This is a genomic window from Aeromonas sp. 600724 (genome assembly GCF_049175135.1).
Taxonomy (GTDB): domain Bacteria; phylum Pseudomonadota; class Gammaproteobacteria; order Enterobacterales; family Aeromonadaceae; genus Aeromonas; species Aeromonas veronii_A.
Genome location: NZ_JAAKUM010000003.1, coordinates 1 through 57671, shown reverse-complemented (window position 1 = coordinate 57671; position 57671 = coordinate 1). Strand labels below are relative to the sequence as shown.

Genomic DNA, 57671 nt, shown 5'->3' with positions numbered 1-57671 from the left:
TGCTGACCCAGCACTACCGTCTCTGCGCGGCCCCCGACTACCTCAATCGCCACGGCGTACCCCGTCATCCGGCCGATCTCGCTCGCCACCAGTGCCTGCACGGCAACTGGGGGGAGCACGAGCGCTGGCAGTTTGTCGGGGGCGATGGTCAGAGCGAGGAGGTGCGGGTAGCCTCGCGCCTGCGCATCAATCACTGGCCAGCCTTGTTGACGGCTGCGCTCTCGGGGGCTGGCATCACCTTGCAGCCCGCCGAACAGGTGCGTGAGCATATCGCTGCGGGGCGTCTGCTGCCGCTGCTTGGTCGCTATCAGAGCCCGGCCAAGACCCTCTACTTCATCTATCCGGCGGCGCGGCGGCAGGTGCTCAAGATCACCCTGCTGGGGGATTTTCTGGCCGAATCTCTGCAAGCTGAGTCCGAGCCTGAATAAAAGGCTGCATATTTTCGCCGCCACGCTTAACCATCGTGCTTAACAAAGGGGCGGAGCAGGCCTAACATGGCGGGATGTTTTTCTAGTCGGGACAAAAGGATATGTCTGGGTTGAAAAAGGATCTCGGGCTCTGGCAGGGGATGGGGCTGCTCGCCACCTCGCTGCTCGGCACCGGGATCTTCGTGGTACCGGCGACTGCCGCCTCGCTGGCGGGCGGGGCCTCGCTCTGGGCCTGGTTGCTGCTGATTGCGCTGGTGCTGCCCATCGCCTTTACCTTCGCTCGCCTCGGCCGTCGCTATCCCCATGCGGGCGGCGCGCCGCACCTGATTGGCCTCGCCTTTGGCAACGGCGCCGAGCGCTTCTCCGCCTTCCTGTTTCTGGCTGTGCTGCCGGTGGGGCTGCCTGCCGCCCTGATGATTGCCGCCGGCTTCTGGCATGCCCTGTTCGAGATGGGGGAGTGGACCCTCTGGGCCATCCAGCTGCTGACCCTGCTCGGGGTATTCCTGCTGGGGCTGCGCGGGGCGCGCTCCTCCGGCAATCTGCAACTGCTGATTGCGCTCGCCATTTTGGGGCTCACCCTGCTGATCTGGTTCAAGGGGGAGGTGAGCTGGCGCGATGCGGCCCGGCCGCTGCCTAGCGCGGATGAGTGGCCCCCTATGGCCACCGCGCTGGCGGTGATGTTCTGGTGTTTCGTCGGGCTGGAAGCCTTCGCCCATATGGGTGAGGAGTTCAAGCGGCCGGAGCGGGACTACCCCATCGCCCTGCTCGGCGGGGTGCTGCTGGCGGGGCTTATCTACTGGGGGCACTCGCTGGTGGTGCTCAAATATGGCCTCTACGGCGATGAGGCGAAAAACGCCACCGCCATCCCCTCCCTGCTGGCGCTGCTGTTCGGCCCCACCGCCAAGTGGCTGGTGGCGGTGCTCGGCTACCTATCCTGTTTTGCCAGCATCAACATCTACATTCAGGGCTTTGCCCGGCTTATTTGGAGCATGGCGCGGGAAGGCAAGTTGCCCCCCTCGCTGGCCGTGCTCACCGCGCGCGGCGCGCCGCTGCGGGCGCTCGGCCTAGTGCTCGCCATCTGTCTGCTCTGCATCACCCTCATCATCTGGTTGCGACTGCCGCTCGATGAGCTGATCCGCTACGCCAACGGCAACTTCGTGCTGGTCTACCTGCTCTGCATGGCGGCGGGCTGGCGTCTGCTCGGCGGGGTGGGCAAGGGACTGGCGGGCGTGAGCGTACTGCTCTGCGCTCTGGTGCTGGTGGCACTCTCCACTCAGGTGCTCTATGCGGTGGTGCTCAGTCTTGGCTACGGCGGCTTCTCGTTGTGGCGGCGTCATCTGCGCCGCAGTCGTCAGCAGGATGCGCTCCCGCTGGCGAAGTAACGTCTCCCCGATTGTCGAAGAAATGAGAAAGCCCTGATGTTCAGGGCTTTTTGATTCCGGCATATGGAATGTTCATATGAATACTAGTTGGCATGCTATTTGCCGAAAAGTGCGGTGTCGGATCAACTCAACGGCGATTTATAGCCAAAAAAAGTGGGATCCAGCTCCCGTTTTGCTTAAAGTGATCCCTTCCGATCCCGGTGGTCGGAATGCCCGCAAGGATGCCCTTCAGACGTAAACAGGATGGCCTGGCCAGACTGACTCTCAGAGATGTGATTGCTTCGGTTCTCTTTTTATCTGTCACCTGTAGTGATAGCGCCTTGTTCCGTTCAGTCAGCCCGGGTTTTGCGTCTCTCTCATCGTGCATTGTCACCATCTGCAGCGAGTGAATCATGAGCGAATCGGTTTTTGAGATCCACGACTGGACCCTGAGCGTTGACGACAACATGTTGTGTCGCCCCGACCGTGAGGTCTACCTCGAACCCAGACTGGTCAATCTGTTGCGGTTTCTGGCCCACAATGCCGGCACCGTGTTTGGCCGCGATGCCCTGATCAACGAGGTGTGGGATGGCGCCGAGGTGACCGATCAGGTAGTGACCCAGTCCATCTTCGAACTGCGCAAGATCCTCAAAGATGGTCGCACCGATGCGACCGACTATATCGTCACCGTACCCAAGCGCGGCTACAAGCTGGTGGCACCGGTGCGGCCGTTGCAGGTGGTTTCCGTGGTGATGGCGGACGAGCAGCCCGCGCCCGCGGTCAATACCGCTCTCTCCGACAACCCGACGCTCTCCGATCTGAGCCCGCCCGTGGCTGAGCAGGATGATGATGCACAGCCCAATGTCGCCCCTTTTCCCGCCGGGCCCCTGACCCGCGCCATCTCTACCCATGCCAAGGATGCCCGCAGCCGCTGGAAGATGGTGAGTTTCGATATCTTCGTTGCCATCGTGCTGATCGCCATTGTCAGCATGCTCAGCTACCAGCACACCAGCCCCCAGGTACACGCCATGCTGGATCCCAATCTGCTGGTGTTCCGCTTCCACTCCGGTATGGATGACAACAACGAGAACGTGCGCCTCGCCGATGGCATTACCCGCGCCCTGATGGGGGAGGTGGCCGTGGCTACGCCGCTGCGGGTGCAGTATGGTGCCACCACTCTGATGGGGGGCATCATGCCCGGCAAGGAGCTGAGTGTGCGGGTCACCCGCCAGCCCCGTGGCACCTATCTCGATCTGGAGTATCGCAATATCAACACCAACCGGGTGCTGTTCAGCCATCAGTACCAGCTCAGTCGCCACAGTGTGCACGGCGTGTTGCAGTCGAGCAGCCAGGATCTGCTGCGCGCCCTAGACCAACCCGATGCCGAGCCGGGGATGGGCTGGCCGACCGATGATGCCTCCCTGATGGCGATGATGGAGGCGCAGTACTACATCAACAGCCGGGATCCGGTCGCCCTCAAGCGTGGGATTGATCTGCTGGAGCAGGCGCTGATTGCCCATCCGGATCAGCCGCTGCTGTTGGCGGAGCGCTATCTGGCGGGCGAGGCGCTGGCCACCCTGGCGGGCAAATCCGAGAGCGAGCGGCTGCAGGGGATTGGCACTCATCTCGCCAGCGTGGTGCAAAACAGCGGTGCTCTCCCTGCTCGGGTGTGGGAGGCGTTGACCCTGCAGGCGATCCTCAACGGCCAGCAACAGCAGGCCAACTATCTGCTGGAGAAGGCGGCGAGTCGCGGCCGCTCGGTGCTCTATTACATACTGCAGGGCAAGCTGGCGGAGCTGGATGGTCGCCCCGAGGCGGCGGGTGATGCCTACAGTCAGGCCTTTCTGATGGAGGCGACCGAGCAGACTTATCTGCTCTGCCAGCAGCTCGGTTTCTACAGCAATATGGAGAGCCTCACCCCGGCTCTGTTCAATGCGCTGGGCCAGAGCAAGGTGAAGCTCTTCTAACTCCGCAGTGTTGGGTTTCCCCCGGTCGGCGCGGTTGCCGACCCCATCCACAGGCTGTCTTCGGGCGGCCTGTGCGGTTTCTGCTTGTCTCAATCCTGCTTGTTTGCCACCGGAGATAGTCGCTCTGGTACGGCCCGATTTATCCCCCGCAGCTCCCCACTATCTACATCTGCCTTTGTCTTGCCCGCGGCATTCGCGGCTCTCGCGTTTGTTCGGCTTCACGCCGCGCACGCAGCTTGTGACATCTGCTCATGGTTGGCGGCGGGATAAGCTGTCTGTCTCGACCCATTTCTCATTGCTGACCGGTTATCGCCGTTGCGCTTTACCTCTGAGTTTGGATTGTGATGAGCCGAGCGAAGGGGAAAGCAGGAGGTGAGCGGCCACTTAGGGTTATGACCCAAAGGGCGTTCGGATGGTTACAAGGGGAGTGGGCGCAATGGGAGCTGCTTTATCCCGGGTTTATCTGGTCAAAAATATCAAGACGGCGAGATAAGGGGGTTATCAAGGGGCCAAAATGGGGCGGAAGGATATCAAGGTTTTATCAAGGTGGCGGTGTGACCTGATGTCAATTGACTGTTTTTAAATGGTTTTTATCAAAAATAATGAGACAGCGAAAAAAGTTGGCTCATATTTTTATCCGTTAGCTGGTCTTTATGTTTTCCGGGGATGAGAGGCCTAGTCTGTGCCCATTCTTTGGCGGGGCGTTCCGCCAAATGTGTATGTGACGACCCGACCTTTTATAGAACCGGAGATCTTATGTCCCTAGATACGAGCAAGAAGATTGGCCTTATCGCCTGTACAGGTGTGGTGGCCGGCAACATGATGGGGAGTGGTATTGCGCTGCTGCCTTCGGCACTGGCCACCATCGGCTCCATCTCTGTCTTTAGCTGGGCAATCTGTCTGGTAGGCGCCATGGGCCTCGCCTTTGTCTTCGCCCGCCTTGCTACCAAGAACCCGCAAGAGGGTGGCCCCATTGCTTACGCTGGCGAGATCTCTCCGGTGTTCGGTTTCCAGACCGGTGTGCTTTATTACCACGCTAACTGGATCGGTAACCTGGCCATCGCCATTACCGGCGTCTCCTACCTCTCGGTCTTCTTCCCCATTCTCAACAGCCCAATTCCGGCCGCCGCAGCCACCATCGCTGCCGTCTGGATCTTCACCTTCGTCAACCTGCTTGGCGGTAGCTGGGTGAGCCGACTCTGTACCCTGGGTCTGGTGCTGATCCTGCTGCCGGTTGTCGGTACTGCGGTGATGGGCTGGGGTCATTTTGATGCCACCGTCTACAGCCAGAACTGGAACACCACCAGTGGCAGCGACCTGCATGCGGTCATCAGCGCCGTGCTGATCTGCCTCTGGTCTTTCGTCGGTGTTGAATCTGCCGCCGTCTCCTCCGGCATGGTGAAGAATCCCAAGCGCACCGTACCGCTCGCCACCATGCTGGGTACCGGTATCGCGGGTGTTATCTACATCCTCTCTACCCAGGTGATCAGCGGCATGTTCCCGGCCGGTGAAGTGGCTGCTTCCGGCGCCCCGTTTGCCATGGCCTCTTCCGCCATCTTCGGTAGCTGGTCTGCACCGTTTGTCTCTGCCTTCACCGCTCTGGCCTGCTTCACCTCGCTCGGTTCCTGGATGATGCTGGTAGGCGAGGCGGGCAAGCGTGCCGCCAACGACGGCAACTTCCCGAAAATCTACGGTGAAGTGGACAAGAACGGCGTGGCCAAGAAGGGTCTGATCCTGGGCTCCCTGAAGATGACTGCCCTGATGATTGGCCTGACCGCCTTCACCTCCCAGTCTGCCCACGCTGCCGACCTCTTCAATGTGCTGACCACAGATGCGGTGCTGCTGACCATGCTGCCCTACTTCTACTCCAGCATTAACCTGATCCGCTTTGAAGGTATGACCTCCCGCAGCATCGGCGCCATGATCTTCTCCGGTGTGGCCTGCGTCTTCTGTCTGGTAGCCCTGATGGGTGCCAAGGGTTCCAACCTCACAGCTACCTTCGTGGTGTCGCTCATCATCCTGATGTTCTACGCCAAAAAACTGGGTCTGCGTCAGCACGATGCCCTGCTGAACGAACAACCCAGCAACTGATTTCCCCTTTTATCTTCCGAGCGCTCTTCACTCACCATCCCTGATGGAGAGCGCCCCTTTACGTGTGGAGCATTACGATGAATATCATTGCCATCCTCAACCACCTCGGCGTTTTCTTTAAAGAAGAGCCCATTCGCCAGCTGCAAGCCTCCCTAGAGCGCAAGGGTTTCGAGGTTGTTTATCCGGTCGACGTCGCCGACCTGCTGAAGCTGATTGAGAAGAACCCCCGCGTTTGCGGCGCCATCTTCGACTGGGACAAATACTCTCTGGGTCTGTGCAAGGAGATCCACGATCGCAACGAGAAGCTGCCGATCTTCGCCTTCGCCAACGACCAGTCCACCCTGGACATTCACCTGACCGACCTGCGTCTGAACGTCCATTTCTTCGAGTACCGTCTCGGCATGGCTGACGACATCGCCCTCAAGATGGGGCAGGCCACTCAGGAGTATCAGGACGCCATCCTGCCGCCGTTCACCAAGGCACTGTTCAAGTACGTGGAAGAGGGTAAATACACCTTCTGTACTCCGGGTCACATGGGTGGTACCGCCTTCCAGATGAGCCCGGCCGGCAGCATCTTCTATGACTTCTACGGCCCGAACGCGTTCAAGGCTGACGTCTCCATCTCCATGCCGGAGCTGGGCTCCCTGCTGGATCACTCAGGTCCGCACAAGGAAGCCGAAGAGTACATCGCCCGTACCTTCAACGCCGATCGCTCCTATATCGTTACCAACGGCACCTCCACTGCCAACAAGATCGTCGGCATGTATTCAGCGCCGGCCGGCAGCACAGTGCTGGTTGACCGCAACTGCCACAAGTCGCTCACTCACCTGATGATGATGAACGACGTGACGCCGATCTATTTCCGTCCGACCCGCAACGCCTACGGCATTCTGGGTGGTATCCCGCAGAGCGAATTCAGCCGCGACACCATCGCAGCCAAGGTTGCCGCGACACCGGGTGCTCAGGCTCCCCGTTACGCCGTAGTCACCAACTCCACCTATGATGGCCTGCTCTACAACACCGGCTTCATCAAGGAGAGTCTGGATACTCCTTACATCCACTTCGACAGTGCCTGGGTGCCTTACACCAACTTCAGCCCGATCTATGAAGGCAAGTGCGGCATGAGCGGCGAAGCGATGCCGGGCAAGGTGTTCTACGAAACCCAGTCCACCCACAAGCTGCTGGCGGCCTTCTCCCAGGCCTCGATGATCCACATCAAGGGTGACGTGGAGGAAGAGACCTTCAACGAAGCCTTCATGATGCACACCTCCACCTCGCCGCAGTACGGCATCGTGGCCTCTACCGAGATCTCTGCTGCCATGATGCGTGGCAACACCGGCAAGCGTCTGATCAAGGACTCCATCGATCGCGCCATCTCCTTCCGCAAAGAGATCAAGCGTCTGCGTGATCAGAGCGAAGGCTGGTTCTTCGACGTATGGCAGCCGGACAACATCGACACCGTCGAGTGCTGGAAGCTGGATCCGAAAGATGACTGGCACGGCTTCAAGGACATCGATGACAACCACATGTACCTGGATCCGATCAAGGTCACTCTGCTGACACCGGGTATGGGCCGTGACGGCCAGCTGCTGGAGAAGGGCATCCCTGCCTCCCTGGTCTCCAAGTTCCTGGACGAGCGCGGCATCGTGGTCGAGAAGACCGGCCCCTACAACATGCTGTTCCTCTTCTCCATTGGTATCGATCAGTCCAAGGCGATGCAGCTGCTGCGTGCCCTGACCGAGTTCAAGCGTGGTTACGATCTGAACCTGACCATCAAGAGCATCCTGCCGAGCCTCTATCGTGAAGACCCGAGCTTCTACGAAGGGATGCGCATCCAGGAGCTGGCGCAGCGCATTCACGAGCTGACCAGCAAGTACCGTCTGCCGGAGCTGATGTTCAAGGCGTTCGACGTACTGCCGGAGATGAAGATGACTCCGCACGCCGCATGGCAGCAAGAGCTGGCCGGCAACGTGGTGGAAGTGCCGCTGCGTGACATGGTTGACCGCATCAGCGCCAACATGATCCTGCCGTACCCGCCGGGAGTACCGCTGGTTCTGCCGGGCGAGATGGTGACCCAGGATTCTCTGCCGGTGCTCGAGTTCCTCGAGATGCTGTGCGAGATCGGTGCCCACTACCCGGGCTTCGAGACCGACATCCACGGCCTCTATCGTCAGGCCGATGGCAGCTACACCGTCAAGGTGCTGCGTTAATCACAGTGACAACAACGGGCCGCAAGGCCCGTTTTTCCCTCCGGAATTTCTCTTTTCTTGCGTGAGTCATCATGAAGCGAGTGCTCTCCATTCAATCCCATGTGGTCTTTGGCTGTGCCGGCAACAGTGCCGCCGTCTTTCCCATGCGTCGCCTCGGCATCGAGGTGTGGCCGATGAACACGGTGCAGTTCTCCAACCACACCCAGTACAGTGAGGGGTGGCAGGGGATGGTGATGCCGGCGGGCCATATCGCCCAGCTGGTGGATGGGCTGGCGGAGATTGGCGTGCTGGCCCAGTGCGATGCGCTGCTCAGCGGCTATCTCGGCTCGGCCGAGCAGGGGGAGGAGATCCTGGCAGCGGTGGCCCGGCTCAAGGCGTGCAATCCAGGCGCCCTCTACTTCTGCGATCCCGTGATGGGTCATCCGGACAAGGGGTGCATAGTGGCGCCCGGCGTCACCGACTTTTTCCGGGAGCGGGCCTTGCCCCGCGCCGACCTGCTGGCCCCCAACCTGCTGGAGCTGGAGCAGCTGACCGGTCGCGATATCGGCAATGTCTCACAGGCGCTGGCGGCGTGCCAGCAGCTGCGGGAGCAGGGGGTCAAGATGGTGCTGGTGAAACATCTGGGCAAGGCCGGCTTTGCCATGGATCGCTTCGAGATGCTGCTGGTGTGCGAGGAGGGGGCGTTTCACCTCTCGCGCCCGCTCTACCCCTTTGCTCGCCACCCCATCGGGGTCGGGGATCTGCTAAGCGCCACCATGCTGGCCAATCTGCTGGCCGGCTTCACACCGGTGGTGGCGTTCGAGCGCACCAATGCCAGTGTCGATGCGGTGCTGGCTCGTACCTGGCTGACGGGGGCCTACGAGCTGCAACTGGTGGCGGCCCAGCACGAGATGGCGCTGCCGCAGGTCTCCATTCGGGCGACCCGCCTCTGAGCTGGTTACGCGCACAGAAGAAACAACAAAGCCCTGATCATCAGGGCTTTTTATATTTCAGATTCGGGGAGAGGGCTTAGTCCTGCGGGCTTTTGAGCGCCTTGACCACATCCTCTTTGGGCTCCAGCTCCTTGACCTGATTGAAGATCTCCAGCTCCCCTTGCGGACTGACGGTGTAGGCATCGGCATCCTGATAGCTGCCGCTGCCGGCGCTCTCGATGATGACCACCAGCTCGGGCTGTTTGTCGCCATTCAAATCGACCAGTTTCAGCTCCCGGATAAAGCCGTTGCGGGCCATCACCTTGCCATCCTGAAACTCATCCAGTGGAAATTGGGCGTTCTGGCCCGAATAGAGCCGCACGTCATAGCTGCCGATGGAGGCGGGCTCACCGGCCCCCTGCGCCACCCGGATCACCTGCCCGGAGGGGAGGGTCAGTTGCTTGCTAAATCCCTCTTCGGCTTGTGCTTGTGCCGCCAGCGGCAGGGCCAGCAGCCCCGCCATCATCAATGCTCTGTTCATCTTGCAACCTCTTGCTGTCTCTTGAGTGCGGGCTCCCGGGGAGCCCGCCGTGATGTTGCTACCAGATCTTCACCCGCTTCTGGGGCGGTAGATAGAGTTTGTCACCCGGCTGGATGTTGAATGCCTCGTAGAAGGCGGGAATGTTCGGCACCACGCCGTTGACCCGGTACTCGGGCGGTGAGTGGGGGTCGGAGCGCAGCAGCATCTGCATCAGCTCGGGGCGATACATCCCCTTCCACACCTGCGCCCAGCCGAGGAAGAAGCGCTGTTCGCCGGTGAAGCCATCCAGCACCGGTGCCTCCTTGCCATCGAGCGACAGCTCGTAGGCCTTGTGGGCTATGGTTAGGCCGCCCAGATCACCGATGTTCTCCCCCAGGGTAAACTGGCCGTTGACGAACTGGCCGTTGATGGGCTCGAAGCGGTTGTACTGGGCCACCAGACGGCTGGTGCGAAAGCGGAACTCCTTGAGATCCTGCGGCGTCCACCAGTCGCGCATCATGCCGTCGCCGTCGGATTTGGCCCCCTGATCATCAAAACCGTGGCCCATCTCGTGACCAATGACCCCGCCGATGGCGCCGTAGTTGACCGCATCATCCGCCGTCATGTCGAAGAAGGGGGGCTGCAAAATGGCCGCCGGGAAGACGATCTCGTTGTTGCTCGGGTTGTAGTAGGCGTTCACCGTTTGCGGCGACATGTGCCATTCGTCCCGGTCGACCGGCTTGCCGAGGCGCGCCAGACTGTCTGCGTATTCAAAGGCTTGCGAGCGTTGCAGGTTGCCCACCAGATCATCCGGTTTGATGGCGATGGCGCTGTAATCCTTCCACTTGTCGGGGTAGCCGATCTTGGGGCGGAACTTGGCCAGCTTCTCGAGTGCCTGTGCCTTGGTCTCGGGCGACATCCAGTCGAGTTCCTTGATGCTCTGGCCGTAGGCGGTGCGCAGGTTCTCCACCAGCTGTTCCATCCGCTCCTTGGCTGCTGGCGGGAAGTAGCGGGCCACATAGAGCTGGCCGACCGCTTCACCCAGATGATCGTTCAGCACCCCGAGCGCCCGCTCCCAGCTGGCGCGCTGCTTGGGCGTGCCGCTCAATGTGGTGCCGTAGAAGGCGAAGTTGGCGCGGTCGGTCTCGCTGTCGAGATAGGGTGCGTAGTCGGTCAGCAGTTGCCACTTGAGGTAGGCCTGCCAGTCGGCGATGGGGGTCTGGGCCATCACCTGATCCAGCGCGCTCAGATAGGTCGGCTGACCGATGATGAGCTCCGGCTGGCCAGCAATGCCCGCGGCGTTCAGATAGGCCTGCCAGTCGAGATGGGGGGCGAGCCGTGCCAGTTCGCTGGCGGGGCGCTTGTTGTAGTTCTTCTCCCGATCCCGCAGGGCCACGTTGTCCCACTGGATGGTGGCGAGCCGGGTTTCGAGGGCCAGAATCCGTTTGGCCTTGCCGCTCGGGTCAGATTCCCCGAGGCGGCTCAGCATGGCGGCGATATGCTGCTGGTACTTCTGGCGCAGGGCCTGACTCTCGGGATCCTGCTTGAGGTAGTAGTCCCGGTCCGGCAGCCCCAGTCCACCTTGATAGAGGTAGACCACATAGCGGTCGGGGGACTTGGCATCGGCGTCGATCCAGATGCCAAACGGCGCGCCGCCGCCCATGCGGCCCGACTGGGCAAAGGCACGGGCCAGTGCGGCCTGATCACCGATCCGATCGATGTCGGCCAGCGCCGGTGCCAGCGGGGTGAGCCCCTTGGCGTCACGGCTTGCCTGATCCAGATAGCTGGCGTAGAGATCGCGGATCTGCTGGGTCGGTGTGCCGGTGGCGGCCTCCTGCTTGGCCAGTCCCTCGACCAGCACCCGCACATCGGCGAGGGATTTGTCCCGCAGCATGTAGAAGGCGCCATCGGCGGGGCGATCGTCTGGGATCTTGGCGGTGGCGAGCCACTTGCCATTGACGTAGCGGAAGAAGTCATCGCCGGGTTTGACCTGAGTGTCCATATTGGCCAGCGCCAGCCCGGAGTGTTTGGGGGAGTCTTGCGGTACCTGACTGCAGCCAGCCAGCAGGGCCAGTCCAATCAGGCCGGCCAGTAAGCTTTTCTTATTGTTCATCTTGTTTGATTCCAATTCCGATTGTTTGCTTCCCTGCCCATCTTCCTTGCTCCAACCGGTTGTGCGGCCGCCTTGCGGCCAGCCTGGTGGAGAGGGCGGGCGAGCCTCACTCTAGCAGCAGGGTTGCAGCTTGATAAGCCCGACTCTGCTAAGATCGGCCGGTCCATTTTGGGGAAGCCTATGATTTCTCATCTTTATTCTCGCTTTTGTCTGACTATGCCAGCGCCGGAAGGTTCCACCGGTCTGCTGGTGGCCTTCAGTGGCGGCCTCGACTCCACCCTGCTGCTGGTACTGGCGGCGCAGTATGCCCGCGAGCACGGCCTGCCACTTCGCGCCCTGCACGTGCACCACGGCCTCAGTCCCCATGCCGATGAGTGGGTCGCTCATTGTGAAACCGTGTGTCAGCAATTGGCGGTTGAGCTGCTGGTGGCGCGGGTGACTCTGGCCCGTGGCAATGGCGAGAGTCTGGAGGCGCAGGCCCGCACCGCCCGTTATCAGAGGCTGACCGCCCGGATGCGGGAGGGGGAGTGGCTGCTCACCGCCCACCATCAGGACGATCAGCTGGAGACCCTACTGCTGGCCCTCAAGCGCGGCGCCGGTCTGCGTGGACTGGCGGGGATTCTGCCAAGCCAGCCCTTTGCCGGTGGCCTGTTGCTGCGCCCGCTGCTTGATATGAGTCGCGCCGAGCTGGCCGAGGCGGCGGCTAGCCTCCCCTTTGGCTGGGTGGAGGATGAGAGCAATCTGGACGTGAGTTATGACCGCAACTTTTTGCGCCAGACGCTTATCCCCCAGCTCAAGGCGCGCTGGCCCGCCATGGCCCAGACCGCTGCGCGCAGCATGGCCCTGTGCGCCGAGCAGGAGGCGCTGTTGGAGGAGCTGGCCGAGAGTGACTGGCAGCTGGCGGGCGAGGGGGAGGCGCTCCATATCGGCCCCTTACACGCCCTCTCGCCCACCCGGCGCAACAACCTGCTGCGCTACTGGATCCGCCGTCAGGGGGGGGAGATGCCATCCCGTGAGCAGCTTGCCCGGCTCTGGCAGGAGGTAGCGCTGGCGCGCGGCGATGCCAATCCCCAGCTCAACTGGGGGCGCCAGAGCTGCCGCCGTTTTCAGGAGCGGCTCTATCTGGTGAGCCCGGACTTGCAACCCTGCCATCAGCTGTTGCCGCTGACAGTGGGTGAGCCGCTGACCTTGCCGGACGGGTTGGGTGAGCTGGTGGTGCGCATGGCGGAGCACGGCGAGGATCTGTTGCGTGCCCCCCGAGCGAATGAACCGCTCTCGGTGCGTTTTCAGGTGGCGCCCGGGATCCCCCTCAAACCGGTGGGGCGAAGCGGCAGTCGGCGGATGAAGAAGCTGCTGCAAGAGTATGGTGTTCCCTCGTGGCAACGGGGACGCATCCCCATCCTCTACTATGGCGAGCAGGTGGCGGCGGTGGTGGGGCTCTTTGTCTGCGACGGTTTTATGGCACAGAGTGCCGGGCTGGTTTGTCACTGGCAGGGGTGCGGTGCAGCTCCGGTTTTGCCCGAGCAGGATCTTGCCTGAGGTGATCTCGGCGTAAACCCAAAAAAGAAGCTCCGGTCACATGGCGCGCATGTGCCGGAGCAAAGAAGAGTTCGGGATTATTCGTTAGGGCTGGCCTTGCCGGCTTTCTTGCGGGCGTAGAGGTGACTGTCGGCCGCCTCGTAGAGGCTCTGCACATCGACCCCGGATTGCCAGCTGGCGGCGCCAAGGCTGCATCCGACCGAGAAGGTGCTGAGCTCCTTGTTGGTCATCAACATATGCTGCAGTCGCAGCCAGACCGGGCGCCACGCCTCGGGTTCGGCCGGTTGCAGCAGCAGGGCAAATTCATCTCCCCCGAGCCGGAAGGCTTGATCCGTGCTGCGGATACACCCCTTGAGCAGCTGGGCAAAACGGCTCAGCACCAGATCCCCCACCGGATGACCCCAGGTATCATTGATCTGCTTGAAGCGATCGAGATCCAGCAGCACCAGCACCAGACCGTGGGGCTCGCGGCTGTGCTGCTCGATGGCGCGGCCGATGGCCTCGTCAAAGTAGGAGCGGTTGCCAAGGCCGGTCAGGTGATCGAGCCGGACCAGCTGATCCAGTTTTTCCAGCCGCAGATAGAGGGGGAGCAGCAGGCAGAGCAGCTGATGGTATTGCATCAGTACCCGTTGCTGACTGCCGCTCAGCGGATGTTCCAGCTCGTAGTGAAGCTGGCCGAGCAGCTGGCCATGCTGACCGCGCAGCTCGAACGGATAGTTGTGCAGGTTGAGGGTGGCCAGCGGCGGGTGCTGGATCAGCACATGGGGCTGGCCACAATCGAGGTAGAGACCGTGGATCCTGACAATTCTTGCCGCACGATCGGCAAAAGTTGTCAGCAGACCGCCGAGATCGCTCTGCCCCAACAACTGCTCGAGCAACTGGTTGCGTTCAACGCTGGGCAACGGCGTGAGCCGCTCCATCTGGCGAACCCACTGCTCGATGCCATGGCTAAAGCCATTAAGTGACGACGTATTTTCCATGGTCTTCCACCTGTAACACCTGACTACTGTCTCCTCCCTGCAATTGGCATGCCCAATATATCTTTCCTGCCCGCCAGATCGGCTGACTAAGCTTAAGTCGATAAAAGGAGAGGAAAATTTGTACACCGACCTGTTGATCCTGCTGTTCGCCGCCGTGCTGCTGGTGGCAACTTTCCGGCGCCTCGGCTTGCCGGTCATCCTTGCCTACCTGATTGCCGGCGTCTTGCTCGGCCCCCACGGGCTGGCGGTGATCACCGGTCAGTCGATCATGCAGACCATTGCTGAGCTGGGGATCGTCTTTCTGATGTTCTCGCTGGGGCTGGAGTTCTCCCTGCCGAAATTGCTGGCGATGCGCCGGTTGGTGCTGGGGGTCGGGATGTTGCAGGTGCTGCTCACGTCACTGCTCTTTTTCGCCATCGGCTGGTGGTGGGGGCTGGGTCTGGCCCAGTCGCTGGTGGTGGCGGGGACGTTGGCGCTCTCCTCCACGGCTGTGGTGATCAAGCAGCTCGGCGAGCAGAAGCAGCTCCATACCCGCCGCGCCCAGCTGGGGGTGAGCGTGCTGCTGTTTCAGGATCTGGCGGTGGTGCCCCTGCTGGTGATGATCCCGATCCTCGCCCAGCCGGAAGTGCAGGGGAGTGCGCTGGCCGCCGAGATCGCCTGGGCCACCCTCAAGGGGCTGTTTGCTCTATTCACCCTGTTGGCGGTGGGCAAGTGGTTGCTGCCGTTGTTGTTTCACGAGGTGGCGCGAGCCCGCTCCGACGAGTTGTTCGTGCTGAGTGCCCTGCTGGTGGCGCTGCTGGCTGCCTACATGACCCATTCGCTGGGGCTGTCGATGGCGCTGGGGGCGTTTCTGGCGGGGATGATGCTGGGGGAGTCCCACTACCGTCATCAGCTGGAGGTGGACATCAAGCCCTTTCGCGACGTGCTGATGGGGCTCTTCTTTATCACCATCGGCATGGCCATGGAGTGGGAACTGGTGGCGCGGGCTTGGTGGCAGGTGCTGATCTGCGTGGTGTTGCTGGTGCTGTGCAAATCCCTGCTGGTGCTGCTGGCCGGGCGGCTGATGGGGGAGCGAAAGCGCGACAGCATGGCCGCCGGCATCATGCTCAGTCAGATGGGGGAGTTTGGCTTCGTGTTGCTGGCACTGGCGCTGCACCACGGCTTGCTGGATCAGCAACTGGTCTCCCTGCTGATCGGCATCGGCATCATCTCCATCGCCATGACCCCCTGGCTGGTGACTCAGGCCCATTCGCTGGCCCGCAGCCTCACCGATCCGGCGCTGCTGACTCGCTCCGAGGTGGCACAGTCGGGCCTGAGCAAAAACCAGCATGTCATCATCGCCGGCTTTGGCCGGGCGGGGCAGACCTGTGCCCGCTTTCTCAAGATCGAGGAGATCCCCTTTCTGGCCCTAGACCTCGACCCCGAGCGGGTGAGCGAGGCCAAGCTGGCGGGGGAGCAGGTAGCCTTCGGCGATGCCAGCCGCCGCGATATTCTGCTGGCCGCCGGGTTGTTGCGCGCGCGGCTGGTGATCATCACCTTCGATGATCGCAAACGGGTGGAGGCGATGCTGGCACTGATCCGCGAACTGGCGGGGGATCTCAAGGTGCTGGTGCGCACCCGGGATGACAGTTTTCTGGAGCAGTACAAGCAGGCGGGGGCGTTTGAGGTGATCCCCGAATCCCAGGAGGGGGCCCTGATGCTGGTCTCCCACCTGCTGCTCAATTGCGATATCCCCATCGGTCGGGTGATCCGCCGGATGGAGCTGGAGCGCAGCAGCCAGTATCGCTTTCTGCACGGCTTCTACTGGGGGGATCAGAGCGCCAGCAATCTGGAGGCAGATCAGCTGCTTGAACGCCTCCATCCTCTGTTGCTGCACGATCAGGCGTGGGCGGTAGGTCGTGAAGTGCGCGAGTTGCCGCTCGATGAGGTGCGGATCAAGGAGGTGCAGCGTGGCGATCAAAGTCTGGAACCCAGACCCGAGCTGGTGCTGGCGGCCGGTGACCGGCTGATCCTGTTTGGTACCGTGGTGGCGATGGAGCAGGCGGAGCAGCGTTTGCTGGAGGGGCGCTGAGTCCCCTTGCACTCATCGGCCGCCTCCTTTACTCCCGCTCTTTTGGTAGCCCTTCGATATCGAGGAAGGCGACGACCCGCTCCCGCTCCCTCAGGGTGTCCTGATAGCCCAGCTTGATCAGCTGCTGACAATAACCCGGATAGAACATCAAAAAGCTGGCCAGACTGCTGGTCTCATCCCCCTTCACACCCAGCACCCGCAACAGGCGGCGCAACTTTAGCGGCAGTTTGCGCAGGTAGGCCAGTGCGATGGTGTCGAGATCCTGACTCGGTTTCAGCACGCAGGTCTCCACCCGCTTCAGCTTGAGGCGATTGCGCTCCCGCTCAGGGATAAGATCCAGAGTCTGGTTGATGCGCCACAGCCGCTCCAGATCGGAGTTGAGGGTGTCGGTAAAGACCGTATCGAGCAGATGGCTGGCAATATTGGAGCTGGTGAGATGGCCGTGATGATGGGTCGGTGCCGAGTGGGCTGGCGGATCCAGGGTGATCAGCAGGATCCGCTCCGCCCCCAGATGGATGGCGGGGCTGAGCGGGCTCAACTGGTGGATGGAACCGTCGCCGTAGAACTTCTCGCCGATCCGGGTGGCCGGAAAGACGAAGGGCAACGCCGAGGAGGCGAGCAGATGCTCAGATGTAAGCACGGTGCGTACCCCGCGCCGTCTGGCCCGCTCCCAAGGATGGTGGTCGGCCCGCCCCTGAAAGAAGGTGGTGGAGAGACCGTCATCGTAATCCGATGCCGTGATGGCCAGCGCCTCCAGACTGCCGTAGAGGATGTTGTCATCGATGCGGTGATAGTCGATGAGTTGATCCAGCAGGCGGTGCAGCGGCGCGTTGTCAAAGAGGTGAAAGGCGTGGTTGGTGTGGGGATTGATCAGCCCTGCCGACCCTTCGTACATCAACCGCCACAGCAGGCGCCCCGGGTGAAAATCGAAGATGTGGTGAGTCTCGAAACGGCGCCAGACCCACTCCAGCTTGCGCACCCCCAGATGGAAGCAGGAGGCGTAGCAGGCGAGCGCGGTGACATTGATAGCCCCCGCCGAGGTGCCGCAAAGGATGGGAAAAGGGATGCCGAGATTGCGCGGGTAGAGCTCCGCAATCGCCTTGAGGGCGCCGACCTGATAGGCGGCGCGAGCACCGCCACCGGTGAGCAACAACGCTGTATTGGGTCTGGCCATATGCTGGCGCCTTATCGTGTTCTGACAAGAATGTTCCCACTGACAAGTTAACTATAAGGCGCTGTATCAAATATAAAAACGGGCGCTCGCCCGTTTTTTTCATGGCCCCGTGTCAAAGGGCGCGGTGAGGATTTTCCGGCCGCGCCAGCTGATCGAAGGCGGCGAATACCGGGGCGCTGGCGAGGATGCGACCGTGGCCCAGACCCCGGGTGCTCACCAGCCGGGTATGACCATCCTGACTGGCCCGCAAGGAATCGCCGTGCGGGGCAAATCTGTCCTCCTCGTCGTGCACGATCATCGCCGCGCCGCTGCGACTGGCGAGTCGGCCCAGCGGATCAACCGTGCTCAAGGGGTGCTGGTACTCCTGCTCAATCTCCTTGACCACCGCATCGAACAACCGGATGGAGTAGCCGGAGCGCGCCACCATGCCGTAGAGCTGGGGCACATAGTCGAGCACCGGCGAAATCAACAGCAGCGGCAGGGTATCGATACCCGCCTGACGGCTGGAGAGGGTGACGGCGCCTCCCATGCTGTGGGCGATGACCCCGTGCAGCGGGCATACTTCGCTGGCCAGCTTGGTCGCCAGTTCGTCGAAGGCGCGCACGAAGCGGGGCAGGTGGCCAGTGTTGCCTGCGCTCTGGCCGTGGGCCGGATGATCGTAGGCAATGGCGGTGAAACCTTGCGCGGCGATATGGCTCATCAGCGGATAGAACTGGCTGGCGCTGCCGGACCAGCCGTGCATCAGCAGCCACAGCGGCCCCTGACCGAGCCGATAGCTCATCAATACCCCTTCGCTGGTATGGACGGCCTGCTTCACCAGACCGGCAGGTTCGTGGCCATCCCGCTGATTGCGCTGGGGGGTGAGCAGCAACTTGCTGGCGGTGCGCTTGGCATGGGTGGGGGCGAGTCTGTGGTGTAACCGGGTGCCGATCCCCAGCAGCCATTTGCTCGGGCTGAAGCGGCTGGTGTTGAAGTAGATCTTGCTGCTCATGGTCATCCTGTGGTTTTTATGTGCGAACGGTCGTGCTTTTTTGTTGATTTTTAAAAATTAGTGTTGAACGGATGCCAAAACATCAGCGCCAGCTGCTCAGCAGAGCGTCCACCTCGGGCCAGAAGTGGCGGGCCGGATCCTGACACAGTTCGAGATCGTTGAACACCTGATCCGCCAGATAGAGGCCATAGAGGCGGTAAACGGCGCGCCAGGGATCCATCTCCCGTCGCCACTCGCCTGCGGCTTGACCCTGCACCACCTGACGGGCCAGATAGTCGAGCCAGAAGCGCACCAGTTGCCGGGCGGCTTGTTGTACAGGGCTCTCTTGCTCATGGCCATCCTGCACCGAGGTCCAGGCGTCGAGGAACATGCAGCGTCCGGCGAAGCAGTGGTTCCACGCCTGCCAGGCACGCAGCAGGGCGATCAGCTTGTCGTGCTGGCACTGGTGCTCCTGCTGACGTACCGGCTGGATCACCCGCAGCCGGAACACCTCGGCGGCGTACTCCAGCACGGCTATCTGCAGATTGTCGCGGGATTGAAAGTGGGCAAACAGGCCGCTTTTGGACATCTCGCAGGCACTGGCCAGCGAGCCGATGGTCAGGCTCTCCAGCCCTTGCTGGCTCGCCTGCTCAAAGGCAGTCTGCAAAATGGTTTCCCGGGTCAGGCGCCCCTTGCTCATCACACTCTCCTCGTTGGCGCTGGCAGCATAAAGTACGATCGTGCTAATTGTCGAGCAACAAATAGCCAGCATGGCTGGCTATTTCGTCTCGCGCGTGTCACTGCGCGCGGGGTTCAGCTCTCCTTGATATCGAGCTGTTGCAGGGCGATAACCGCCTGAGTTCGGTTCTTGACGCCCAGTTTTCTGAAGATGGCGGTGATATGGGCCTTGATGGTGGCCTCGGAGACGTTGAGCTCCCAGGCGATCTGTTTGTTCAGGCTGCCATCGCGCAGCATGATCAGCACCTTGTACTGCTGGGGGGTGAGGCTGGCCAGCTTGCTGGCGAAATCGGGGCCGTCTTCCGATTCAGGATGGAGCGAGATGCCTTCCGGCACCCAGTTATCCCCCCCGATCACCGTATTGAGGGCATTGACCAGCTCCTTCATCGGCACCGACTTGGGAATGAAGCCGAGCGCCCCGAGCCGCAGCACCTGCTGGATGATGGCCGCATCTTCCGAGGCGGAGACCACCACGATGGGCAGGTCGGGATACTGGCCGCGCAGGTGGGCCAGCCCCTCGAAGCCATTGGCTCCCGGCATCTTGAGATCGAGCAGCAACAGGTCAACTTCGGGGTGCTCGCCGAGCAGGCTGGTCAGGCTGTCGATGGAGTCCGCTTCCAGCAATTGAGCGTCGTTGATGGCCATGTGCACCGCTTGGTAAAGGGCGCCCCGAAACAGGGGGTGGTCATCTGCGATGACGATGGTAAATTGGCTGTCCATATTTCGGTTAATGGCTCACATTGTTGCTAACTGATTGTTTTGAAAAATCAAACTAGCATCGCTCACCAAGAGGGTCAAACCCGCCGGTGCGCAAATGTGAAGCGAACATCGGATGTTTTGCCATCAGGGCAGATCGGCCGGTCGCAGGCAACTCATGCAGGAGGCAACAGATGGGATCCTTGGTATTGGCGGTGGGCACCGGCTCCACCTGGGCGATGCGAGCGGCACTGGTGCTCGCCATGAGCGGGCTGACGTGGCAGGAGCAGGTGTTCGATCTGGAGGATGCCAAGTCGCTGGCGCGGCTCAAGCGGCTGGCACCGGCCGGTCTGGTGCCCTGGCTCGAACACGATGGCTTGCGGGTTCACGACTCGCTGGCCATCGCCGAATATGTTCACGAGCTCTGTCCCGACCGTCAGCTCTATCCGGTTTCGCTGGCCGAGCGGGCACTGGCTCGCAGCCTCTGCGCCGAGTTGCACGCGGGATTTCGGCAGATCCGTTCTCTGCTCCCCTTCTTTCTTGGGGCGCCAACCCGTATCGATCCCCCGGTGGAGGCGGTCGGCGAGCTGGCCCGTTTGCAGGAGATCTGGTCGCAGGCGCGGGGCCCTTTCTACTTTGGCGAGGCGGGCATTGTCGATGCCTTCTATGCGGTGATGGCCTATCGGCTGGCCAGCTACGGCATCCTGTTGCCCGGTCAGGCCGGAGCCTATCAGCAGGCGCTGCTTTCTTGGCCTCTGTGGCAGGAGACCCTGCTCAAGGCGCGGTTGCAGTGGCCAGTAGCGGCGCGCCAGTCACAGTGAACCATGGCATATGGATAAATGAGAGAGGGGAGCCAGTGGCTCCCCTCTCTGTTGCTGGTAAATATGGCCCAAGAGTTACTTCTGCCGACCGGCAAAGACCACCACCACCTTGTCATCCCCCTTCTCCCGCACGAAGGCGTAGGGGGCATCCGAGAGTTTCTGGTGGCTGCCTGCCGCAATGGCCGGATGGGCGGCGCGGAACTGGCCCAGTTGCTGCCAGTGCTTGACCAGCTCAGCCTTGTCTCCGCTAGCCAGATCCTGCCAGTTCATATCCGAGCGCAAGCCTTGATCGAACACCCCGCCATTCTTGGCCAGCCCGCGGCCGGACTCGTCGCCGTAGTAGAGCTGGATGCCGCCTGGCAGCAGCATAAAGCTGTTGGCGACCCGGCGCTGTAGCGGCACATCCTGATAGTCTCCAAAGAACAGCTTGGTGTCGTGGGAGCTGATGTAGCTCAACACGTTGAACTCGGGATCCTGATTGATGCGGCTGGCGTAGCTGGCATAGGTGGGCTCGGCGCTGGCCATGCACTGGGCCTGTGACAGTGCGAACTCGCGCTGATAGTCGAAGTTGATCAGGGAATCGAAACCGTTCTGATACCAGAAATCCTTGGCGACCCCGTGATCCCACACCTCACCCACCATGTAGAAGGGCAGAGCGTCGAGGGCCTTGTCCGGGTTGGCGGCTTTCCACTCCTTGAGTGCAGCGGTGCCCGCCTGCTTGAGCTTGGCCCACACCTCGGGCTCCAGATGCTTGACGGTGTCGGCGCGGAAGCCGTCGATGCCAAAGCGACGCACCCAGTCGGTGTGCCAGGCGATCAGGTAGTCGCTCACGGTAGCGTCGGGCAGCGCCTTGGCGAGGGTATCCTTTTTCGCCGCCAACAGTGGCGGCAGCCCTACCGGTTTGGTCGATTCGGTCAGAAAGTCCGGCAGCCCCGCCACCGAGCCGGTGACATCGTCGGTGCCGGGCTGCGGGTAGCCGGGCAGACCGGCGCGCACCCAGTCACCACTCCACCACTTGTTCCACGCGAGTGATTGATAGTCGATGAACTGGTTGTAACCATGCCAGTTGAGGCCACCGCTCGGGCGCCACTGGTTCCAGACGGTCGGCAGTTTGCTGCTGTTCTGAGTCAGTTCGGTGAGCCCCAGATCTTGCAGATCGGCGAGGGTGGCGTAACCGGCGTGGTTCATCACCACGTCGAGGATGATCCGCATGCCGCGCTTGTGGGCCTCATCCACCAGGGTTTTCAGACTCTCTTCATCGCCATAGTTGGGGTCAATCTTGGTGAAGTCGAGCGCCCAGTAGCCGTGGTAGGCGTAGAAGGGGAAGTTGCCCTGCTCGCCACCGCCGATAAAGCCGTGCACCTGCTCCACCATGGGGGTGATCCAGATGGCGTTCATGCCGAGGCTCTTGATGTAGTCGAGCTTCTCGGTCAGCCCCTTGAAGTCGCCGCCGTGCCAGGTGGCCACCTCGTCTTGACCATCCTTTTGGCGCCCGAAACTGTGGTCGTTGGCGGGGTCACCATTGTGGAAGCGATCGGTCAGCAGAAAATAGACGCTCGCCTGATCCCAGCTGAATGGTGCTGGCTTGGCTGCCTTGACCGGCTCGAGCAGCAGCAGGCCGCCGCTCTCTTTGCTCGGGGTCAGGGTCAGTTTGCCCTGTTTGACCACCGCCTCCTGTTTCGAGTAGGCATCCCGCAGTCGGGTGCCGTCGGGCCAGACCCCTTTGAGCGACACCGTGACCGGGCCGCCATCCCAGCTGATGCAGGGCTCTTCTGGTGGCTGGCGTTTGAATTCGCTCTTCTTGGTCGCCCGCAGCACCTTGAGGCTGGGGGTATCCGGGTTGAAGGTGAACTGATACTCCCCGGCCAGCATCACCCGAAGGGTAAAGCTCTGATCCTTGCTGCATTTGTCCATGGGCTGGGCGGTGCCGAAGGGGAGCGGCTTGCTCTCGCTCGGACCAAAGCTGGTACCGCAACTGTTGTCTGCGTCGCTGATGCGGAGCTGGTGGCTCCCCTTGGCAAGAGGGTGAGTCAGCTCCACCGTGCCCTTGTCCAGCGCGATCGGGGCCGCTACCGGTTGACCATCCACATAGAGGCGAACCTCGGGGGCGGCCATCGCCTGTGGGGTGAACAGAGGGGCGGCCAGCAGGGCAAGCCAGAGAGGGGATAAGTGATGAGCACGACGCATAAGCCATTCCTTGAGCAGGGCAGTTCGGACAAGGGCCCATTCTAGGAGCAGCAAAGCGCGCCTTGGATCGGCAAAATGCCGATTTGTGACATCAGTTCAAATGGTTACGTTTTCAAGCCGAGGAAAGTGTGACGGAGAGGAGAGGGACGCTCTGTCGATAAAAATAGCGGCCATAAAAAATGCCGGTCAGGTGACCGGCATTTGGTGTATCAGGCATCGTCGTCACATCAGACGGTGAAGAACTTGAAGTTGACGAAGGCCACCGCGATGAAGGAGGCAACCATGCCGCTGATGCAGAGCACCGCCGGGCGGATGGCGGGCCAGCGATGGGTCAGCAGAATGATGGCCAGCAGGGTCGGGTAGAGCCCGAACATGTAGCGTGGCATGGCGTTGAGGCCGGTCATCAGCGGGATGGTGCAGCAGATGAACATCAGGGTCGCTTCCGCCCAGCGTTTCTGGCTGAACAGGTAGCCGTTCAGGCACCAGCCGAAGATCACCATGATGGAGAGGTAAGCCTTGCGGCCGCCCAGCTCGAAACCGCTCAGCCACCAGTCCAGCGGGCTGTCCATGTAGCGACCCCATGCCACCTGAATGTGTTTGAAGGCGAAGGCATCGCCGGTCAGATGATAGAGGTAGACCATGTAGGCAAACAGGCCAAACGGGATCATCCAGAGGGTGAACACCACCTTGAAGGCGCGCTCGGTAAAGCGGAAAAATTCCCGCCAGCCGTAGGCCTGCAGCGCCAGGATCAGCACCGGGAAGACCATCATCACCCCCAGGTTGCGGGTGGCGGAGATACAGACCCCCAGCACGGCCACCATCAGCCACTGCTCCCGATAGGCGAACAGGAACATCCCCAGCATCAGCGCCATAAAGGTCGACTCGGTATAACCGGAGACGAAGTAGGCTGAGAAGGGGGAGAAGGCGAGCAGCCAGACGCCGAAGCGGGCGGTATCGTCCCCCAGCTTGAGCTGACGCAACACCAGCAGCATCAGCGGCAGGCTGGCGAAGAAAGAGATATTGGTAACAATAATGAGGCCGATCAGGCTCTCGACATTGAACAGGTTGGAGATGGCACCGGAGACCATCGGATAGAGCGGCATAAAGGCCCAGTTGGCCGCATTGCCCTTGCTCAGCCAGCGCGGGTAGAGGTCGTAGCCGTTTTCGATGATGCGCTGGAACCAGACGCAGTCGAACTGGCAATAGGCCTGCAGCGGGCCGATGTCGGGGGAACCATAGAGCTGGACACCGAAGTAGCCCATGCCATACAGCGCCACCCGGCTCAGCATGAAGGCGGCGATGATCATCAGCCAGTCACGGCCGCTGATGCGCAGTGACGGGCGATAGGGGAGTGCAGCCCCGGTTAGCGGGGCAGTATTGGTCATATCATTCATCAGGCAAAAACCCAGACGCGAGAGAGAACGTAAGTGAGGACGGTAACGGTCAGGGTGGCGATGACCACCGGCAGCAGACCGGAGAGCCCCGCAAACAGCAGGCCGCTCAGGATCAGGTTACGCACCGCCAGCGAGAAGAGGGCGACCAGCAGAAACTTGCTGGCGGCTCCCTGCTTCTGGAAGGTAATGTAGCGGTGACCAAAGAAGGAGAACCAGAATGCGATGGCAAAAGCCAGCGTGGTAACCAGGTGCTCCGAGATGGTGGGCCAGGTATGAAACAGTGCGATGGAGGTGCCAAGGTCGACGAGAGTAGCCCCCCCGCCGACAAAACCGAAACGTACCAGCCGCCAGAATTCCTCGCGGGAGATCATTGAGGCGCCTGCTCCTGCTGCTCTTGCGGGTTGCTGTCAGCGCTCTGCGGTTTGGCCGCATCCTGCTTGGCATACTGGCCATAGACCCCTTCAATGAGGTAGACCGGGCGCTGTTTCACTTCCACGAACATGCGGCCGATGTACTCGCCGATGATGCCGAGCGACAGCAGCTGGATACCGCCGAGGAACAGCACTACGGACATCAGGGAGGCGTAACCGGGCACGTCGATGCCGAAGAAGATCACCTGGGTGATGATTTTCAGGATATAGAGGAAGGCGACCAGCGAGACGCTGACCCCCACATAGCTCCAGACCCGCAGCGGCCAGCTGGAGAAGCTGAGCAGACCGTCGAGGGCGAAGTTCCACAGTTTCCAGTAGTTGAACTTGGTTTCACCGGCGTGACGGGCCGGGCGCTCGTAGGGGACGCCAACGGCACGGAAACCGGCCCAGGCAAACAGACCCTTCATAAAGCGGTTGCGCTCTGGCAGCAGCTTGATCGCCTCGACCACTCGACGGTCGATCAGGCGGAAGTCACCTGCGTTCTCCGGCAGCTTGGTGCTGGTGGATAGGGCGTTGAAGAAGCGGTAGAAGCCACCGGCAGTCAGGCGCTTCATCGGGGTATCGGCGCTGCGATCGACGCGGATGCCGTAGACGGTGTCATAGTCACCGGTCTGCCACAGTTTGACGAACTCCAGGATCAGGGCGGGCGGGTCTTGCAGATCCACGTCCATCGGCACGATGGCATCCCCTTTGGCCTGATGCAGACCGGCGGTCAGGGCCGCTTCTTTACCGAAGTTGCGTGCCAGGTTGACCAGGGTCACGCGCGGGTCACGGGCGATGGCCTGCTCGACCACTTCACGGGTGCGGTCACGACTGCCATCGTTGACGAATACAATTTCAAGCTGGTCTTTCAGCGGGGCCAGTTCGTTGTCTATCGCGTTGATGAAGGCATCGATGCTCTCTTCCTCGTTGTAAACGGGAACGACCAGAGAGAGTCGAAAATCTGGATGCGACATAAGAACGTCCTTATTTGGGATAGTTGTTTTTATAAAATGGTATTCGGGGCAAGGATCACTGGGCTACGGTCAAACGTACCGACTGCACATTGATGGGAGTAGGTGCCGAGAGCGCCAGAAAATTGGGGCGCTTGGGATCTGCCGTGAGTGAGTCGCCGGGCAGACTGAGGCGGATTTCGTTGATGCCCGCTTTGGCCAGTTTCACCGTGGTGGTGAAGTCGTGACCCAGCGCCACTTTCAACAGGGCACCGGCTTCCGGGCTGTTGATGCGGGCCTGTACGGTAAGCTGATCCGGATTGGCCGCCTGCTTGGGCAGCACAAAGTAGAGACCGCCCTGACCGCTGAGCAGGGTACCTTCGTCGCTCGGCTTCTTGGCCCAGCCTTCGCTGGAGAGGAAGCGGCTCGGCTTGGTCAGATTGAGCTCGTTACCCGGCTGATAGGTCATGCTGGAGTTGTGTTCCCAGAAGCGGGTTTTGCCTTCCAGATAATAGAGTTTGTAGGCCAGGCTCACGTTGGGGTGAGCAGCCAGATAGAGGGTGTAAAGATAAAAACCGCTTAACGCCAGAATGGCAGTCAAAAAACCGAACTTTTTGTACGTCATATCACTCTCTATGCCTGACAGAATGGGTAGGCCGATGTCGCGCATATGCTAATCCAATTGCAAAAAAAGCATAGTGGATCACAAAAAAATATTTGGTCACATATTAACCCCTTTTTACCCCTGTTCCAAACGTTGCTGTTTCCCGGTTAAACAGGTCTCGCGGGGTGCAGGTTGCCAGTGGCGCTCCGGCGGAGCAATTGGCAAATAGACGTGCTTTGCTGCGTCATTTTCTAGCGGATGCGATAGTCATCTGGCCTCTATCGCCATTTTGCAGGGGGCGATTTATGATGACTCACTTATTCGTCAAGGATGACATATGAAGTGGATCTCTTGCTGTCTGTTGCTTGGATTATGGGCGCCAATGGCATTGGCCAAGGCCCTGTGTCCCGAGCCTATTCAGGTCGGTTACGATAACTGGCCCCCCTACCATTATTACGAAGCCGACTCACCGCAAGAGGTGCGCGGTTATGCAGCCGAGGTGCTGACGGCTGTGCTCACTTCCATGCACTGCAAGGTCAACTATGTGGAGCTGCCCTGGAAGCGGGTACTGCACGAAATGGAGCATGGCGAGATAGACATGGCGATGGAGGCGAATATCAATGATGAGCGCGCCCGTTATGCCTGGTTTTCCGACTCCTACAACCCGGGGCGCACCTTGCTGTGGATCCGCAAGGGCAGCCACTACCCCGAGCAGGAGCTGGCGAGCTGGCTGGCCAGTGGTTACTCCCTCGGTGTCACCAAAGAGTACTTCTATGGCGATGAAGTGATGTCGCTGCTCGCTCGCTATGCCAAACAGGTGAGTGCAGTGAGCGACCAGCAAAATTTTGAGAAGCTGGCCCGCGGGCGGATCGACGGTTTCCTCGGTGACATGTTGGCTACCCCCAGCGCCCTTAGCAAGGAGGGGATGAGCGGTTTGTTCACCAGTCACCCCATGGTGGTATCTGAATCGCCGAGCTTCTTTATGTTGGGCAAGCGCAGCTTTTCGCCGCAGTTCTTGCAACAATTCAATCAGGCGTTGGCGCGGTTCAAGGAGACAGATGCGTATGACATTATCTGGCAGCGTTATGCCCCCGGGCGCTAGCAAAGTATTGGCCGTTCACGCATCATGAGCGGCCTGAGCATCGGGTCTGCTTGTCAGGCCCGACAGAGTGAACAAACCGTTTTGAGGTACCCATGGGGATGAAGTATTGGCTGGCCCTTGCCAATCTGGTGTGGCTGGGATGTTTGCCCGCTGGCGCGGTACATGCGACCGAAGCACAAGTCGTAGTGGCGGCCAGTGAAACCGGGCACGACTGGTATCAGGGCAGTCAGGCCGAACAGGCCCGTGTCGAGCTGGAACAGCAGCTGCAAGAGGCTGTGCTTGCTCAGCTGCATCCCGATTTTTTCACGCTGTGGAAGCGCCTGCAGGCCACCCCAGCAGACAAGCGTGGCGCCATCTATGACGACATTTTTGCCAAGCTCAGTCGTTTCCAGCACGCCTGGCGGGGGATGGATCTGGTCTCTCGCGAGCAGATGAAGACCCTCAAGCTCGATTTGAACCGCCCTGTGGTGACCCAACCCAGCGATGATGACCTGCTCACCCAGGTGAAATCCCTGCGCCCTCAGGTGGCGGAATACGAGGCGGTGCGGGCCAAAGTGCACAAACTGCTGGCAATGCCGATGGCCAGCAAGTGGCCGACTCTCGATATGCCGACCCTGCGTGCCGGAGAGAGCTCCGCCGAGCTCGGCCAAATCCGCGCCATGCTCAACGAGCTGGGCGACAGCGCCCCGAGCCATGGTGATCAGATTTACGATGGTGATACCGAGCAGGCCATCAAGCAGTTCCAGCGTCGTCATGGTCTCACCGTGGACGGCATTATCGGTCGTCAGACCCGCTCCTGGCTCAATACCGGCCCGCAAGTGCGCGCCAGCCTGCTGCTGCGCAACCTGTGGCGTCGCGATCTGGTGGATCAGCTCGCCGGTGGCCGCTACGTGCTGGTCAATATTCCCGACTACCGCCTGAGCGTGGTGGAGTCCGGCAACGAGGTGTTTACCAGCCGGGTTATCGTCGGCAAGGAGCAGCGGGCCACGCCCATTCTGGCCAGCGAAATTCGCTCCATCGTGCTCAACCCCTCCTGGCATGTGCCGCGCTCGATCCTGAGCAAGGACATCCTGCCCAAGCTGGGTCGCGATCCCGCCTATTTGAGTCGCGAGCAGTTCGAGGTGATCGACAGCGAGGGCAATCCGGTCCAGTTTACCGAAGAGGGGTGGCATCAGGCGCTGGCCGCCGGTTTCCCCTATCGCCTGCGGCAAAAGCCGGGTGATCACAATGCCCTGGGGCGCTACAAGTTCTACCTGCCCAACAATGACGCCATCTATCTGCACTCCACCCCGCGCAAGGCGCTGTTCGAGCAGGGGGCGCGCGCCTTCAGTTCGGGCTGCATCCGGGTGGAACATGCGGACGATCTGGCCGAGCTGTTGTTGGCCGATTCCCGCTATCAGCCGGACAAGGTGGCCAATATCCTCAAGGAGAGCCAGACCAAATGGTTGCCGCTCACCACGCCTATCCCGGTCTTTACCGTCTACTGGAGCAGCTGGATCGACGAAAATGGTCGCCAGCAACTGCGTAACGACATCTACGGATTTGATCGGGTCAGCTTCCAGAGCCGCCTGCTGTGATCCCTGCCACAGAGTGAAAAGCCCGGCCTGTGCCGGGCTTTTCTATGGGCGATAGAGGTTTGACAGGCCCCCCCGCCGGAGGGTAGTTTCAAGCGCCTGTATCACATTCAATCAGTGATCTTATTCAACTATTTTCGCTTGAATCTGCGATGGACGAACCCCTTATGCTGGAACAAGAGATAAGTCGACGTCGCCTGTTGTTGGGAGCCGGTTGCCTGCTGGGCAGCTCGCTGATCTCCTTCCCTGCACTGGCCAGCCGCAGTACCACCGGGCGTGAACTCAGTTTCTTCAATCTCAATACCGGCGAGCGGGTGCGCGCCAGCTATTGGGAAAACGGCCACTATCTGAGCGACGGATTGGCCGAGCTCAACCACATTTTCCGCGATTACCGGCGCAACGAAGTGTTCAACATCGACAAGAAGCTGTTTGATCAGCTGTTTCTGTTGCAGCACAAGCTGGGCCGGCGCAGTGAAATTCAGCTGATCTCCGGCTATCGCGCTCCGGCGACCAATCGTCAGAAGCGCCACAAGAGCCGCGGCGTGGCCAAGCACAGCTACCACACCCTGGGGCAGGCGGTGGATGTGCGGATCCCCGGTGTACAGCTGGCCCATCTGCGCAAGGCGGCGCTCCAGCTCAAGGTGGGTGGGGTTGGTTACTATCCCCGTGATAACTTCGTTCACCTCGATACCGGCCCGGTGCGCAGCTGGTAAAGGGGATGGCAAGCTGCCAAGCTCTTCCCACCAGAGAGGAGATAGCGATGAAAAAGATAGTGATTGGCGGCCTGATCGCCCTGTTGTTGACCGGTTGCAGCAAGCTCAACCGTGAAAATTACGACCAGTTGAAGATGGGGATGAGTTACGCCGAGGCCAGCACCATTCTGGGCAAGGCGGAGCGCTGTGATGATGCCTTGGGCACCACTAGCTGCCTCTGGGGCGGGGAAGGGAAGAACATCAAGATCCGCTTTATCGCCGACAAGGCGACCTTCTTCAGCTCGGAAGGGATTAACTGAGTCGCAGAACGTCCATGAAAAAAGCGCCACTCGGGCGCTTTTTTGTTGTTCGTAATCCAACCTGCTTCGCCAGAAGCTGGCGTACTCAGTGGGTCGCGTACTGGTAGTTGAAGGTGGGCAGACCCCACTTGAAGCGTACCGCCAGCAGCCGTAGCACAAAGCCGATTCCGATGGAACCGAACGCGGCCCAGTTGGTCGGCAAGCCCTGATCCAGCGCCAGACAGTAGAGGGCTGCGGTGATCAGCGAAATGGCTGCATAGAGCTCGCGACGAAATACCAGTGGAATCCGCTGGCAGAGCAGATCCCGCAGCACCCCGCCAAAGACCCCAGTCACTACCGCCATGATGCAGGCAATACCGGCGCCGTGGCCCATATCCAGCGCTCGGGCCGCACCGAAGATAGAGAAGACCACCAGTCCCAGGGCATCAAGGGCCATGAACAGCTTGCCGAGATAGCGCATCAGGGGGGCGGAGACCACACCCGCCATCGCGGCTGCGGCAACCAGCAGCACGTATTCCGGATGCTCAATCCAGAGCAGCGGATAGTGGCCGAGCAGCACATCGCGGATGGTGCCACCACCGATGGCCGTCGCCGAGGCGATGATCACCACACCAAACAGATCCATCCGTCGCCGACCCGCGGCCAGCGCGCCGGTCATCCCTTCGGCCACCAAGCCAACCAAGAAGAGTGCATGTAACATGAGATATCCCAGGGAACGAGAAAGGCCAGAATCCTACCAACTCGTGTCATATGGGACAAGCTATCGAATGCATGCATTAATTTAATTCATGCTAAATACGAAAAGGCACCGTTTCGGGTGCCTTTTTCTAATCAATGTTCAAGGGTTAGCGCCCCAACTGCTCCTGCCGGTAGTGATCGACCCACATGGCGGTGGCACCACAGATGGCAACCGGCATCACGAAGAGGTTCACCACCGGAATGGCGGAGAAGAGGGTCACCAAAGCGCCGAAGCTGAGGCACTTGCCGCGGCGTTGCTTCAACGCATCGCGCATGGTGATGAAGTCGATCTTGTGGTTGTCGAACGGATAATCCACATACTGGATCGCCATCATCCAGGCGCTGAACAGGAACCAGAGCACAGGCGCCAGGGTCTGGCCCACCACCGGGATCAGGAACAGGATCAGGCAGCCGATGGCCTTGGGCAGGTAATACTTCAGCTTGGTCCATTCGCGGCCGAAGGTACGTGGCACATCCTTGACGATATCCAGCATGCCGCTGTCATTGGCGGGCTGACCGGTGAGGATCTGCTCGACTTTCTCCGCCAGCAGGCCGTTGAAGGGAGCGGCTACCCAGTTGGCCACCGAGCTGAACAGGAAGGAGAAGACCACCAGTATGGTGATGAGGGCGATGGGCCACAGCAGATAGTCCAGCCAGTCGAGCCAGGCGGGGATCTGCTGATGGAGCCAGGCGAACAGGCCGTCCAGTTGTAGCAGCAGGGCATAGAAGGCCCCGGCAAACAGCACGAAGTTGACCAGCAGGGGGATCAGCACAAAGGTGCGGATGCCCGGTTGGCGAATGAGGGAAAAACCGCGCAGAAAGTAGTCTGCACCGCTGATTGAATCTTTGACCATATGGGGTGATTGGCTCATGTGAGCTCCATCTATGCATGGGAGAACTGCCAGCATATTACAAACAAGCCTTTGATTTGGTAAAGTCGCCGACTATTCCTTATTTCGTGCCGTGGCGACCAAAAATCGGGCATGAATGGGGATGATGCCTGCATATTACAAACAAAGCCGGGTCTGGATTTGGTAAAGTCACCTGCCCGCCTCCTCTTTATTTAGCCACTGATACAGGTCGCCATGCGTCTGAAACTGATCAAACTCGCCGGCTTCAAGTCGTTCGTCGAGCCGACCCGCATCGAACTGTCGGCAGACATGACCGCCGTGGTGGGCCCCAACGGCTGTGGCAAATCCAACGTCATCGACGCGGTGCGCTGGGTGTTGGGGGAGAGCTCAGCCCGCCATCTGCGCGGCGAGAACATGACCGATGTTATCTTCAACGGCTCTATCAATCGCAGTGCGCACGGGCGCGCCTCGGTCGAGCTGGTGTTCGACAATCCCCATAACCGGGTGCCCGGCGAGTTCGGCCGCTTTACCGAGATCTCGGTGCGCCGCGAAGTGCTGCGCGATGGCTCCAACCACTATCAGATCAACGGCCAGAAGTGCCGCCGCAAGGATGTGACCGACCTCTTCCTCGGCACCGGTCTTGGCCCCCGCAGCTACGCCATCATCGAGCAGGGCACTGTCAGCCGACTGGTGGAGTCGCGTCCGGCCGATCTCAAGCTCTTTATGGAAGAGGCCGCCGGGGTTTCCCGCTACAAGGAGCGGCGCCGCGAGACCGAGCAGCGCATTCGCCACACTCAGGAGAACCTGGAGCGCCTCGGCGATATTCGCGGCGAGCTGGGTTCGCGCCTTGAGCACCTCAAAGCCCAGGCCGAGACCGCCGAGCGCTACAAACAGCTCAAGAGTCGTTCGCGCGCTGCTCGTGCCGAGTTGATTGGCTCCGAGTTGTGGGCGCTGGAGACGCGCCTTGGCGAGGCCAAAACCGAGCTGGCGCAGGCCGAGCAGGCGCTGGCGGCGCTCGATGCAAAGCGCACCGCCGATGAGGGACGCCACGTCACCCTGTCGGTCGCCAGACAAGAGGCGCAAGCCGAGCAGGCGAGCCGTCAGCAACAGATTTTTCTCGGTGGGCAAGCTATCGCCCGCCTCGAGCAACAGCAACTGCACCAGAGTGAACTGGGGCGCGACTGGCAGGCCCGTGCAGAGGCGCTGGGCGAACGGATTGCCACTCGCAAGGCGCAGCTGGCCAGCCAGCAGGATCAACTGACCGAAGGGGTATTGCGCGCCGAGCAGGAGAGCGCCCGGCTGGAGCAGTGTGAGCAGTTGCTCACCGAGCAGCAGGAGGCCCGCCAGCACGCCAGCGAGCAGCTGGAGCAGGCCCGCCTGCGCCAGCAGCAGTGGCAACAACAGTTGGCCGGGTTGCAGGGCCAGCTCAACCAGACTCGTACCCGGTTGGGTGGCTTGCAGGAGTTGCAAGCCAAGACCCGGCTGGCCCGCCTCAAGCTGGAAGATGAACGCGCTGGCCCCCTCGGCGCTGAGGACGATGACCTGCAACCGGCCCTCGATGCCCTGAGTGGTGAGCTGGAGCTGACGCGGGCGGCCAATGACGAGCTGACCGAGCAGCTGGCGCAGGCGGTCGACGCCCATGAACAACTCAAGCAGCAGCATGGCCAGCAGTTGAGCCTGCAGCGGGAGCTGGAGGCGCGGCTGGCGACCCTGGATCAGATCCTCGGCGAGCAGATGGAAGGGGCGACCCTGGCGGATCGACTGCAGGTTGCTCCCGAATGGGCACGGGCACTCGACAAGGTGCTGGGTCGCTGGCTCACCGCAACGCCGGCGGACGAGTGCGATCTGATGCAAGAGGGGCTCTGGATTGGCCCGGCGCAACCGGCGGTTGCCGGTACGCTGGCGGCGCAACTGGGTGGTGAGCATATTCCTGCCTTCCTCAACGCCATCTGGCTGGTGGAGAGCCGAGAAGCCGCATTGGCCCGCCAGCCAAGCCTTGCGGCCGGTGAGTCGGTACTGACTCCTGCTGGCGACTGGCTGGGGCCAAACTGGGCCGATTTGGGACAGGGCGCGGCGCTTGGCACCATGGCGCTGCTGGGTGAGCGTGAGCGGTTGCATACCGAGCAGAAGAGGGTTGCCGCGGGGCTGGCACAGCTGAGCGAGCAACTTGTGGCTGCTGATGCCCGGCGTGCCCAGCTTGCCAGTGCGCAGGAGTTGTCGCAGCGAACCTTGCGCGAGCAAGAGCAGAAATGGCAACAACTGCGCGAAGCCTGGAGCCTGCAACAGGGTCAGCGGCAGGAGCGGTTGCAGCGGCTCGGTCAGCTCGGCGAAGAGCTGATCCGGCTCGATCAGGAGCAGGCCGAAGAGGCAGAGCGACTGGCCAGCGCCCGTGAACAACTGGAACTCGATGAGGCACTCCTTGCCGAGTTGCAGGTGCAGGGGGAGCCGCTGAAGCAAGGGTTGCAGCTCGCTCAGGAGCTGCTGACCCGCTGCGAGCGGGCGGTCGACGAGGCCCGTGCGCGCCGCGAGCAGCAACAAGCGGCCTGCCAGCGTTTGCAACTGGAGTTGGGCAATCTGCGCCAACTCATAACCCTGGGCGAAGAGGAGTTGGCGAGGCTTGGGCTGGAGCTGGCCGGGCTGAAAGGGCCGGATAGCGAGGCAGTGCCGGATCTGGCGCCCCTGCTGGCCGAGCAGCGCAATCTTGAGGCGCAGCAGCTCGCCTGCCATCAACGGCTTGCGGAGCTGGAGCGCCAGCTCGGTGAGCTGGAGCAGGCCAGAAGTGCCGATCACAAGCAGTTGGTGACGTTGCAAGAGAAGCTGGCAACCCTGCGTCTTGAGCGCGAACGCAACCTCACCCGTCGACAGGGGCTGCACGAGCAGTTTGAAGAGCTGGGGGTTCGACTGGTGGATCTCGATCAGGCGGTGTTGATCGCCGCTGATCGTGGCAAGCTGCGGCAGGAGATCCAGACTCTGGAGGCGCAAGTGGAGGCGCTCGGCGCCATCAACCTGGCGGCGCTGGAGGAGTACGAAGAGGCGAAAACCCGGGCAACCTATCTTGAAAATCAGTGCCAGGATCTCGAGCAAGCGCTGGAAACCTTGAGCCAAGCCATTAAAAGAATTGATAAAGAGACACAAATACGGTTCCGGGACACTTTCGATAAGGTCAACGAAGATTTAAAATCCCTGTTTCCGAAAGTGTTCGGTGGGGGCAGTGCCTGGCTTGAGCTTACCTCCGATGATCTTTTGGAGGCCGGAGTGAGCATCATGGCGAGACCTCCGGGTAAGAAGAATGCTACCATTGCCCTGCTTTCCGGGGGGGAGAAGGCGTTAACCGCGCTTGCGCTGGTTTTTGCCATCTTCAGACTCAACCCAGCACCTTTTTGTCTGCTGGATGAGGTGGATGCACCGCTCGATGAAGTGAACGTCGGTCGCTTCTGTTCTCTTGTCAAAGAGATGTCGAGCACAGTACAGTTCGTTTACATCAGTCATAATAAGGTCTCCATGGAGATGGCTGAGCAGCTGGTTGGCGTCACGATGCAAGAGCCCGGGGTTTCTCGCATTGTGTCGGTCGATATCGGTGAAGCCGTCGCTTTGGCTGAGCAAAACTAGAAAGAGAAGCAGCTAATGCAGGAATTGCGTTACATCTTGGTTGCCCTGGGCGGTATTGCTATTGCGGCATTGCTCATTCACGGGTTGTGGAGCAACAAAAAGAATCGTCAGGCACCGATCAAAGAGAAACCGATTGGACGGATGGACTCCAAGTCGCGGGATCGTGATAACGACGCCTTCGACAGCGATGGCATCGGCCAGGTACGTGTGGTCAGTGGTGGCCGTCGTGCCGAGCCCAAGCTGCGCAGTGAAGAGAGCCGCCAGCCGGAACTCGGTCGTCGCCCTGCCGTCCCCGCCTTTGATGATGAAGATGACGAGGACGATCTGCCGCCGCCTGTAGTGCGCAAGCCTGCTGCCCGCCCGGTTCCGCCGCCTCCTGTCTATGAAGAGGAGGAAGCGTTCGACGAACCGCTGCCCGAGGAGATCGACGAGGCGCCCGCCGCGCCGGTGCGCAAACCTGCTCAGGTCAATCGTCGTACCCCGGTCTACCGTTCCCGTCCCCAGCGCGAGCCCATGATGCAGTCGCTGGACGACGAGCCGCTGGTCGAGCCCGCCTACGCGACCGCCCCGACTTTTGGTGCCCGTGCAGAGACAGTCCGTACCGCCGACACAGTGCGTGCCGAACCGGTGCGTGCTCCCGAGCCGGAATATCAGCCGCAGCCCCGTCATGTGGCTCCCGAGCCTGTTTATGAAGAGCCGGCCTATGTGGCACCTGCTCCTGTGGTGGAAGAGCCGCGCATGGCCCCCCAGTCGGTCGAGAAGATCTGGCAGGATGTCTATGTCATCAACCTGATGGGCCGTCCGGGTCACGACTTGCAAGGTGCAACCCTGCTCTCATCCCTGATGGCGCTGGGCTTCAAGTTTGGCGAGATGGATATTTTCCACCGTCACGAAGATCCCAACGGCAAGGGTGAAGTGCTCTTCTCCATGATCAACATGGTCAAGCCGGGTACTTTCAATCCCTATCGGATGGAGCAGTTCACCACGCCGGGTGTCTCCCTGTTCATGCAACTGCCGCTGCGCAGCAATGCCGCGTTTGCCTTCGAGGATATGCTGCAGGCTGCCGATCAGCTGGCCAGCGATCTCGATGCCATGCTGACCGATATGGATCGCAGCCCGCTGAGCGACGAGACCATTGCCCGTTACCGTCACGAGCTGGCTGCCTACGAGGCCAGCCGCGACTAATACGCCATGCGGGTCGAGTGAAGAAAAAGTGCGGTACCCTGGTACCGCATTTTTGTTTCTACCCCGGCCGGATGTTCAATCACACTTCGAGACTTTTTCATGAGCGATATCCTCTCCCGCCACCGTCAATTGTGTGAACTGCTTACCGAATATGGTCACCAGTACTATGTGCTGGATAACCCCACAGTGCCGGATGCCGAATACGATCGCCTGATGCGCGAACTGATTGCGCTGGAGGCCGAGAATCCCGAGCTGAAAACACCGGCGTCACCCAGCGTGCGGGTCGGCGGTCAGCCGCTGACGGCGTTCAGTCAGGTGCGTCACGAGATCCCCATGCTCAGTCTGGATAACGTCTTTAGCAGCGAAGAGTTGCAGGCGTTCGAACAGCGCATGAGCGATCGCCTCAAGCGTGACGTGCGTTTCACCTTCTGCTGCGAGCCCAAGCTCGACGGTCTGGCAGTGAGTCTGCTCTATGTGGATGGCCAGCTGGTGCAGGCGGCCACCCGGGGCGATGGCGCCACCGGTGAGGAGATCACCGAGAACGTGCGCACCATCAAGGCCATTCCGCTCGCGCTGCGGGGCACTGGCTGGCCCGAGCGGCTGGAGGTGCGTGGCGAAGTCTTTATGCCCAAGGCCGGTTTCGAGGCGATGAACGCCAAGGCGCTGGCCGCGGGCGAGAAGGTATTCGTCAACCCGCGCAATGCTGCCGCTGGCAGCCTGCGCCAGCTTGACTCGCGCATCACCGCTAGCCGTCCCCTGAGCTTTTACGCTTACGGTGTCGGTGTTGGCGGCGAGCAACTGGGCGACTCCCACTTTGGCCGTCTCACCCAGCTCAAGGAGTGGGGGCTGCCGCTCAGTCCCGAGGTGAAGCTCAAAGAGGGGGCAGCCGGTTGTCAGGCGTTCCACGACGACATTCTGGCCCGCCGTGGCGAGCTCCCTTACGAGATCGACGGCGTGGTCTACAAGGTGGATGCTATCGCTCTGCAAGAGGAGCTGGGCTTTGTGGCCCGCGCCCCGCGCTGGGCGACCGCCCACAAGTTCCCGGCGCAGGAGGAGATGACAGAGCTTGAGAACGTCGAGTTTCAGGTTGGTCGCACCGGCGCCGTGACGCCGGTGGCCAAGCTCAAACCTGTGTTTGTTGGCGGCGTCACCGTCTCCAATGCCACTTTGCACAATGCCGACGAGATCGAGCGCCTTGGCGTGATGGTCGGCGATACCGTGATCGTGCGCCGGGCAGGGGACGTGATCCCGCAGATCGTGGCAGTGGTGGAGGCACAGCGCCCTGTTGATGCGCGTGAAATTCTCTTCCCGACCGAGTGCCCGGTGTGTGGTTCGGCAGTGGAGCGGCTGGAAGGGGAAGCGGTTGCCCGCTGCTCCGGTGGCCTGTTCTGCGAGGCGCAGCGCAAGGAGGCGATCAAGCACTTCGCCGCCCGTCGCGCCATGGATGTGGACGGCCTTGGCGACAAGATTGTCGAGCAGCTGGTGGACAAGGGGCTGGTGAAGACCCCCGCCGATCTCTTCAGCCTCAATGCCATCCAGCTGGCCGGTCTTGAGCGGATGGGGCAAAAATCGGCCCTCAATCTGGTGGCTGCTATCGATGCTGCGCGCAGTACCACCCTGCCGCGCTTCCTGTTTGCCCTGGGGATCCGTGAAGTGGGGGAGGCGACTGCGCTCAACCTTGCCAACCACTTCCTCACCCTGGATGCCCTGCGCGCGGCCTCGGTGGAGCAACTGCTCGACGTGGCCGATGTGGGTGATGTGGTGGCCAAGCATGTCTACTACTTCCTGCGTCAGCCCCACAACGTGGAGGTGCTGGAAGCCTTGCTGGCTGCCGGCATCCACTGGCCGGCCATCGAGAAGAAAGAGGCCGCGGAGCAACCCTTTGCCGGCAAGACCTTCGTGCTGACCGGCACCCTGACCACCTTGTCGCGCAACGACGCCAAGGCGGCATTGCAGGCGCTGGGGGCCAAGGTGGCGGGCTCTGTATCTGCCAAGACCGATGTGCTGGTCGCGGGGGAAGCGGCCGGTTCCAAGCTGGCCAAGGCACAGGAGCTTGGCATTACCATCTGGAGCGAAGAGGAGTTGCAGCAGGCGCTGCAAGGCCAGAGCTGAGTTCGTCTCTCTGATAAAAAAACAACCCGGTATTCGTGCCGAGTTGTTTTTTATTCCCCCGCTATCACCATTTTTTGCGGGGGTGCAGCAAGCGCCTGAGCAATATTTCCCGAGTGCTCAGTTTGCTCAATCAGTATGGCAACACTCTACAAGGCCACCTGATGCATCAAGCCGAAGGGGGGCATCCTCTCTCGAGGCTTATTCCTGTGGCTTGAGGAAGTTGCGATAGAGCATATAGAGGTGGGCCGAGCTCCAGCTGAAGTTGCTGGCCCCCTGCATGGCGCCGGTCTCCGGATTGTAGTTTTCGCGGATGGGGCCGCTGCCCGCCAGTCCTTCGGCATTGTTGAACAGCTTGTTGACCAGTGCCTCGGCATCGCTGCGATAGCCGTAGTTTTCGAGCCCCTTCACCCCGAAGTAGAACTGATCGAGCCATACCCGGCCGCGCCAGTAGATATTGGGGTCGTAGGCCGGGTTGGTCAGCGCGGCTGTGCCCAGCGGGATCTTTGTGTTGAACTCCTGGGCGTTGAGCATCACCTCGCGCACCCGTGCCGCTTTCTCCTTGTCGGCGACTTCTGCCCAGAGCGGGCTCCACCCTTCCGGGCCACGGCCGCGGGCGGTCAGCAATTTTCCGACGCAGCCGTTGCCGTCAGCAACATCCCCCTGACCAATCTGGCGATCGTAATAGAAGCCTGACGCCTCATCGAACATGCAGCTGTTGATGTAACCAGCCAGCTGGGTCGCGCCATCGCGGTAGCGGCTCGCGTCGTCCGGCTTGCCAAGCAGGTCGGCCATGTCTGCCAGAATGCGTTTCTCTTTGGCGAGGAAGGCGTTGAGCTCCACCGACTCCTGATCGATGGAGAAGCCGATCAAATCGCCATTGTCCTGATGGTTTTCAAAGAAGGCGACGTTCCAGTCCTGACGTGCCTTGGCCAAATCTCCGCCATAGGTCTTGTCGGCATAACGTTGCAGCTGGCCCGGTTCGATAAAGCCGAAGCGGGCGGCGTTGTCCATGCCGGACTCCCAACCGGCGCCGTGCTGGGCACCGATATCCATGTCGCTGTAACCGCCCACGTTCAACACCTGTTGATAGAGCGGCATACCGGCGCAGGCATACCAGCTATCCCCCTCACTGGTACAGCTGGAGAGATCCAGCCCGGCGGGAATACCGTTGGAGTACTGCACCTTGAAGGTGATATTGCCGTACTCGTCATTGTGCTCCACATGCTTGGTGGCGCCATATTCGATGATGCCGTTGCGGTTGTTGTCCCGCGCGCGGTACCACCAGTCGTGGTAGGCCTGCAGCTTGGGATACATCTCGGCGATAAAGGCCTTGTCCTTGGTGGCGCTGTAGATTTCCCAGATGGCCCAGGCGGAGAGGGGCGGCTTGGTGTCGCGCTCGTTCCAGTTGCCGCCATCGCCACCGCGATCCGCCAGCTTGTTGTAGAAGACGGCGTCGATCACCATGCCCGCATCCTGTGGTCGCACCGGATCATCCGGCTGTACCTGATAGTCATACATGGCGCGCACGTTGTTCTTGGCCACCTCAGGGTTGAAGTGTGCCATGGCATAGGCGTGCTTCCAGCTGTCCCAGGCCCAGACGCCGTCGAACCAGCGGGCGGTATTGGAGGGGGTTACCCCGTCGTGGAGGATGGCGCCAGCCGGGGAGCGCCAGTTGCCATTGAGGGTCTCCATCGCCTTGACGGCGATGCGACGCTCCGACTCGGGGATACCCTGATTGGAGAGACCCTTGGCAAGGTAGTCCTCCCAGCGGCGGATGGAGTCGGCAAAATAGCTGGCCGGGTTGGCCAGCAGGGCCTGACGGCTCTGCTGATGGCGGCTGGCGTCATCTGCGGAGTGGAGATAGCTCTGCAGGGTGTAGATATCCTCGCTCCCCTTGGCGGCTAGGGTAATGCTGGCGTCGCTTTGGTAGCCCAGTGTCTTCTGGTCGAGGGTGGTGCGGCTTGGCAGGGTGCGGTCGATGCGATAGCGGGCGCTGCCGCTCTGCATGATGTTCCAGGTGCTGCGCAGTTTGCCGAACTGGAATTCGATTCCTTTGTCGCTCTCGCTGATGGTGCGAGTCCAGCCTGGATATTTGCTGGCAATCGTATCCTTGGCATCCCATTGATTGAGCAACTCGCCCTGCCAGTTGAGGTTGAGGGTGAGCGGTGCATCGGTCTGATTGATTAGTCGGGTGCGGATAAGAGCGGTGCGGGCATCGCCATAACGCAGCTCCAGCTCCAGCGTAAAGGGCTCGAACTCGAAGTGTTGCACCAGCGCTCCGGGAATGGCGTATACCTCCTGCTTGCGGGCGCTGGTGAGCGGGAACGGGCGGCCGCTCGCATCGCTCAGGGTAAGCTTGTCCAGCTCGCTGGCAAAGAAGAGGCTGTACTCCTCCGAGATGACCATGGGGCCGGTAAAGCCCCCACACTCCTTGTCGCTGGCAGGCAGCAGGAAACCGTGCCATGCCCCCAGATCGAGCAGCGGGTTGTATTTGAGGTTGGAGTAGCTGTCAAAGTCGCGGAATTGGGTCGGTGTTCCCCGACGGTCGATAACGTCCTTGTACTGGATGGCCTGCTCCGGTTTGGCGACTGTGCTGCTCTCTGTCTGGTTATCGTTGCAGGCGGTCAGTCCGAACAGGGCGGTGCCTAGGGCTACCGAGAGTAAAGTTTTACGAAACATTTCTCGCTCCAATTCCGTTTATGTAGGTTAAAAGGAAGATTTTTTACGCTTTTTTAGTGAAAAGGTGTTCGGTAGCCATTGTATGGCAAGGGGAAAGGGAGCGTTGGCGCGAGATCACACTCTGAAGAGGCGGCAATGTGAGCGGGATCACCGGGTTACATCAGGTTACATAGAATGGTCTTTAAGTAATATTTTACTTTTCGTTGCTCGCCAATCTGGCAGGGCAGGTGTGCAGGTATTGGTGGGGCGTCAGGCCAAACTCCTGTTTGAAGCGGGCGGCAAAGCGGCTGGGGGAGTCATAACCGCAGGCGAGGGCAACCTCCAGCGGGGTCAAGCCCTGTTGCAACAGGTTGAGGGCGTGGCTCATGCGCACCTGAGCCAGCAACTGGCGAAAGCTGCGACCTTCGGCGGTCAGCTTGCGCACCATGGAGGCGCGGCTCATGGAGAAGTGGGGGGCCACCGCCTCCAGGGTGTGGTCGATGCCGGGTTCCACCGCCAGGTAGCGTGCCAGCCGCTCTGCGAGGGTCATGGTGCTGGCGGGAAAGAGCAACCCGAGGGCGTTGGCGGCCCGCAGCTCAGCATAGAAGCCGCGCAGCAGTTCGGCCTGGGTTGCCTCGCTCAGTCCCCGTTCGGCCATGGTGCTGATGAGTTCAAAGCAGAAGGCGAGCCCGGGGGTGACCTTGACGGCGGGTTCCTCCAGATCGGCGTGGGAAGAGGCTGACTCGGCCAGCCATTCTGGCGGCGGCGGGGTGAGCAGCGTGATGGCGTGGGAGCGAAACTTGCCCTGCTCCGGCTGATTGACGAAGGTGAGCTGGTGGCCTGCCGGGATTAGCAGCCACCGCTCCCTGTCAAACGACAGACGTCGCTCGCGCCACCACAGTTGCTTGCTCCCCTGGGTGACCCAGATGAGGGTCGGGGCGTAGATGAGCACCCGGTGCAGGGGCTGCTGGCGGATCCCGAGATAGTGGCTCTGTTGCAGCAGGGGAGTGCTCATCCGGTTGGCTCCTAGGGGGTGACGAAGGTGGCGGTCAGGGTGGCTTTGCCGAGCGCCATGCTGTTGAGCATGTAGCCTACCATAGCGGGCGGGGTATCAGCCTTCACCTCGAGATCATGGGGCAGGGCCCAGGCGGTGAACTGATAGCGGTGCATGCCGTGACCAGCGGGCGGGCAGGGGCCGCCGTAACCCTGGTTGCCAAAGTCGGTGCGGATCTCCAATCCCTGCTTGAGCTTGCCTGAGACATTGCTGGCCAGCTCGCTCTGGGTGGCAGGCAGGTTAACCACCAGCCAGTGCCACCAACCGCTGCCGGTGGGGGCATCGGGGTCATAGGCGGTGATGGCAACACTCTTGGTGCCTGCCGGCAGATCCTGCCAACTCAGCTGGGGCGAGTGGTTGTCGCCGCTGCAGCCAAAGCCGTTGAAGCTGAACTGTTTGGCCATCGGCTGGCCTTCGTGAATGTCCGTGCTCTTTAGGGTCATGGCAAAGGCTGGCATGGCCGTCAGGCAGAGCAGTGGCAACAAGGCACTCTGTTTGAGCAATTTCATCGGGTGACTCCTCGTGTGGTAACGGGTTCACTTTAGCGAGGGTGGGACAGGATTTTGTTGCAGAACGACTCAAGGTGAGGTCGATTGGTGAGTTAATTGAGCCTTTGGGTGGTTTTTATGGCGATAAGGTAAATAGCAGCCATAAAAAAACCGGCATCAGGGATGCCGGTTTTTTGTTTGACGATGAGAGGTGCGGCTTAGCGCAGGATCATCTCGTCACGGCCCGGGCCGACGGAAACCATCGGAACCGGTACGCCGAGCAGTTCTTCGATACGCAGCACGTACTGCTGGGCAGCGCGCGGCAGCTCTTCGAAGGTGCGGCAACCGGTGATGTCTTCGCTCCAGCTTTCCATCTGCTCGTAAACCGGCTTCAGGGCAGCGGTTTGCGGCCAAATCGGGTTCTCGGTGTGGGCACCTTCGTAGGCCACGCAGATCTTCAGATCCGGCAGACCGGTCAGGCAGTCCAGCTTGGTCAGGGCCACTTCGGTGGCGGCTTGCAGCTCGACACCGTTCTTGGTGGCGACGGCGTCGAAGTAACCGACATCACGGGGACGACCGGTGGTAGCGCCGAACTCATTGGTGATCTTGCGGAACTCGTCCTGGTTCTCCATGGCGGTTAGCAGGGTGCCGGTACCGACAGAGGAGCTGAATGCCTTGGCTACAGCGATGACGCGCTCCGGGCGCAGACCAGGCAGACCGCCACCGATACCGGCGTAGGCGCCAGATACGTGGGAGGAGGTCACCCAGGGGTATTCGCCGTAGATCAGGTCACGGCCAGCGCCCAGCTGCGCTTCGAACAGCAGGGTCTTGCCTTCGGCCTGCAGCGCTTTGAGCGGCATGCTGACGTTGCAAACGGCGTCGATCCAGGGTGCAGAGACTTCCAGCAGCCAGTCGGCCATCTCCTGGGCAGTCTGGGTGAATTCGAAGGAGGGGTAGATAGCCTTCATCTGCGGCAGTTTCCAGTCCAGCATGAACTGGATGCGCTCGACCAGCACGTCCGGCTGTTTCAGCCAGCCGACCAAGATCGCTTTCTTCATCACGCGATCGCCGTAGGCAGGAGCGATGCCCTGACGGGTGGAGCCATAGGCGCCGTCACCCAGACGTTGCTCTTCCAGGGTATCTTCCAGTGCGTGCAGCGGCAGGCAGAGGGTTGCGCGGTCAGAGATGGCCAGCTTCGGAGTCACGCCGGAGGCTTTGACTTCGTCGAGCTCGACGGTCAGTTTCTCGGGGCTGATCACCATGCCCGGGCCGAGGACAACCAGGCAATCCGGGTTGAATACGCCACTCGGAACCTGGTGCAGCTTGAAGGTGCCAAGGTCGTTGACCACGGTGTGGCCAGCGTTGTTGCCGCCCTGGAAGCGAATGCTGGCGCCAGCTTGACCTGCCAGATAATCCACGATGCGGCCTTTGCCTTCATCACCCCAGTTAGCACCTACGACTACGATAGACGACATGACTCTTTCTCCTAAGACGTTAGGCGTCCATCCTAGGAGCCTGATGCGGATTAGAAAAATTAATTATCTTTATAATTCCGATAAGAGAACCATATAATTATGGCCAATTAAACGGCAAACCGTCCGATTTTGCCTGGCAAGCCCCGCACCTCGCGGGTTGAGGGACTCTTATGCTGGATATTCACTGGCTGCAAACCTTTGTCACCCTGGCCCGATTGCAACATTTTGGCCAGACCGCCACCGAGCTGCACATGACCCAGCCCAATGTCAGCCTGCATATCAAGCGGCTGGAGCAGGCGACCCGGGTGCGGCTGATCGAGCGCAGCCCTTTTCGCCTGACGCAGGCGGGGGAGCGGCTGCTGCAAAGCGCCGAGCGCACCATTGCCGAGTTGCAGCTCTGCCAGTCCGATCTCAATGCCCTCAACCAGCTGAGTCAGGGGACGCTGGCCATCGCCGCCAGCGACATCATCTCGCGCCTGCTGCTGATCCAGCCGTTCCAGCGCTTCAAGCGGGAGTTTCCCGGCATCGACCTTACCCTGTTCAACACCACTTCGGATCAGGCCGCCGAGCTGGTCAAGGCGGGCAAGGCGGATCTGGGTTTTGTCATGGCGCAAAAGCGCAGCGAGCCGCTCTTCTACACCGAGCTGCAACAGGTGACCTGGTGCGCGCTGGGCCACGGCCTTGCCCGCTGGCAGGCGCGGGCGGTGGCGGGGGAGAGCGACCCCCTCGACGAGCCGACCCTGATCCTGCTCGGTCACGACACCCGCACCCGGGCGCTGATCGACCCGTCCCTGCCGCTGCTGGCTTTGCCCCCCTGTCGCATCATGGAGGTGGGCAGCGTGGACGCCCAGCTCGATTGGGCCGAAGCAGGTTTTGGCGTCGCCATCGTGCCGGACTTCTCCTTGCATCCGCGCCTCAACCTCACCGCGCCGGTCACCAGCCTCGGCGATTTTCCCGGGACCAGTCTGGGTTATGTGGTGCGTCAGAATCAGGTGTTGTCGCGGGCCATCAAGCAGTTGCTGCACTGGGTTGAGGAGGAGATCCAGAAGCCCAACCCCTATCTGACCCGGGTGATGGATCCGTAGCGATACGGCAAGGTGAGCAGGACTATCGGGGTGACTGCGCCGCCATCAATTGCGTCACTATCGAACGCGCGTAAACAATCAGGGCAGCCGAGGCTGCCCTGATGCATTTGTGGGAGCTGACCATTCAGGGTTGCTGCGGTGTGGCTGCGCTGGTGGCAGGGGTGGGAGGCGTGTCGGTTTTATCCTGCAGCAGGGTTTCGCCAGTCACCGCGCTGCTGGCAGGCTGGATTGCCTGCTCTTGCGGCGCAGTGGCCGCAGAGGCGCTTTGCGGCAACTGAGTCGAAACGGCAGCTGATGGTGCTGGCGCAGTTGACGCTGCGGCCGAAGGGGCCACGCTCTCACCCTCGGTGGTTGGTGCAGTGAGCTCGGGGGCGACCTCAAGCGCCTCTTCGGGTAAGGGATTAACCTCTGTGGCTTCTGTCGTCACTGCGGCACTGCTGGTGGCGGTCGCGTCAGAAGGCGCTTCAAGGGTGGTTGTCATCCCGTTGGCGGCGCTCACCTGCTCTGTCGTGGGCACCGCTTCCGAGGTCGATGGTGCTGGTGTTAACGGCTCCGGTGTCATCTGTTCCGCTGTTAACTGCTCGGGAGTCAGTGACAAGGGAGCTGGCGGTTGATCCGACATCCCAGCATGGAGGGGCAGCTCGGTTTGCGCCTGCAACTGCTCGGGCGTCACCTTGCTCAGGGCAGGATGCAGCCGACTGAACTGTTTGACCCGGGCCAGCAGGGTATCGCGCACGGTTCGGACGATGGGGTCCGGCAGGCTGGCCAGCGCCACCAGTTCGGCACTCATCCCGATATTGTTGATGGCGGTGGTCTGCCCCGGATAGAGGTTGGCGGCGATGCGGCTGCGCTGGTAGTAGGGGTGTTGTTTGAGCAGCGTGTCGATCTGCTCCCCTTCGATGGGGATGAGGCGCACCTTGCAGCGGCTGATCAGATCGCCGACCGCCAGACTGGGGTGACCGGCTACCACAAAAGCGGCATCCAGCGAGCCATCGCACAGCCCTTCCAGCGGTTCGCTGTCCGACTTGAGTTGATAGGCAGCAAACTGCCCGGGTTGCCATCCCATGGCCGCCATCAGGGCCTGACTGGTGATCTGCTCACCGGCGCCGTTGTTGCCCGGATAAACCCGCTTCCCTTCGATATCTGCCAGGGTGGTGATGCCGCTATTGGGGGCGGCTAGCAGGGTTAACGATTCCTGATAGAGGCGAAACAGGCTGCGCAGCTCATTGTTGGCCCCCTGCCCGCTGAAGGGGCTGGTGCCGTGCAGGGCATGGTGCAACACATCGGATTGCACCAGCGCCAGCTGTACGTCCCCCTTGTCGAGAGCCTTGAGGTTGGCCATCGAGCCACGGGTGCTCTGCACGGTGCAGCTGTCCCCATGCAGGGCATGGCCGGCATTGAGCACCCGGCAGATGGCGCCACCGGTCGGGTAGTAGACCCCGTTGAGCGGGCCCGTTCCGATGGTCAGCGCCTGGCTGCCAAAGGGGAGCAGCGCAGAGAGTGCATAGAGTGGGAACAGAAGGTGATGCAAGATCCGCAGAGACATAATTGACCGTTGACTGAGTTGACCGCTGGCTGATGACACAGGGAAAAAGGGATGGGGCTTGCCCATCCCGTTGCTGGCTGATCAGGGCTTGCTGTGGTTGAGGATTGCCCGCTCCATCCGCGCCAGCGCGTCGGTCAGCCGTGCCCTGGTGCAGCCGAAGTTGAGCCGCACGAACTGACCGTCGCCAAACTGGGCGCCGGGGGAGAGACCAACGCCGGCCTGCTCGAAGAAGGCGATGGGATCGGCAAGGCCAAGGGCGCTCACATCGATCCAGGCCAGATACGTCGCCTGATGGTTGGCCAGCTTGACGCCGGGCCAGCGGGCAACCGCCTGCTGGATCTGGGCCAGATTGGCCGCCAGATAGTCGAGTTGCTCGGTCAGCCACTGTTCGCCACCCTCATAGGCCGCTTCGGCGGCGACAAAGCCCAGCAGGTTGACGTCGGCGCTGATGCCGCGCATCGCCTGTTGCAACCTGAAGCGCAGACGGGCGTTGGGGATAATGGCGAAGGAACAACAGAGACCGGCGATATTGAAGGTCTTGCTCGGGGCCATCATCACCGCGCAGCGCTCGGCCGCTTCCGGACTGAGGGCGCCGTAGGGAATGTGGCGGGCGTTTTTATCCAGCAGCAGATCGCAGTGGATTTCATCGGAGCAGATCACCAGATTGTGGCGCGCAGCGATGACATCGATGGCCAGCAGTTCGTCACGGGTGAAGATGGTGCCGCCCGGGTTGTGGGGGTTGCAGAGCAGCAGCAGGTCTGCGGCGGGAGCCTGACGCTCAAGCTCTGCCAGATCCAGCACCCAGCGACCGGCTTCCTCAATCATCGGCACGGTAAGCAGGGGGCGATCATTGAAGCCCGGCGCTTGCAGGAAGGGGTAATAGACCGGCTTGGGGGTGATGATACCGCGGCCATGCTGGCTCCACGCCTTGCAGGCGAGGTTGAGCCCCGGCACCACGCCGGGCAGGAACACCAGCCATTCGGGCTCGATGGCCCAGCCATAGCGGGTCGCCATCCGTTCGATGATGAGTTCGATCAGGCGCGGCGAGGGGCGTGAATAGCCGAAAATGCCGTGGGCAACCCGTTTGGTCAACGCCTCAATCACGGACGGTGGGGAGACAAAGTCGGTATCGGCAACCCACATGGGCAGCACATCCTGACCCTTGTACTTGTCCCATTTCAGGCTCATGGTGCCACTGCGGTCTACTTCCTGATCAAAATCAAACATGCGAACTCCTTGTGCTGGCAGGATGGGCTTTCACTCTACGGGGTCGCGGCCTCCCTCGCAAGGCGCACACCTGCTTATGCATCCTTGAGCCCGCTCTTGATAGTGACATAAGATAGGCGCCGAATTTTCATACGGCTGCCGCCCGTTAGCCCGTATCGTCCTTCCAATCAGTGGTAACCCTATGAGCTTGTCGATAGCGGCGGTCAAACGCCCGGACCCCGTCTCTCTTTCATTTCTTGCCGTGACCTTTATGACCGGCGTCGCGGTGGCATTGCAGGTGCCTACCTTAAGTCTGTTTCTGGCCGAAGAGGTGCAGGTGCGCCCCTTTCTGGTCGGGCTCTTCTATACCATCAATGCGGTAGTGGGCATTCTGGTCAGCCAGTGGCTGGGCCACCGCTCCGACAACAAGGGGGATCGCAAGCGACTGATCCTGCGCTGCTGCTTTGCCGGGGTGGCGCTCTCCTTGCTGTTTGCCTGGAACCGCAACTACTGGTTGCTGGCGAGTCTGGGGGTGATGCTGGCGGCGCTGGCGGCTACGGCCAGTCCCCAGCTGTTTGCGCTGGCGCGGGAGTATTCCGACAGCCGCAACCGGCGGGCGGACATGTTCAGCTCGGTGATGCGGGCCCAGTTTTCGCTGGCCTGGGTCATAGGCCCGCCCATCGCCTTCGCGCTGGCCATCGGCTACGGTTTTGAGCTGATGTATCTGGCCTCGGCACTGGCCTATCTGCTCTGTGCTCTGGTGGTGTGGCGCTGGCTGCCCTCGCTGCCTTTGCCCAAGATGGCCGAAGAGAGCGAGCGGGTCAGCAGCTGGCGGGATCCGGCTGTGCGGGCGCTCTTTATCGCCTCCACCCTGATGTGGACCTGCAACAGCATGTACCTCATCAATATGCCGCTCTACATCACCCGGGAACTCGGGATGGATGAGAAGCTTGCCGGTATCCTGATGGGCACGGCAGCGGCGCTGGAGATCCCCTTCATGCTGCTGGCGGGTTACTACACGGCGCGCTTTGGCAAGCGCCCCATGATGTTGCTGGCGGTGCTGGCTGGCGCGGCCTTTTACACAGGTCTGGTGACCCTCACCGACCAATACGCCCTGATCGCCTTGCAGCTGTTCAACGCCATCTTCATCGGTATCGTGGCGGGGATCGGCATGTCCTACTTTCAGGATCTGATGCCGGGGCGAGCCGGGGTGGCGACCACCCTGTTTGCCAACAGCATCCGCACCGGCTCCATCATGGCAGGGGCCATCGCCGGTGTGGTGGCGGAGGTGTGGAGTTTCCACGGGGTCTTTATGGTGGCGCTGGGATTGGCACTGGTGGCACTGGCCGCCAGCTGGCGGGTGCCCAACGTCTGACGGGGAGCTGGCTGTTATTTACCGTGCTGGGGCTGGGCGTGCGGAAGCGGCGCTGATTCGCCCTGATATTCGTTGCGCAGGCAGCGCAGCAGCAGCTCGGTCGCAGGGCCGAGGGATTCGGGGGAGAGGGTCAGCAGATAGGTGTAGAGGTGGCGCTCGTTGCCGCTCTCCAGATCCAGCTGTATGAGTGAACCTTCCGCCAGCTCCCGCTCTACCAGATGGCGCGGCATCCAGGCATAGCCGAGGCCAAGGCGCAGCATGGCGAGCACTTCGTGGTAGTGGGTTGCCTTCCAGCCGGTGTCATCCGCATCGTTCCAGTCCACCGAGCGGTGAATGGGGGGATGAAGGCTGATCTGGTTGTGACTGGTCAATACATCGCTGCGGATCGCCCCCTCCTCTTGCGCCAGCGGATGGCTGGCGGCGCAGAGGGGCAGCAGGCATACCTCGTCCAGCAGCAGACCGGTGCGATCGCCGGGCAGGTGCTCGGAGAGCATCAGGTCCCCCGGTTGCAGGGCGTTGAAGTGGCAGTGAATGCGTTCGTGCAGGTTGACCCGGCAACCCCGGCTGCGGGGATAGAAGCTGGCCAAGGCCCGATAGAGGCGATCCCTTGGCTGCAGCGCCGAGACATAGAGGTTGATCTGCGGCTCCCACTGCCGCTCCAGGTTGTTGGCCAGATTCTCCAGCTCCTCCACCTGCTGGCTCAGCTGACGGGCCCGCTTGAGGAAGATCTCGCCCGCCGGGGTCAGCACCGCCTTGCGGCCGCGCACCTCCAGCAAGGGCACCCCCAGACTCTGCTGCAACTTTGCAACCGCATGATTGAGGGAGGACTGGCTCTTGTTCAGCGCCTCGGCCGCCTGGGCGTAGCCGCCGCAGTCGACCACCGCCTGAAAGATCCGCCATTGCTCAAACGTGCTCTTGGGACGAAACATAGTTCAACCTGATTGGAGATAGGATGGTCAGTGGTTCGAACAGGGAGCCTGTGCCCCTATTCAATTTAACCTCTGCCGCACAACACTCTGGGTATTTTATTGATTTATTTGGGCTGGGCCGCCTGTTTATTTTGGCTGAGCCACAAAGGTCTGGCCGGTTTTGCCGCGGCTGTCCGACCCCATCAGGTAGAGGTAGAGCGGCATCAGGTCGGCCGGAGTCTTGAGGTTCATGGGATCTTCCGCCGGGAAGGCGCTGGCGCGCATCTTGGTGCGGGTACCGCCCGGGTTTAGGGTATTGACCCGTACTCCGGTGTTCTCAAGCTCGTCGGCCAGCACTTCCATCATCCCCTCGATGGCAAATTTGGAGATGGCATAGGTGCCCCAGTAGGCGCGCCCCTTGCGCCCCACGCTGGAGGAGGTGTAGACGATGGAGGCATCGCCCTGCGCCTTGGCAGTCTGGCGCAGCAGCGGCAGCAGCGCCTGGGTCAGCAGGAATTCCGATTTGACGTTGACCTGCATCACCTCGTCCCACTCCTTCTCCTGAATATGTTCAAACGGAGAGAGGGTGCCGAGCAGACCGGCATTGAACAGCACGCCATCGAGGCGGCCAAACTGCTGGGCGAAGGTTTCGGCCATGCCGCGGTAGTGGGCGGCGGTGGCCCCTTTCAGATCCACCGGCACGATGGCGGGCAGCGGATAACCGGCCGCTTCAATCTGGTCATACACGGCTTCGAGTTTGGCGCTGGTGCGGCCGAGCAAGATCACGGTGGCACCGTGAGCGGCGTAGGTGAGGGCGGCTTCGCGGCCGATCCCGTCGCCGGCACCTGTGACCAGAATGACTTTATCCTTGAGCAGATCGCGGGGTGCCTGATAATCGAGCATGACAACTCCTGTTAACAAATTCCGGCCATAAGTGCATGGCAATCGGCGCCAAGTGTACTGATCCGCGCGCCTGTTTGACCAGCCAGCGGCAAGAAAAATGTGAAGAAAATAGAGAGGTTGTGATGCTCGGGTTGGTTTTTCCTGGCACTGGCTGCGATTTTTTGCGCGCCTCCATCAAACTCCCTAGAATGTGACGAAAACCGATCCATTCTGGAGTCCATCGTGACATTTCTGACCGAATATGGCCTGTTTTTGGCCAAGACAGTGACCTTCCTGCTGGCCATCGGCGCCATCATCCTGATGATCGTCAGCACTCGCCAGCCGAAAGCGCGCAAGGGTGAGCTGGTGGTGACCGATCTCTCGAGCGAGCTGGAGCAGGGGCAGTTTGCGCTCAAGAGCGCGCTCGCCAGCAAGACCGAGCGAAAGGTGATGGAAAAGCAGCAGAAAGAGGAGCAGAAAAAACGCGCCAAGGCGGGTGATGAGCGCAGTCGCCTGTTCGTGCTCGATTTCAACGGCAGCATGGATGCCAAAGAGGTGGCCTCTCTGCGCGAAGAGGTGAGCGCGGTGATTGGCGTGGCCCAGCCCGGCGACGAGGTACTGCTGCGGCTCGAATCCGGTGGCGGCGTGGTGCATGGCTATGGCTTGGCTGCCTCCCAGCTGCAGCGTCTGCGCGATCGTGACATCAAGCTCACCGTGGCTATCGACAAGGTGGCGGCGAGCGGTGGCTACATGATGGCCTGCGTGGCGGACAAGATCCTGGCTGCCCCCTTTGCCATCGTCGGCTCCATCGGGGTGATCGCCCAGATGCCGAACTTCAACAAGTTGTTGAAAAAGCACGATATCGAATTCGAGATGCACACCGCTGGGCAGTACAAGCGCACCATCACCATGTTTGGCGAGAACGACGATCTGGGGCGCGAGAAGTTTCGTGAGGAGCTGGCGGCGATCCACGAGCGCTTCAAGGCCTTTGTGGCCGAACACCGCCCGCAACTCGATATCGATCAGGTCACAACCGGTGAGCACTGGCTGGCAAGTCAGGCCAAGGGGCTGGGGTTGGTGGATACCCTCTGCACCAGCGATGACTATCTGCTGGCGCAGGCCAGCCACCACAAGGTGATCGGCATCAGCTATCGCAAGCCAAAAAGCCTGACCCAGAAGCTGGGGCAGCAGGGCGCGCAGGCGCTCGAGGCAGGACTTGGGCGGCTGTGGCAGCAGAGCCCCTGGCGCTAAGCCTGGCCTTTTTGCATCCGGTTGCACCTTGTCGGTGAGCGAGGGTTGTTTCTATTGAGGCCCTCTGTTACAACTGAATGCTTTCCCCGTTTATGACAGGATCTTGTGGTAAGAGCTGCGGGGCATGGAGCATAGCGATGTCATGGAGTACCTTCAGGCAATTTACCCCACTGGTCTGGATCGTCATTCTGGGTACCTTCATGGTGCGTACCAGCTACTACATGGTGTGGCCCTTCCTCTCCATTCTGCTCTATCGGGAGTATGACCTTTCGGCCACCTTCATCGGCCTGTTGCTGGGTGGCTCGATGGCCCTCTCTACCCTGGTCAGTTTCTACGGCGGCTGGCTCTCTGATCGCTTCGGGCGGCGCAGCATACTGCTGGCCGGTTGTCTGGTGGCGATGATCTGTTTCGGCCTGCTCGGTTTCTCCCATGCGGTGTTCTGGCTCGGGGTCGGGGTGATGGGCAGCGGCCTCTCGTCGGGGCTCATCGATGCCCCCGGCAAGGCGCTGATGGCTGACAGTCTGGCCTCTGCCAAGGCGCGGGAGCTGGCACTGCACCTGCGCTATTTTCTGCTCAACCTGGGGGCCGCGCTGGGGCCACTGCTCGGGGTGACCCTCGGGATCAACGCCCAGCAGGAGACCTTTCTGTTTTTGGTGGTGAGCTACCTGCTGCTGGCGCTGGCCTTTGGCTGGGGATTTCGCCGGGCAGGCAGCACAGGCAAGCCGGGTGCTGCTGGCCCCGGACTGCGGGATGCCATCAAGGTGTTGCTGGCGGATCGCGCCTTCCTGCTGCTGGTGATGGCCAATCTGCTGATGGTGCTGGTCTACTCCCAGTTTCACTCGCCGCTGGTGCAATACCTGACCCGAGCCGGTATGCCGCAGGTGGCCGAGCTGGTTGCTCTGCTGGTGGCGACCAATGCCCTGACCGTGGTGCTGCTGCAGTTTCCGCTGCTGCGGTTGTTGTCACGCTGGCCGGTGCGGGTACGGCTTCATATCGGCATGGCGCTCTTTCTGGCTGCCCAATTGCTCTTCGCGCTGGGGGATCCGATGGTGCGCAGCCACTGGTTTGGCGCCGTGCTGCTGCTCAGCATCGGCGAGACCATCCTGTTCCCCCTGCTTAACGTGCTGATCGACCAGATGGCTCCCACCCACCTCAAGGGGAGCTACTTTGGTGCCAGCGCACTGGCCGGGTTGGGAGGGGCTGCTGGCGCTCTGCTGGGAGGCTGGATCCTCGAGCAGTGGAACGGTCAGTGGCTCTATGTGCTGATGGCGCTGCTTTGTGTGGCGATCTTTGCGCTTTATGAAGCTGGCGCCCGACATCATGGTCGGCGAAGTGCCCGGCAGGAGTCGGTGGTAGGCTAACCGAGCTGACTTTGCCGCTGGCCAGCCCCTTATGGTTCAGAAGGTCAGCACCTTGTCGGCAGCCAGGGTCCATTGGGCCAGCATCGGCAGGGTGCCGACCTCAATCCCCTCGATCAGCGGCAGGGCGGTGATGCCACGGGCATCGGTGCAGGTCTTGCACAGGCGAATGGTGACGCCTTGCGCCAGCAGGATCTCCAGCATCTGGCGCAGGTTGTATCCCTCGGCCGGTGCCTGACCGGCCAGTGCTGCACTCACCGCATCGGACATCAAGAACAGCTTGAGGCTGGCACCACCCTGTTCGTTGAGGGCGATAGCGAGACGCAGGGCGTTGAACAGGGATTCGCTGCCATAGGGGGCCCCGTTGGCAATGACCACAATTTGTTGACTCATAACAGACTCCCGATTGAAAAGAGCGCCATTGTAGAACCAACAGGGTGCCAATTGCGTGATGTTGCACAACTTCTGTCGCACCTTTTTCCCGCTTGCTTGACCCTGCTGTCGATCGAGGTTTTTATGGTCAGCTCGCAAACAAGACCGGATGAATCGAGATGTGGAAAGTATTGGGAGCCGGCTTGCTGCTGTTGGCGGGTCAGGCCTTTGGCAGTGAGGCGGTCGGTTGCAAGGCCCGTCTGCAGGCCATCAATGACCAGCTGGTGTTTGCCAAAGAACACAATAACGCCGGGCAGATTGCCGGGCTGGAACAGGCCGCGCGCAATATCAAGGCCAACTGTACCGATGAAGGTCTGCTTAAGGAGCAGAAAGAGCGGGTTAACAAACTGCGTGGCGAGGTGGATGAGCGTCTGCTTGAACTGCAGGAGGCGAGAGTCAGTGGCAAGCCGGACAAGATTGCCGACAAGCAGAGCAAATTGGAGCAGGCACAGACCGACTTGCTGACGGCGCAGCGGGAGCTGGATGAATTGCACCGGTTGGTAAACAAAAAATAGCGATCATGGAGATGAGGGCTGGATCAAAAAAGGCCGGGATTTCCCGGCCTTGTTGCATTTACTGTCGGTGCATCTGTACAAACTTCTTCATCAGCAGCGCTGCGGTTTCATCATATGGACGGGCTCCCGGAGGATGCAGCCTGTGAGTTGTTGATGCTGATACCGAGGTTACTGCCGATGCATCCGCACAAACTTTTCCATCAGCTGATCTTCGGTCTCCACATGAGCGGGATCCCAGATGATGCAGTCGATAGGGCAGACGCTGATGCAGGTCGGCTTCTCATAGTGACCGACGCACTCGGTGCAGCGACTGGGGTCGATCTCGTAGATCTCTTCACCCAGGCTGATAGCCTGGTTGGGGCACTCGGGATCGCACATGTCACAGTTGATGCACTTGTCGGTGATGAGCAGTGCCATTTCAGGCGGCCGAGTGGGGCTGACGGGTATCCTCGCGCTCGCCGAGGTTGCGCAGCAGGATGCCGTAGTTCACATCTACTTCCTTCGGTACCGGCACATAGACCACGTGGCCGTTGCCCGGCGCGGTGTCGATCAGCTCGCCCTTGCGGTTCTCCATCTGCTCCAGATTGAAGCTGAGGTTGCCCTGCGGGGTCATCAGCTCCAGGCTGTTGCCCACCAGGAACTTGTTCTTTACCTCGACCTCGACCATGTCACCGTTGCGACCGGTGATCTCGCCGACGAACTGCTGGGTGTCGGAGACGGAGTAGCCGTAGTCGTAGTTCTGGTATTCGCTGTGGTTGTGACGGCGCAGGAAGCCCTCGGTATAGCCGCGGTGGGCCAGATTTTCGAGGGTGCCCATCAGGCTGCGGTCGAACGGACGACCCGCCACCGCATCGTCGATGGCCTTGCGATAGACCTGGGCGGTACGGGCGCAGTAATAGAAAGACTTGGTGCGCCCTTCGATTTTCAGCGAATGGACGCCCATTTTTGTCAGGCGCTCGACGTGTTCGACCGCGCGCAGATCCTTGGAGTTCATGATGTAGGTGCCGTGCTCGTCCTCGAACGCGCTCATGTACTCGCCCGGGCGGTTGGACTCCTCCAGCAGCACCAGTGCATCGCTCGGCTTGCCGAGGCCCAGCGTCGGGTCAACTTTCTGCACGGCGATGGGCTCCTGACGGTGGACGATCTGGCCCACATCATCTTCTTTACCTTCGTGAACCTTGTACTCCCAGCGGCAGGAGTTGGTGCAGGTGCCCTGGTTGGGGTCGCGCTTGTTGATATAGCCGGAGAGCAGACAGCGGCCGGAGTAGGCCATGCACAGAGCGCCGTGAACGAAGACTTCCAACTCCATCTCCGGCACCTGCATGCGGATCTCCTCGATTTCGTCCAGCGACAGTTCGCGGGAGAGGATGACCCGAGTCAAGCCCATCTGATGCCAGAACTTCACCGTGGCCCAGTTGACCGCGTTGGCCTGCACCGAGAGGTGAATGGGCATATCAGGAAAAGCTTCGCGCATCATCATGATGAGACCGGGGTCTGACATGATCAGCGCATCCGGCTTCATCTCCACCACCGGACGCATGTCGCGGATAAAGGTCTTGAGCTTGGAGTTGTGGGGCTGGATGTTGGCCACCACATAGAACTGCTTGCCGAGGGCATGAGCCTCGTTGATGCCGAGCTGAAGGTTCTCGTGATCGAATTCGTTGTTACGCACCCGCAGACTGTAACGGGGCTGGCCGGCATAGACTGCATCGGCGCCATAGGCGTAGGCGTAACGCATGTTCTTGAGGGAACCTGCGGGGGAGAGCAATTCTGGTTTAAACATGTCGGACTCTTTATGTCTGATTGCAAATCAGGACAACGCCACCTGATGGCGTCGTATGGATTGAGCTGCAGTGCAAGCCAATACCCGGTGCACTGCCACCCGATAAGGGTATACCCGGTCTGCACGCTTATAAAAATGTGCCGGATAAACAGGGTGCGAGATTGTACTCGCCCTCACCACATCATGCAATTTGGCTGGGACGCGAGTCGACGTGATAAACGGGTCTGTTCAGGCCCAGCGGGAGAGGGGAGATGGCATGGGCATAACCCTGCTGATAGTCACAGCCGAGTCGGTTGGCGACCTCGATGTGTTGCTGGGTCTCGACTCCCTCGCACACCACCTTGGTGCCGAGCCGCTGCAGGTACTCTACCAGACCGGTGAGCATCTGCAGTGCATGGCTACTCTTGGTCGCTTGCAGCAACAGGGAACGATCCAGTTTGATGATCTCGTAGGGCAGCGCCAGCTCCTTGTGTTGTAGCGGGGAGTGCTCGAGTACCTCGAACCAGATGTCGAGCCCTACCTTGCGCGCCTGGATCAGTACCAGCAACAACAGGTTCTGGTAGGTGGGGCTGTTCAGTGCTGGGTTGAGGTTGATTGAGAGCAGACTGGTGCTGCTCTGCGCGAGCCTCGGCAGGTCTCGTAGAATCGCTCTGAGCATGACGATGTCCAGATGAAGGGACTCCTCATCGCTGAGGGAGAGAAAGTCGATCCCCTGATAGCGCTGCTGGCGTGGTTCCCAGCGTCTGGCCAGCGCCTCAAAGCCAATGATCTGGCTGTTCCGGTCAACGATCAGGGAGCTGAGGGGGTTAAGCGAACGGTATGAAGAGTCAGTTGTTGTCGAGGGAGAACTGAAATAAGGGGAACTGCTCACTCATAAAATCGCGGGGTGTATGGCCATTACCAGCCCCAGCCAGCCACTCCCAGTCCAGTCTTGGCGAGCCCGCTTTAAAGCGCTGGTAGGCCACTCCCTTGTGAACCGTCAGAAAAAGAGTCGTGGGGAGTCCCAGCTTGTTGCTGTAGCGCACCATCAGATCGCCCTGATAGTCGTTGCTGATTCTGATTTTGAGTGCCTGCAGTGTCAGACCTGTTGCGTGGCCATGCTCATCCCAGACTTCAAACATGATGTGAACACTCTGATGTTGATGATGCCACGATGAGCAAGGTGGGATGCAATTGCAACTGTCAGATCTGACAAGGGCGGAAAGTGTGAGTGGGCAAGAAAGCGAAAACCCGGCGCAAGGCCGGGCTTTCTGAATGATGGTGGAGGGAGAAGGATTCGAACCTTCGAAGGCAGAGCCGTCAGATTTACAGTCTGATCCCTTTGGCCGCTCGGG

General features: G+C 60.9%; 47 protein-coding genes and 1 pseudogene (1 of these 48 running past the window's edge). 21 read left to right on the top strand and 27 right to left on the bottom strand.

From position 1 onward, the window contains the following. The 6 genes from G5168_RS03730 to pdxY form a co-directional block, all read left to right on the top strand. A protein-coding gene (locus G5168_RS03730) for a LysR family transcriptional regulator (RefSeq protein WP_421251864.1) crosses the window boundary here: on the top strand, positions 1–428 show its 3' end. 472 nt of this gene lie to the left of the window's left edge; 428 of the gene's 900 nt are visible here — the last part of the coding sequence; its start codon lies beyond the left edge, outside the window; it ends in the stop codon at positions 426–428. A 101-nt stretch (positions 429–529) separates the two neighbouring features. Beyond that, a complete protein-coding gene (yjeH, locus tag G5168_RS03725; protein WP_421251863.1) occupies positions 530–1810 on the top strand; it encodes an L-methionine/branched-chain amino acid transporter in 1281 nt (426 codons plus the stop codon). Positions 1811–2202: 392 nt separating this feature from the next. After that, a complete protein-coding gene (gene cadC / locus G5168_RS03720; protein ID WP_204479934.1) occupies positions 2203–3756 on the top strand; it encodes a lysine decarboxylation/transport transcriptional activator CadC in 1554 nt (517 codons plus the stop codon). Between the two features lie 756 nt (positions 3757–4512). Further along, the gene (gene cadB, locus G5168_RS03715; RefSeq protein WP_069554518.1) at positions 4513–5847 is read left to right on the top strand and encodes a cadaverine/lysine antiporter; all 1335 of its coding nucleotides are present in this window, start codon (positions 4513–4515) and stop codon (positions 5845–5847) included. 77 nt (positions 5848–5924) lie between these two features. Beyond that, complete coding sequence (locus G5168_RS03710; RefSeq protein ID WP_005349824.1) at positions 5925–8057, top strand: lysine decarboxylase CadA; 2133 nt, start codon at positions 5925–5927, stop codon at positions 8055–8057. Between the two features lie 71 nt (positions 8058–8128). Further along, positions 8129–8989: a pyridoxal kinase PdxY gene (gene pdxY, locus G5168_RS03705; RefSeq protein WP_421251862.1), complete on the top strand. Its 861-nt coding sequence runs from the start codon at positions 8129–8131 to the stop codon at positions 8987–8989. 76 nt (positions 8990–9065) lie between these two features. Here pdxY and G5168_RS03700 read toward each other — a convergent pair whose 3' ends face one another. Both G5168_RS03700 and G5168_RS03695 read right to left on the bottom strand, forming a co-directional pair. Beyond that, positions 9066–9509, bottom strand: coding sequence for a PliI family lysozyme inhibitor of I-type lysozyme (locus G5168_RS03700; RefSeq protein ID WP_005358797.1), 444 nt, complete (start codon positions 9507–9509; stop codon positions 9066–9068). A 58-nt stretch (positions 9510–9567) separates the two neighbouring features. Further along, on the bottom strand, positions 9568–11601 hold the full coding sequence (locus G5168_RS03695) for a M13 family metallopeptidase (protein ID WP_421251861.1): 2034 nt from the start codon (positions 11599–11601) through the stop codon (positions 9568–9570). A gap of 180 nt (positions 11602–11781) precedes the next feature. Here G5168_RS03695 and tilS point away from each other — a divergent pair, with 180 nt between their 5' ends. Continuing rightward, positions 11782–13140 carry a tRNA lysidine(34) synthetase TilS gene (gene tilS / locus G5168_RS03690; protein ID WP_421251860.1) on the top strand — a complete coding sequence of 453 codons (1359 nt, stop codon included), beginning with the start codon at positions 11782–11784 and terminating at the stop codon, positions 13138–13140. Between the two features lie 77 nt (positions 13141–13217). On the opposite strand, the gene G5168_RS03685 is transcribed toward tilS, so the two are convergent. Continuing rightward, the gene (locus G5168_RS03685; RefSeq protein ID WP_164537497.1) at positions 13218–14120 is read right to left on the bottom strand and encodes a GGDEF domain-containing protein; all 903 of its coding nucleotides are present in this window, start codon (positions 14118–14120) and stop codon (positions 13218–13220) included. 118 nt (positions 14121–14238) lie between these two features. Between G5168_RS03685 and G5168_RS03680 the strand changes: the two genes are divergently transcribed. After that, the gene (locus tag G5168_RS03680; protein ID WP_421251859.1) at positions 14239–16191 is read left to right on the top strand and encodes a cation:proton antiporter; all 1953 of its coding nucleotides are present in this window, start codon (positions 14239–14241) and stop codon (positions 16189–16191) included. Positions 16192–16219: 28 nt separating this feature from the next. Here G5168_RS03680 and G5168_RS03675 read toward each other — a convergent pair whose 3' ends face one another. From G5168_RS03675 to G5168_RS03660, 4 genes are all read right to left on the bottom strand, one after another. Beyond that, positions 16220–17365, bottom strand: a complete 1146-nt coding sequence (locus G5168_RS03675) for a patatin-like phospholipase family protein (RefSeq protein ID WP_005347843.1) — start codon at positions 17363–17365, stop codon at positions 16220–16222. Positions 17366–17477: 112 nt separating this feature from the next. Beyond that, positions 17478–18356 carry an alpha/beta hydrolase gene (locus G5168_RS03670; protein WP_236272506.1) on the bottom strand — a complete coding sequence of 293 codons (879 nt, stop codon included), beginning with the start codon at positions 18354–18356 and terminating at the stop codon, positions 17478–17480. 82 nt (positions 18357–18438) lie between these two features. Further along, positions 18439–19035, bottom strand: coding sequence for a TetR/AcrR family transcriptional regulator (locus tag G5168_RS03665; RefSeq protein WP_421172076.1), 597 nt, complete (start codon positions 19033–19035; stop codon positions 18439–18441). Between the two features lie 113 nt (positions 19036–19148). Next, a complete protein-coding gene (locus G5168_RS03660; RefSeq protein WP_005338467.1) occupies positions 19149–19793 on the bottom strand; it encodes a response regulator in 645 nt (214 codons plus the stop codon). A 170-nt stretch (positions 19794–19963) separates the two neighbouring features. On the opposite strand from G5168_RS03660, the gene G5168_RS03655 reads away from it, so the two are divergent. Next, entirely contained in the window at positions 19964–20590 is a 627-nt protein-coding gene (locus G5168_RS03655; protein WP_421251858.1) for a glutathione S-transferase, read from the top strand. A 75-nt stretch (positions 20591–20665) separates the two neighbouring features. Here the strand turns inward: G5168_RS03655 and G5168_RS03650 are convergent, their stop codons facing one another. The 5 genes from G5168_RS03650 to G5168_RS03630 form a co-directional block, all read right to left on the bottom strand. Continuing rightward, on the bottom strand, positions 20666–22777 hold the full coding sequence (locus tag G5168_RS03650; RefSeq protein ID WP_421251857.1) for an alpha-amylase: 2112 nt from the start codon (positions 22775–22777) through the stop codon (positions 20666–20668). 227 nt (positions 22778–23004) lie between these two features. Beyond that, positions 23005–24171 carry a hypothetical protein gene (locus tag G5168_RS03645; RefSeq protein WP_005338464.1) on the bottom strand — a complete coding sequence of 389 codons (1167 nt, stop codon included), beginning with the start codon at positions 24169–24171 and terminating at the stop codon, positions 23005–23007. Then, the gene (locus tag G5168_RS03640; protein ID WP_005338463.1) at positions 24171–24542 is read right to left on the bottom strand and encodes a GtrA family protein; all 372 of its coding nucleotides are present in this window, start codon (positions 24540–24542) and stop codon (positions 24171–24173) included. The genes G5168_RS03645 and G5168_RS03640 overlap by 1 nt, the downstream gene beginning before the upstream one ends. After that, complete coding sequence (locus G5168_RS03635) at positions 24539–25558, bottom strand: glycosyltransferase family 2 protein (protein WP_058056731.1); 1020 nt, start codon at positions 25556–25558, stop codon at positions 24539–24541. The genes G5168_RS03640 and G5168_RS03635 overlap by 4 nt, the downstream gene beginning before the upstream one ends. Before the next feature lie 55 nt (positions 25559–25613). Continuing rightward, positions 25614–26159: a hypothetical protein gene (locus G5168_RS03630; RefSeq protein ID WP_041202288.1), complete on the bottom strand. Its 546-nt coding sequence runs from the start codon at positions 26157–26159 to the stop codon at positions 25614–25616. Between the two features lie 316 nt (positions 26160–26475). Here G5168_RS03630 and G5168_RS03625 point away from each other — a divergent pair, with 316 nt between their 5' ends. From G5168_RS03625 to G5168_RS03610, 4 genes are all read left to right on the top strand, one after another. After that, positions 26476–27240, top strand: coding sequence for a substrate-binding periplasmic protein (locus tag G5168_RS03625; RefSeq protein ID WP_040066665.1), 765 nt, complete (start codon positions 26476–26478; stop codon positions 27238–27240). 92 nt (positions 27241–27332) lie between these two features. Beyond that, positions 27333–28817, top strand: coding sequence for a L,D-transpeptidase family protein (locus tag G5168_RS03620; protein WP_421251856.1), 1485 nt, complete (start codon positions 27333–27335; stop codon positions 28815–28817). Between the two features lie 164 nt (positions 28818–28981). Beyond that, positions 28982–29527, top strand: a complete 546-nt coding sequence (locus G5168_RS03615; RefSeq protein WP_005338458.1) for a DUF882 domain-containing protein — start codon at positions 28982–28984, stop codon at positions 29525–29527. A 47-nt stretch (positions 29528–29574) separates the two neighbouring features. Beyond that, positions 29575–29826, top strand: a complete 252-nt coding sequence (locus G5168_RS03610; protein WP_005338457.1) for a lipoprotein — start codon at positions 29575–29577, stop codon at positions 29824–29826. Positions 29827–29911: 85 nt separating this feature from the next. Here the strand turns inward: G5168_RS03610 and G5168_RS03605 are convergent, their stop codons facing one another. Both G5168_RS03605 and cysZ read right to left on the bottom strand, forming a co-directional pair. Continuing rightward, positions 29912–30526, bottom strand: a complete 615-nt coding sequence (locus G5168_RS03605; protein ID WP_005338456.1) for a trimeric intracellular cation channel family protein — start codon at positions 30524–30526, stop codon at positions 29912–29914. Between the two features lie 145 nt (positions 30527–30671). Further along, complete coding sequence (gene cysZ / locus G5168_RS03600; protein WP_110302675.1) at positions 30672–31436, bottom strand: sulfate transporter CysZ; 765 nt, start codon at positions 31434–31436, stop codon at positions 30672–30674. 213 nt (positions 31437–31649) lie between these two features. Between cysZ and G5168_RS03595 the strand changes: the two genes are divergently transcribed. From G5168_RS03595 to ligA, 3 genes are all read left to right on the top strand, one after another. Further along, entirely contained in the window at positions 31650–35024 is a 3375-nt protein-coding gene (locus G5168_RS03595) for an AAA family ATPase (RefSeq protein WP_421251855.1), read from the top strand. Between the two features lie 15 nt (positions 35025–35039). Continuing rightward, positions 35040–36209, top strand: coding sequence for a cell division protein ZipA (gene zipA / locus G5168_RS03590; protein ID WP_421251854.1), 1170 nt, complete (start codon positions 35040–35042; stop codon positions 36207–36209). A gap of 99 nt (positions 36210–36308) precedes the next feature. After that, positions 36309–38321: an NAD-dependent DNA ligase LigA gene (gene ligA, locus G5168_RS03585; protein ID WP_421172069.1), complete on the top strand. Its 2013-nt coding sequence runs from the start codon at positions 36309–36311 to the stop codon at positions 38319–38321. 198 nt (positions 38322–38519) lie between these two features. Here the strand turns inward: ligA and ygjK are convergent, their stop codons facing one another. The 4 genes from ygjK to G5168_RS03565 form a co-directional block, all read right to left on the bottom strand. Then, a complete protein-coding gene (ygjK, locus tag G5168_RS03580; protein ID WP_421251853.1) occupies positions 38520–41000 on the bottom strand; it encodes an alpha-glucosidase in 2481 nt (826 codons plus the stop codon). Between the two features lie 193 nt (positions 41001–41193). Beyond that, positions 41194–41994 carry a helix-turn-helix transcriptional regulator gene (locus tag G5168_RS03575; RefSeq protein WP_421251852.1) on the bottom strand — a complete coding sequence of 267 codons (801 nt, stop codon included), beginning with the start codon at positions 41992–41994 and terminating at the stop codon, positions 41194–41196. Between the two features lie 11 nt (positions 41995–42005). After that, on the bottom strand, positions 42006–42542 hold the full coding sequence (locus G5168_RS03570; protein ID WP_421251851.1) for a YbhB/YbcL family Raf kinase inhibitor-like protein: 537 nt from the start codon (positions 42540–42542) through the stop codon (positions 42006–42008). Positions 42543–42739: 197 nt separating this feature from the next. Then, on the bottom strand, positions 42740–43996 hold the full coding sequence (locus tag G5168_RS03565) for an adenylosuccinate synthetase (RefSeq protein WP_005353870.1): 1257 nt from the start codon (positions 43994–43996) through the stop codon (positions 42740–42742). Between the two features lie 170 nt (positions 43997–44166). Here G5168_RS03565 and G5168_RS03560 point away from each other — a divergent pair, with 170 nt between their 5' ends. Continuing rightward, a complete protein-coding gene (locus G5168_RS03560) occupies positions 44167–45081 on the top strand; it encodes a LysR family transcriptional regulator (RefSeq protein ID WP_421251850.1) in 915 nt (304 codons plus the stop codon). A 124-nt stretch (positions 45082–45205) separates the two neighbouring features. On the opposite strand, the gene G5168_RS03555 is transcribed toward G5168_RS03560, so the two are convergent. Further along, positions 45206–46627 (bottom strand): TAXI family TRAP transporter solute-binding subunit, encoded by a 1422-nt coding sequence (locus G5168_RS03555; RefSeq protein WP_421251849.1) that lies wholly within the window; start codon positions 46625–46627, stop codon positions 45206–45208. Positions 46628–46708: 81 nt separating this feature from the next. After that, complete coding sequence (locus tag G5168_RS03550; protein ID WP_421251848.1) at positions 46709–47854, bottom strand: MalY/PatB family protein; 1146 nt, start codon at positions 47852–47854, stop codon at positions 46709–46711. Between the two features lie 181 nt (positions 47855–48035). Here G5168_RS03550 and G5168_RS03545 point away from each other — a divergent pair, with 181 nt between their 5' ends. Beyond that, on the top strand, positions 48036–49208 hold the full coding sequence (locus G5168_RS03545; protein ID WP_005362183.1) for an MFS transporter: 1173 nt from the start codon (positions 48036–48038) through the stop codon (positions 49206–49208). 14 nt (positions 49209–49222) lie between these two features. Here G5168_RS03545 and G5168_RS03540 read toward each other — a convergent pair whose 3' ends face one another. Beyond that, positions 49223–50137 (bottom strand): LysR family transcriptional regulator, encoded by a 915-nt coding sequence (locus tag G5168_RS03540; protein WP_019445683.1) that lies wholly within the window; start codon positions 50135–50137, stop codon positions 49223–49225. Between the two features lie 126 nt (positions 50138–50263). Then, positions 50264–51019, bottom strand: coding sequence for a YciK family oxidoreductase (locus G5168_RS03535; RefSeq protein WP_005334909.1), 756 nt, complete (start codon positions 51017–51019; stop codon positions 50264–50266). 222 nt (positions 51020–51241) lie between these two features. Between G5168_RS03535 and sohB the strand changes: the two genes are divergently transcribed. Next, positions 51242–52249 carry a protease SohB gene (sohB, locus tag G5168_RS03530; RefSeq protein WP_103250804.1) on the top strand — a complete coding sequence of 336 codons (1008 nt, stop codon included), beginning with the start codon at positions 51242–51244 and terminating at the stop codon, positions 52247–52249. 137 nt (positions 52250–52386) lie between these two features. After that, complete coding sequence (locus G5168_RS03525) at positions 52387–53610, top strand: MFS transporter (RefSeq protein WP_421251847.1); 1224 nt, start codon at positions 52387–52389, stop codon at positions 53608–53610. A 36-nt stretch (positions 53611–53646) separates the two neighbouring features. Here the strand turns inward: G5168_RS03525 and G5168_RS03520 are convergent, their stop codons facing one another. Next, positions 53647–54000, bottom strand: coding sequence for a DsrE/DsrF/TusD sulfur relay family protein (locus tag G5168_RS03520; RefSeq protein ID WP_043822380.1), 354 nt, complete (start codon positions 53998–54000; stop codon positions 53647–53649). A gap of 158 nt (positions 54001–54158) precedes the next feature. On the opposite strand from G5168_RS03520, the gene G5168_RS03515 reads away from it, so the two are divergent. Next, a complete protein-coding gene (locus tag G5168_RS03515; RefSeq protein WP_421251846.1) occupies positions 54159–54554 on the top strand; it encodes a DUF1090 domain-containing protein in 396 nt (131 codons plus the stop codon). A gap of 168 nt (positions 54555–54722) precedes the next feature. Here the strand turns inward: G5168_RS03515 and G5168_RS03510 are convergent, their stop codons facing one another. The 4 genes and pseudogenes from G5168_RS03510 to G5168_RS03495 form a co-directional block, all read right to left on the bottom strand. Then, positions 54723–54971 carry a YfhL family 4Fe-4S dicluster ferredoxin gene (locus tag G5168_RS03510; RefSeq protein ID WP_005334896.1) on the bottom strand — a complete coding sequence of 83 codons (249 nt, stop codon included), beginning with the start codon at positions 54969–54971 and terminating at the stop codon, positions 54723–54725. A gap of 1 nt (position 54972) precedes the next feature. Next, positions 54973–56337, bottom strand: a complete 1365-nt coding sequence (gene yegQ / locus G5168_RS03505; protein ID WP_421251845.1) for a tRNA 5-hydroxyuridine modification protein YegQ — start codon at positions 56335–56337, stop codon at positions 54973–54975. A gap of 228 nt (positions 56338–56565) precedes the next feature. After that, a pseudogene (locus tag G5168_RS03500) lies at positions 56566–57130 on the bottom strand (EAL domain-containing protein). Positions 57131–57164: 34 nt separating this feature from the next. Continuing rightward, positions 57165–57458 (bottom strand): hypothetical protein, encoded by a 294-nt coding sequence (locus tag G5168_RS03495; protein ID WP_216953101.1) that lies wholly within the window; start codon positions 57456–57458, stop codon positions 57165–57167. Between the last annotated feature and the right edge of the window lie 213 nt (positions 57459–57671).

Coding starts and splice junctions, on each gene's coding strand:
- G5168_RS03610 (WP_005338457.1), top strand. CDS start 29,575: ATGAAAAAGATAGTGATTGGCGGCCTGATCGCCCTGTTGTTGACCGGT.
- G5168_RS03550 (WP_421251848.1), bottom strand. CDS start 47,854: ATGTTTGATTTTGATCAGGAAGTAGACCGCAGTGGCACCATGAGCCTG.
- G5168_RS03640 (WP_005338463.1), bottom strand. CDS start 24,542: ATGATCTCCCGCGAGGAATTCTGGCGGCTGGTACGTTTCGGTTTTGTC.
- G5168_RS03495 (WP_216953101.1), bottom strand. CDS start 57,458: ATGTTTGAAGTCTGGGATGAGCATGGCCACGCAACAGGTCTGACACTG.
- pdxY (WP_421251862.1), top strand. CDS start 8,129: ATGAAGCGAGTGCTCTCCATTCAATCCCATGTGGTCTTTGGCTGTGCC.
- G5168_RS03700 (WP_005358797.1), bottom strand. CDS start 9,509: ATGAACAGAGCATTGATGATGGCGGGGCTGCTGGCCCTGCCGCTGGCG.
- zipA (WP_421251854.1), top strand. CDS start 35,040: ATGCAGGAATTGCGTTACATCTTGGTTGCCCTGGGCGGTATTGCTATT.
- G5168_RS03515 (WP_421251846.1), top strand. CDS start 54,159: ATGTGGAAAGTATTGGGAGCCGGCTTGCTGCTGTTGGCGGGTCAGGCC.
- G5168_RS03560 (WP_421251850.1), top strand. CDS start 44,167: ATGCTGGATATTCACTGGCTGCAAACCTTTGTCACCCTGGCCCGATTG.
- ligA (WP_421172069.1), top strand. CDS start 36,309: ATGAGCGATATCCTCTCCCGCCACCGTCAATTGTGTGAACTGCTTACC.
- ygjK (WP_421251853.1), bottom strand. CDS start 41,000: ATGTTTCGTAAAACTTTACTCTCGGTAGCCCTAGGCACCGCCCTGTTC.
- G5168_RS03685 (WP_164537497.1), bottom strand. CDS start 14,120: ATGGAAAATACGTCGTCACTTAATGGCTTTAGCCATGGCATCGAGCAG.
- G5168_RS03645 (WP_005338464.1), bottom strand. CDS start 24,171: ATGAATGATATGACCAATACTGCCCCGCTAACCGGGGCTGCACTCCCC.
- yegQ (WP_421251845.1), bottom strand. CDS start 56,337: ATGTTTAAACCAGAATTGCTCTCCCCCGCAGGTTCCCTCAAGAACATG.
- G5168_RS03575 (WP_421251852.1), bottom strand. CDS start 41,994: ATGAGCACTCCCCTGCTGCAACAGAGCCACTATCTCGGGATCCGCCAG.
- G5168_RS03630 (WP_041202288.1), bottom strand. CDS start 26,159: ATGACGTACAAAAAGTTCGGTTTTTTGACTGCCATTCTGGCGTTAAGC.
- G5168_RS03710 (WP_005349824.1), top strand. CDS start 5,925: ATGAATATCATTGCCATCCTCAACCACCTCGGCGTTTTCTTTAAAGAA.
- G5168_RS03650 (WP_421251857.1), bottom strand. CDS start 22,777: ATGCGTCGTGCTCATCACTTATCCCCTCTCTGGCTTGCCCTGCTGGCC.
- G5168_RS03540 (WP_019445683.1), bottom strand. CDS start 50,137: ATGTTTCGTCCCAAGAGCACGTTTGAGCAATGGCGGATCTTTCAGGCG.
- G5168_RS03655 (WP_421251858.1), top strand. CDS start 19,964: ATGGGATCCTTGGTATTGGCGGTGGGCACCGGCTCCACCTGGGCGATG.
- G5168_RS03670 (WP_236272506.1), bottom strand. CDS start 18,356: ATGAGCAGCAAGATCTACTTCAACACCAGCCGCTTCAGCCCGAGCAAA.
- cysZ (WP_110302675.1), bottom strand. CDS start 31,436: ATGAGCCAATCACCCCATATGGTCAAAGATTCAATCAGCGGTGCAGAC.
- G5168_RS03595 (WP_421251855.1), top strand. CDS start 31,650: ATGCGTCTGAAACTGATCAAACTCGCCGGCTTCAAGTCGTTCGTCGAG.
- yjeH (WP_421251863.1), top strand. CDS start 530: ATGTCTGGGTTGAAAAAGGATCTCGGGCTCTGGCAGGGGATGGGGCTG.
- cadB (WP_069554518.1), top strand. CDS start 4,513: ATGTCCCTAGATACGAGCAAGAAGATTGGCCTTATCGCCTGTACAGGT.
- G5168_RS03620 (WP_421251856.1), top strand. CDS start 27,333: ATGGGGATGAAGTATTGGCTGGCCCTTGCCAATCTGGTGTGGCTGGGA.
- G5168_RS03675 (WP_005347843.1), bottom strand. CDS start 17,365: ATGGCCAGACCCAATACAGCGTTGTTGCTCACCGGTGGCGGTGCTCGC.
- G5168_RS03565 (WP_005353870.1), bottom strand. CDS start 43,996: ATGTCGTCTATCGTAGTCGTAGGTGCTAACTGGGGTGATGAAGGCAAA.
- G5168_RS03555 (WP_421251849.1), bottom strand. CDS start 46,627: ATGTCTCTGCGGATCTTGCATCACCTTCTGTTCCCACTCTATGCACTC.
- G5168_RS03510 (WP_005334896.1), bottom strand. CDS start 54,971: ATGGCACTGCTCATCACCGACAAGTGCATCAACTGTGACATGTGCGAT.
- G5168_RS03635 (WP_058056731.1), bottom strand. CDS start 25,558: ATGTCGCATCCAGATTTTCGACTCTCTCTGGTCGTTCCCGTTTACAAC.
- G5168_RS03535 (WP_005334909.1), bottom strand. CDS start 51,019: ATGCTCGATTATCAGGCACCCCGCGATCTGCTCAAGGATAAAGTCATT.
- cadC (WP_204479934.1), top strand. CDS start 2,203: ATGAGCGAATCGGTTTTTGAGATCCACGACTGGACCCTGAGCGTTGAC.
- G5168_RS03605 (WP_005338456.1), bottom strand. CDS start 30,526: ATGTTACATGCACTCTTCTTGGTTGGCTTGGTGGCCGAAGGGATGACC.
- G5168_RS03695 (WP_421251861.1), bottom strand. CDS start 11,601: ATGAACAATAAGAAAAGCTTACTGGCCGGCCTGATTGGACTGGCCCTG.
- G5168_RS03525 (WP_421251847.1), top strand. CDS start 52,387: ATGTCATGGAGTACCTTCAGGCAATTTACCCCACTGGTCTGGATCGTC.
- tilS (WP_421251860.1), top strand. CDS start 11,782: ATGATTTCTCATCTTTATTCTCGCTTTTGTCTGACTATGCCAGCGCCG.
- G5168_RS03625 (WP_040066665.1), top strand. CDS start 26,476: ATGAAGTGGATCTCTTGCTGTCTGTTGCTTGGATTATGGGCGCCAATG.
- G5168_RS03545 (WP_005362183.1), top strand. CDS start 48,036: ATGAGCTTGTCGATAGCGGCGGTCAAACGCCCGGACCCCGTCTCTCTT.
- G5168_RS03570 (WP_421251851.1), bottom strand. CDS start 42,542: ATGAAATTGCTCAAACAGAGTGCCTTGTTGCCACTGCTCTGCCTGACG.
- G5168_RS03660 (WP_005338467.1), bottom strand. CDS start 19,793: ATGGACAGCCAATTTACCATCGTCATCGCAGATGACCACCCCCTGTTT.
- G5168_RS03665 (WP_421172076.1), bottom strand. CDS start 19,035: ATGAGCAAGGGGCGCCTGACCCGGGAAACCATTTTGCAGACTGCCTTT.
- G5168_RS03520 (WP_043822380.1), bottom strand. CDS start 54,000: ATGAGTCAACAAATTGTGGTCATTGCCAACGGGGCCCCCTATGGCAGC.
- G5168_RS03615 (WP_005338458.1), top strand. CDS start 28,982: ATGCTGGAACAAGAGATAAGTCGACGTCGCCTGTTGTTGGGAGCCGGT.